The organism is Pseudonocardia hispaniensis, from assembly GCF_042658695.1.
Lineage (GTDB): Bacteria > Actinomycetota > Actinomycetes > Mycobacteriales > Pseudonocardiaceae > Pseudonocardia > Pseudonocardia hispaniensis.
The window spans coordinates 1-57503 of sequence record NZ_JBHSQW010000030.1; the positions used below are offsets into that span (position 1 = coordinate 1).

51 protein-coding genes, 1 tRNA gene, 1 other RNA gene and 1 pseudogene (1 of these 54 running past the window's edge) are annotated in these 57503 nt (G+C 67.1%); 30 read left to right on the forward strand and 24 right to left on the reverse strand.

Annotated features, from left to right (window positions below; all coding sequences use genetic code 11):
* A pseudogene (locus ACFQE5_RS13890) lies at positions 1-213 on the forward strand (hypothetical protein); the annotation flags it as partial.
* 506 nt (positions 214-719) lie between these two features.
* Here the strand turns inward: ACFQE5_RS13890 and ACFQE5_RS13895 are convergent.
* Positions 720-1091, reverse strand: a complete 372-nt coding sequence (locus ACFQE5_RS13895; protein WP_379585326.1) for a sulfate permease — start codon at positions 1089-1091, stop codon at positions 720-722.
* Positions 1092-1288: 197 nt separating this feature from the next.
* On the opposite strand from ACFQE5_RS13895, the gene dprA reads away from it, so the two are divergent.
* Positions 1289-2278 carry a DNA-processing protein DprA gene (gene dprA / locus ACFQE5_RS13900; protein WP_379585327.1) on the forward strand — a complete coding sequence of 330 codons (990 nt, stop codon included), beginning with the start codon at positions 1289-1291 and terminating at the stop codon, positions 2276-2278.
* A 21-nt stretch (positions 2279-2299) separates the two neighbouring features.
* Here the strand turns inward: dprA and ACFQE5_RS13905 are convergent, their stop codons facing one another.
* The 4 genes from ACFQE5_RS13905 to mobF form a co-directional block, all read right to left on the reverse strand.
* The gene (locus tag ACFQE5_RS13905) at positions 2300-3379 is read right to left on the reverse strand and encodes a hypothetical protein (RefSeq protein ID WP_379585328.1); all 1080 of its coding nucleotides are present in this window, start codon (positions 3377-3379) and stop codon (positions 2300-2302) included.
* Positions 3379-5625 carry a sensor histidine kinase gene (locus ACFQE5_RS13910; protein ID WP_379585329.1) on the reverse strand — a complete coding sequence of 749 codons (2247 nt, stop codon included), beginning with the start codon at positions 5623-5625 and terminating at the stop codon, positions 3379-3381. The genes ACFQE5_RS13905 and ACFQE5_RS13910 overlap by 1 nt, the downstream gene beginning before the upstream one ends.
* Entirely contained in the window at positions 5622-7454 is a 1833-nt protein-coding gene (locus tag ACFQE5_RS13915) for a DNA cytosine methyltransferase (protein ID WP_379585330.1), read from the reverse strand. Before ACFQE5_RS13915 ends, ACFQE5_RS13910 begins: the two co-directional genes overlap by 4 nt.
* 147 nt (positions 7455-7601) lie before the next feature.
* Positions 7602-11210 carry a MobF family relaxase gene (gene mobF / locus ACFQE5_RS13920; protein ID WP_379585331.1) on the reverse strand — a complete coding sequence of 1203 codons (3609 nt, stop codon included), beginning with the start codon at positions 11208-11210 and terminating at the stop codon, positions 7602-7604.
* Between the two features lie 287 nt (positions 11211-11497).
* On the opposite strand from mobF, the gene ACFQE5_RS13925 reads away from it, so the two are divergent.
* Entirely contained in the window at positions 11498-12589 is a 1092-nt protein-coding gene (locus ACFQE5_RS13925; RefSeq protein ID WP_379585332.1) for a DNA cytosine methyltransferase, read from the forward strand.
* A gap of 11 nt (positions 12590-12600) precedes the next feature.
* Here ACFQE5_RS13925 and ACFQE5_RS13930 read toward each other — a convergent pair whose 3' ends face one another.
* The 9 genes from ACFQE5_RS13930 to ACFQE5_RS13970 form a co-directional block, all read right to left on the reverse strand.
* Positions 12601-14346 (reverse strand): DUF262 domain-containing protein, encoded by a 1746-nt coding sequence (locus ACFQE5_RS13930; protein ID WP_379585333.1) that lies wholly within the window; start codon positions 14344-14346, stop codon positions 12601-12603.
* Positions 14347-14409: 63 nt separating this feature from the next.
* On the reverse strand, positions 14410-16980 hold the full coding sequence (locus ACFQE5_RS13935) for a DEAD/DEAH box helicase family protein (protein ID WP_379585334.1): 2571 nt from the start codon (positions 16978-16980) through the stop codon (positions 14410-14412).
* Complete coding sequence (locus ACFQE5_RS13940) at positions 16973-18649, reverse strand: Eco57I restriction-modification methylase domain-containing protein (protein WP_379585335.1); 1677 nt, start codon at positions 18647-18649, stop codon at positions 16973-16975. The genes ACFQE5_RS13935 and ACFQE5_RS13940 overlap by 8 nt, the downstream gene beginning before the upstream one ends.
* A complete protein-coding gene (locus tag ACFQE5_RS13945; RefSeq protein ID WP_379585336.1) occupies positions 18646-19290 on the reverse strand; it encodes an N-6 DNA methylase in 645 nt (214 codons plus the stop codon). The genes ACFQE5_RS13940 and ACFQE5_RS13945 overlap by 4 nt, the downstream gene beginning before the upstream one ends.
* Positions 19287-19547, reverse strand: a complete 261-nt coding sequence (locus ACFQE5_RS13950; RefSeq protein ID WP_449301275.1) for a helix-turn-helix domain-containing protein — start codon at positions 19545-19547, stop codon at positions 19287-19289. Before ACFQE5_RS13950 ends, ACFQE5_RS13945 begins: the two co-directional genes overlap by 4 nt.
* 134 nt (positions 19548-19681) lie before the next feature.
* Entirely contained in the window at positions 19682-20818 is a 1137-nt protein-coding gene (locus ACFQE5_RS13955; RefSeq protein WP_379585337.1) for an alpha/beta hydrolase family protein, read from the reverse strand.
* Positions 20815-21822 carry an MAB_1171c family putative transporter gene (locus ACFQE5_RS13960; RefSeq protein ID WP_379585338.1) on the reverse strand — a complete coding sequence of 336 codons (1008 nt, stop codon included), beginning with the start codon at positions 21820-21822 and terminating at the stop codon, positions 20815-20817. The genes ACFQE5_RS13955 and ACFQE5_RS13960 overlap by 4 nt, the downstream gene beginning before the upstream one ends.
* Complete coding sequence (locus tag ACFQE5_RS13965; protein ID WP_379585339.1) at positions 21819-22283, reverse strand: hypothetical protein; 465 nt, start codon at positions 22281-22283, stop codon at positions 21819-21821. The genes ACFQE5_RS13960 and ACFQE5_RS13965 overlap by 4 nt, the downstream gene beginning before the upstream one ends.
* 60 nt (positions 22284-22343) lie before the next feature.
* Positions 22344-22826, reverse strand: a complete 483-nt coding sequence (locus tag ACFQE5_RS13970) for a hypothetical protein (protein ID WP_379585340.1) — start codon at positions 22824-22826, stop codon at positions 22344-22346.
* A 161-nt stretch (positions 22827-22987) separates the two neighbouring features.
* Here ACFQE5_RS13970 and ACFQE5_RS13975 point away from each other — a divergent pair, with 161 nt between their 5' ends.
* The 18 genes from ACFQE5_RS13975 to ACFQE5_RS14060 all read left to right on the forward strand — a co-directional run bounded on the left by ACFQE5_RS13975 (position 22988) and on the right by ACFQE5_RS14060 (position 40918).
* Positions 22988-24175: an ArdC-like ssDNA-binding domain-containing protein gene (locus tag ACFQE5_RS13975; RefSeq protein ID WP_379585341.1), complete on the forward strand. Its 1188-nt coding sequence runs from the start codon at positions 22988-22990 to the stop codon at positions 24173-24175.
* Positions 24175-25107, forward strand: a complete 933-nt coding sequence (locus ACFQE5_RS13980; protein ID WP_379585342.1) for a bifunctional DNA primase/polymerase — start codon at positions 24175-24177, stop codon at positions 25105-25107. The genes ACFQE5_RS13975 and ACFQE5_RS13980 overlap by 1 nt, the downstream gene beginning before the upstream one ends.
* Positions 25107-25793 (forward strand): DUF2637 domain-containing protein, encoded by a 687-nt coding sequence (locus ACFQE5_RS13985; protein ID WP_379585343.1) that lies wholly within the window; start codon positions 25107-25109, stop codon positions 25791-25793. Before ACFQE5_RS13980 ends, ACFQE5_RS13985 begins: the two co-directional genes overlap by 1 nt.
* Complete coding sequence (locus tag ACFQE5_RS13990) at positions 25790-26194, forward strand: hypothetical protein (protein ID WP_379585344.1); 405 nt, start codon at positions 25790-25792, stop codon at positions 26192-26194. The genes ACFQE5_RS13985 and ACFQE5_RS13990 overlap by 4 nt, the downstream gene beginning before the upstream one ends.
* 86 nt (positions 26195-26280) lie before the next feature.
* On the forward strand, positions 26281-27156 hold the full coding sequence (locus tag ACFQE5_RS13995) for a hypothetical protein (protein WP_379585345.1): 876 nt from the start codon (positions 26281-26283) through the stop codon (positions 27154-27156).
* A complete protein-coding gene (locus ACFQE5_RS14000; protein WP_379585346.1) occupies positions 27153-28151 on the forward strand; it encodes a ParB N-terminal domain-containing protein in 999 nt (332 codons plus the stop codon). The genes ACFQE5_RS13995 and ACFQE5_RS14000 overlap by 4 nt, the downstream gene beginning before the upstream one ends.
* Positions 28152-28187: 36 nt before the next feature.
* Positions 28188-28880, forward strand: coding sequence for a hypothetical protein (locus ACFQE5_RS14005; RefSeq protein WP_290713152.1), 693 nt, complete (start codon positions 28188-28190; stop codon positions 28878-28880).
* 50 nt (positions 28881-28930) lie between these two features.
* Positions 28931-30511, forward strand: coding sequence for a M23 family metallopeptidase (locus ACFQE5_RS14010; protein WP_379585347.1), 1581 nt, complete (start codon positions 28931-28933; stop codon positions 30509-30511).
* Complete coding sequence (locus ACFQE5_RS14015) at positions 30511-30777, forward strand: DUF6112 family protein (RefSeq protein WP_379585348.1); 267 nt, start codon at positions 30511-30513, stop codon at positions 30775-30777. The genes ACFQE5_RS14010 and ACFQE5_RS14015 overlap by 1 nt, the downstream gene beginning before the upstream one ends.
* Before the next feature lie 229 nt (positions 30778-31006).
* Complete coding sequence (locus ACFQE5_RS14020) at positions 31007-33016, forward strand: MMPL family transporter (protein ID WP_379585390.1); 2010 nt, start codon at positions 31007-31009, stop codon at positions 33014-33016.
* Positions 33017-33056: 40 nt separating this feature from the next.
* A complete protein-coding gene (locus ACFQE5_RS14025) occupies positions 33057-34265 on the forward strand; it encodes a sensor histidine kinase (RefSeq protein ID WP_379585349.1) in 1209 nt (402 codons plus the stop codon).
* Positions 34262-34882, forward strand: coding sequence for a response regulator (locus ACFQE5_RS14030; protein ID WP_379585350.1), 621 nt, complete (start codon positions 34262-34264; stop codon positions 34880-34882). The genes ACFQE5_RS14025 and ACFQE5_RS14030 overlap by 4 nt, the downstream gene beginning before the upstream one ends.
* Before the next feature lie 41 nt (positions 34883-34923).
* Complete coding sequence (locus tag ACFQE5_RS14035; RefSeq protein WP_379585351.1) at positions 34924-35367, forward strand: DUF2871 domain-containing protein; 444 nt, start codon at positions 34924-34926, stop codon at positions 35365-35367.
* 8 nt (positions 35368-35375) lie between these two features.
* Entirely contained in the window at positions 35376-37040 is a 1665-nt protein-coding gene (locus ACFQE5_RS14040; protein WP_379585352.1) for a DHA2 family efflux MFS transporter permease subunit, read from the forward strand.
* Positions 37037-37516, forward strand: a complete 480-nt coding sequence (locus tag ACFQE5_RS14045; protein WP_379585353.1) for a DUF3817 domain-containing protein — start codon at positions 37037-37039, stop codon at positions 37514-37516. Before ACFQE5_RS14040 ends, ACFQE5_RS14045 begins: the two co-directional genes overlap by 4 nt.
* 192 nt (positions 37517-37708) lie before the next feature.
* A complete protein-coding gene (locus tag ACFQE5_RS14050; RefSeq protein ID WP_449301276.1) occupies positions 37709-38029 on the forward strand; it encodes a DUF6112 family protein in 321 nt (106 codons plus the stop codon).
* A 30-nt stretch (positions 38030-38059) separates the two neighbouring features.
* Positions 38060-39445 carry a conjugal transfer protein TrbL gene (locus tag ACFQE5_RS14055; protein ID WP_379585354.1) on the forward strand — a complete coding sequence of 462 codons (1386 nt, stop codon included), beginning with the start codon at positions 38060-38062 and terminating at the stop codon, positions 39443-39445.
* Between the two features lie 3 nt (positions 39446-39448).
* Positions 39449-40918 (forward strand): SCO6880 family protein, encoded by a 1470-nt coding sequence (locus tag ACFQE5_RS14060; RefSeq protein ID WP_379585355.1) that lies wholly within the window; start codon positions 39449-39451, stop codon positions 40916-40918.
* 3 nt (positions 40919-40921) lie between these two features.
* On the opposite strand, the gene ACFQE5_RS14065 is transcribed toward ACFQE5_RS14060, so the two are convergent.
* Positions 40922-42616 carry a hypothetical protein gene (locus ACFQE5_RS14065; protein WP_379585356.1) on the reverse strand — a complete coding sequence of 565 codons (1695 nt, stop codon included), beginning with the start codon at positions 42614-42616 and terminating at the stop codon, positions 40922-40924.
* Positions 42617-42751: 135 nt separating this feature from the next.
* Here ACFQE5_RS14065 and ACFQE5_RS14070 point away from each other — a divergent pair, with 135 nt between their 5' ends.
* The 8 genes from ACFQE5_RS14070 (at position 42752) to ACFQE5_RS14105 (ending at position 50623) form a co-directional block, all read left to right on the forward strand.
* Entirely contained in the window at positions 42752-43582 is an 831-nt protein-coding gene (locus ACFQE5_RS14070; RefSeq protein ID WP_379585357.1) for a hypothetical protein, read from the forward strand.
* Positions 43579-45063 (forward strand): ATP-binding protein, encoded by a 1485-nt coding sequence (locus ACFQE5_RS14075; RefSeq protein ID WP_379585358.1) that lies wholly within the window; start codon positions 43579-43581, stop codon positions 45061-45063. The genes ACFQE5_RS14070 and ACFQE5_RS14075 overlap by 4 nt, the downstream gene beginning before the upstream one ends.
* Entirely contained in the window at positions 45060-45611 is a 552-nt protein-coding gene (locus ACFQE5_RS14080) for a hypothetical protein (RefSeq protein WP_379585359.1), read from the forward strand. Before ACFQE5_RS14075 ends, ACFQE5_RS14080 begins: the two co-directional genes overlap by 4 nt.
* A gap of 20 nt (positions 45612-45631) precedes the next feature.
* Entirely contained in the window at positions 45632-47383 is a 1752-nt protein-coding gene (locus tag ACFQE5_RS14085) for a type IV secretory system conjugative DNA transfer family protein (protein ID WP_379585360.1), read from the forward strand.
* A 79-nt stretch (positions 47384-47462) separates the two neighbouring features.
* Complete coding sequence (locus ACFQE5_RS14090) at positions 47463-47906, forward strand: single-stranded DNA-binding protein (RefSeq protein ID WP_379585361.1); 444 nt, start codon at positions 47463-47465, stop codon at positions 47904-47906.
* A gap of 16 nt (positions 47907-47922) precedes the next feature.
* Positions 47923-48522: a hypothetical protein gene (locus ACFQE5_RS14095; RefSeq protein WP_379585362.1), complete on the forward strand. Its 600-nt coding sequence runs from the start codon at positions 47923-47925 to the stop codon at positions 48520-48522.
* Positions 48523-48526: 4 nt separating this feature from the next.
* Positions 48527-48754: a hypothetical protein gene (locus ACFQE5_RS14100; RefSeq protein WP_379585363.1), complete on the forward strand. Its 228-nt coding sequence runs from the start codon at positions 48527-48529 to the stop codon at positions 48752-48754.
* A gap of 180 nt (positions 48755-48934) precedes the next feature.
* Positions 48935-50623, forward strand: a complete 1689-nt coding sequence (locus ACFQE5_RS14105) for a recombinase family protein (protein WP_379585364.1) — start codon at positions 48935-48937, stop codon at positions 50621-50623.
* On the opposite strand, the gene ACFQE5_RS14110 is transcribed toward ACFQE5_RS14105, so the two are convergent.
* The 4 genes from ACFQE5_RS14110 to ACFQE5_RS14125 all read right to left on the reverse strand — a co-directional run bounded on the left by ACFQE5_RS14110 (position 50589) and on the right by ACFQE5_RS14125 (position 53418).
* A tRNA-Ala gene (locus ACFQE5_RS14110) sits at positions 50589-50661 on the reverse strand. The two genes, ACFQE5_RS14105 and ACFQE5_RS14110, sit on opposite strands and share 35 nt — an antisense overlap.
* Positions 50662-50790: 129 nt before the next feature.
* Positions 50791-51555 carry a DsbA family protein gene (locus tag ACFQE5_RS14115; RefSeq protein ID WP_379585365.1) on the reverse strand — a complete coding sequence of 255 codons (765 nt, stop codon included), beginning with the start codon at positions 51553-51555 and terminating at the stop codon, positions 50791-50793.
* Between the two features lies 1 nt (position 51556).
* Positions 51557-52060 carry a MauE/DoxX family redox-associated membrane protein gene (locus ACFQE5_RS14120; protein WP_379585366.1) on the reverse strand — a complete coding sequence of 168 codons (504 nt, stop codon included), beginning with the start codon at positions 52058-52060 and terminating at the stop codon, positions 51557-51559.
* A gap of 50 nt (positions 52061-52110) precedes the next feature.
* Entirely contained in the window at positions 52111-53418 is a 1308-nt protein-coding gene (locus ACFQE5_RS14125) for an MFS transporter (RefSeq protein ID WP_379585367.1), read from the reverse strand.
* A 326-nt stretch (positions 53419-53744) separates the two neighbouring features.
* Here ACFQE5_RS14125 and ACFQE5_RS14130 point away from each other — a divergent pair, with 326 nt between their 5' ends.
* Positions 53745-54050, forward strand: coding sequence for a hypothetical protein (locus ACFQE5_RS14130; RefSeq protein WP_379585368.1), 306 nt, complete (start codon positions 53745-53747; stop codon positions 54048-54050).
* 51 nt (positions 54051-54101) lie between these two features.
* On the opposite strand, the gene ssrA is transcribed toward ACFQE5_RS14130, so the two are convergent.
* The 5 genes from ssrA to ftsE form a co-directional block, all read right to left on the reverse strand.
* Positions 54102-54473: a transfer-messenger RNA gene (ssrA, locus tag ACFQE5_RS14135) on the reverse strand.
* A gap of 63 nt (positions 54474-54536) precedes the next feature.
* On the reverse strand, positions 54537-55448 hold the full coding sequence (locus tag ACFQE5_RS14140; protein WP_379585369.1) for an amidohydrolase family protein: 912 nt from the start codon (positions 55446-55448) through the stop codon (positions 54537-54539).
* Complete coding sequence (smpB, locus tag ACFQE5_RS14145; protein ID WP_379585370.1) at positions 55445-55930, reverse strand: SsrA-binding protein SmpB; 486 nt, start codon at positions 55928-55930, stop codon at positions 55445-55447. The genes ACFQE5_RS14140 and smpB overlap by 4 nt, the downstream gene beginning before the upstream one ends.
* 29 nt (positions 55931-55959) lie before the next feature.
* Complete coding sequence (ftsX, locus tag ACFQE5_RS14150; protein WP_379585371.1) at positions 55960-56862, reverse strand: permease-like cell division protein FtsX; 903 nt, start codon at positions 56860-56862, stop codon at positions 55960-55962.
* Between the two features lie 2 nt (positions 56863-56864).
* Positions 56865-57503: the 3' portion of a cell division ATP-binding protein FtsE gene (gene ftsE, locus ACFQE5_RS14155; RefSeq protein WP_379585372.1), read on the reverse strand. Its footprint extends 51 nt past the window's final position; 639 of the gene's 690 nt are visible here — the last part of the coding sequence; the start codon falls outside the window, past its right edge; it ends in the stop codon at positions 56865-56867.

The window sequence follows — 57503 nt, forward strand, 5'->3', positions numbered from 1 at the left end:
TCCGGCGTCCCGCTGGAGCAGATCTCCCGGCTCATCGGGCACAGCGGGACCGCGGTCACCGAGGCCGTGTACCGCAAGCAGTTCAAACCCGTCCTCGACGAGGGCGCGACTGCGATGGACGACCTGTTCCCGCTGGCCGGTAGTCACTCAGTTAGTCACTCGGGGGACGACGACCCCGGAGACGAGAACAGCCCGGAACACTGTCCGGGCTGATCAGGAAGGGTGGACCTGCGTAGAGAGTTTGAGAACCCCTGCCCACCCTTGAAAACCCTATCCTTGCGCAGGTCACGCGGCTTCTACAAGCAGGACCGGCGTGGGTCGAGGCCGACCGTGACGGACGTGCGGGGTCGGATGGTGCGGTCACTTGAGATGGCTCAAACCCTTCTGCGGCCAGAGCAGGTCGACGATCTGGTGGCCGAGTATCGGTCGGGAGCGACGCTCGTCGAGCTGGCGGCGCGGTTCGGCGTGAACCGCCGAACTGTGGCTGCCCACCTGGTTCGTCGGGAAGTTCCGATCCGACGCGGAAGTTTCGACCCTTCCCGCATCCACGAAGCAGCCGACCTCTACCTCAGCGGGTTGACGCTGGTAGAGGTCGGCGTGAAGGTTGGGGCAGGGCCTCAGGCTGTCCGGCGGGCTCTCGCATCGCACGGCATCGTGATCCGGCCTGGCGGTGGGCGTCGGTCTCGGATCGACTCGTCCCTGGTCGCAGTCGGGTGATTCTAGGCGTGCAGTACCGGGACGCGAGTGTCTGCCTCGGCGGAGGCTTCGCGGCGCTGATGGCGACGGATTGCGGCCTCGTGCAGGCGTGCGCGGACGAGCAGCACGATGCTCACGGGTCCCATGATGATGAACTTGAGTGCGTTCCAGCACGCCCCCAGCACGATGAGGTGTAGCCAGCCGGGACCGCCGTCGGCGACCGCGGCGGAGCAGGCGTACGCGATCAGGAAGTACGGGAGAGCAACCAGCATCGCGGGTAGCCCCCACTTGAGTCCGCGTCGGGTGCGGATGGCTGCGAGCAGTCGGTTGCTCGGCATGTAGCGATGCAGGTAGTCGCGGGTGCGAACGCTGAGCGTCCAGATGAAGCGAAACATGACTGGCCTCTCGTCACACGTGTTTCTCCGTCGAGGAGGCAGAACGTGTATGAGTGCCCGAAGGCCGTCCCGGAGGACCCGCAATATGAGGAGAACCTGCCTGAACCTCCACTGTACGCCGGGGGTGGCCTTCGCGGAACCCCTCCGGCTCCCGTGTCGCCGCGTGCACCTCTCTGTAGGAGTGAGAGGAGCCGACGATGACGAAGCTGAGCGAGTTGGTCCAGGACGAGCGCACAGCACGGATGGCGCTGTCGATGATCGTCGAACCAGACGACGCCGTGACAGGCCGTCTCCTGGGCGAGGTGGGAGCGGTTGAGGTGCTCCGGCTCGCTGAGCGTGACGATGGGGTGCCGGGCCTCGGCACCGTTGACGCACGGGTGTGGCGCGCCCAGTTCGAGCGCTCGGACGCTCAGACACACTCCCAGCGCATCGTCGAAGCCCAGCGCATGGGTATCGGAGTGCTGATCCCTGGCGACCAAGATTGGCCGTCCGCGCTCGACGATCTTGGTGATCGGCGACCATACGTCCTGTGGACTCGTGGCGCTTCCTCGTTCCTGGCGCGACCGCTTAGCGAGTTTGTCACGATCACCGGCGCCAGGGCCGCGACTTCCTATGGCGAGCACGTGGCCGGAGAACTGGCTTCCGACCTCGCCAACGCTGAGCGGGTCGTGGTTGCGGGCGGTGCGTACGGCATCGAAGGAGCTGCCCATCGAACGGCCCTGGCATCCGGTGGCGACACGATCGCGGTCATGGCGAACGGCGTTGATCGCCCCTACCCGATGGGTCACCGCGAGCTACTTGAGCGAGTGGCGGACCTCGGCCTCATGGTCAGCGAGGTTCCACCAGGTGCCGCTCCTACGCGCCACCGCTTCCTCGCTCGCGCACGCCTGATGGCCGCGCTCTCCGCAGCAACCGTGGTAGTTGAGGCCGGTGCCCGCTCTGGATCGATGGCGGTCGCCCGGCGCGCTTACCAACTCGGCCGCGTCGTGGGTGCTGTTCCTGGCCCGGTGACCAGCGCAACGAGCGTCGGGCCTCACCACCTACTCCGCGAGGGCACCGCGAAGCTGGTCACGTGCGTCTCTGACCTTGTAGATCATCCTGAGCGTCGCCCGGTGGGCGGACCTCCGATTGGTTCAGCAGTACCGAGCGTGTCCTCGCCGCGGTCCGACCCGCATCGAGCAATGTGACGCCAGTAGGCGAAAGGTAGATCAGTCCGTCGTGCTGCTGGAGAGCAGGCGGGCTTGGACCAGACTGACATCGAGGTCCGGCACACCGATTCGGCCACGGAACTGACTGTGCTGTACGAGGAGCGCCTCAGAGAATGGACTGGCTAGCGAAGCGACAGGTTCCATCGCTCCGAGCTCATCTACCGCGACGGCCCGGACGTTCTCCAGATCGAGTACCAATTCGGGGATGTCCCTGAACCCTGGGAGATAGTAGTAGCGTCCCTGAGTCGCCTTCAGCACGTTCCGTTCCAGCTCATTCCAGGCACCCTTCGACTTCGCCTCAACCCACTTCTGGTACCGAGCGTTCGACTCCAGCAGATCGGCGCGCGCGAGGAGAGCGAACTTAACCTTGTCTTGGGCAAAGTCGCACGCCGGCGTGAGGGTTACCCACCATCCTTGGTCTGACGCGCGGAGAATGTCACCTGGCGCACGTCGCGCCGAAGCAGGTGGGTAGACGTAGCGGTGACTCGGGTGCGAGGCGCTGGCCTCTTCTCGCCGGTCGTCGAGGATTCGTGCGAGTCGGCTTAGCAACACCTGGGCGATGTCCGCAGATTCGCCGTCTACGACGTACTCAGTCCAATTTGGAGCGAGCTCGTTCCACATGTGCTCGGTTAGCACCGACGCGACATGCTGCTCGATCTCGTTGATCGTCACGAGCGCCCGGCTGGCGACCGCCGCAGCGATGGCGGCGGGGAGCTTCTCGGTGTCCTCCTTGGTGACAACGGTGACGAGCGGTGGCATCTCCTCGTGCGACACCTTTTCCGGCAGGGCTGTCCAGAAGACGATCGGAGCGAATCGCGCCTTCTTGATGTCGAGGTATCCAGCGTGCCCAGCCGTGTCGTCTTCTGGCGTGGAGGCGGTGGCATCGCGTCGGACGTCTAGCACTACGACATCGCTCTCACCGTCGCGAACCTTCTGGAACCCTTCGTCGAAGTCAGTGACAACGAGAACCTGGGCCTCTATCTCATCGCTGTCTTCGAACGCCTCTTCAATCTCCCGCTGAGCATCCGCTGCGAGTGCCGCTTGGTCCTCGATGATGAGGATTCGTACAACCTGTCTCACTACACACGCCTCCTGAAGGTGGCCTCGAACGTTGCACCATCGAGCGCGCCCTCATCAACTAGCGTGAGTTCTCCGGCGTAGATGTCTTCTACGAGGTTGCCCACGATGCTCAGTCCAAGTCCGACGCCATCAGGCTTGCTGGAGAAGTAGGGATCGAAGATGTGGTCACGACTCTCGGAGGGAACACCCGGTCCCGAGTCACTGACGACCAGGGTCAGCGACCCGTCTTCGTTCGTACGAGCGCCGGTGACGACCTTTCGCTCGATCCCCTGGGGCTGGGTTGCGGTCCAGTAGATCGCGTTCTGGATCAGATTCACGAGGACGGTCAGAAGCTCCGCCTCGTCGAGTTTGACGGTGATGTCAGCGCCATCACCTACGAGTTGCACGCTGCGATCATCAGCCTCTTGCTGGAGTATCGAGATCGCACGGTCGATGACTTCACTGACACTGACCTGCTTGGGGCGGCCTCGCTTCCGTCCGCCGAAGGGCTCGATCTGCTTGAACAGCGAGGATAGGAGCTCGGCCTGTTCGGCGGTGTCAGTCATTGACCCGAGCGCGATGCCGACCTTCTCGCTGTCATTCAGGCTCGTCTTGTTGAGGTCTCGGGTACCGAAGCGTGCGATGTTCTTGAGCCGGGTGACTACGGTACGTCCATCGTGAAGCACTCGGTCGATGAGCGCTCCGAGAGTGGCAAGACGTGAGTACCGAGAGAGGACGTTCTGGACCTGTGTGACGCCTTCCTGGATGTCGCGGTTCTTCTCGTCGATGAGGCCATGTAGCCGCTTGTCGCCCGGGTAGCTCTGCTTCAAGGCAGCGCTGATCTCGCCGAGGTCGAACCGTTCGAACAGGCCCCCCTTACGTTCCGGCTGCTCCTTCTTTGGGTGTCGAGCACCGTAGCGGCGGCGTTCGAGCTGATTGAGCGCAGCCCGCACCAGGTACTGAAGATCGGCGTAGCCAGCCCCGGCGAGGATGCCCTCGCGGTTGGACTGGTCTTTGAGGCTTTCGTTCGTGTCAGCACCGATGAAGACGTGACCGATGATCTGATTATTGGACAGCCGCAGGGTCGGACTCTGCACGCGTCGCAGGTCGAGCCCGAGCCAATCGTCTCCGCTCTCGCCGAACGGCAGGACGCGGAACCCGTCGCGATAGATGCTGACCCCTGCAACCTCGTCCATCGTGTCCCGGAAGCCCTTGAGGTCACTGGCGCTTGGCGCAGTGTTTTCGGGGTTGGCGGCTTGGAGTGATCTCTGAAGTGCGGTCTTGTCTCGGTCCCAGACGCTGATCTCGAAATCGAACGGGCCAGCCTGCGGGGGGCGGCTTTCGAGGTCCCAGAGTTGCATCACGCCGATGTCCTGAGTCTCCGGCGGGTCCTGTTGCTCGTAGTGGAGCGTTGCCGATCCATTGGCATCGATCGAGCCGCTCAGGCGGTAATGGGGGGTCCGCAGGTCCGCCGGCGGCTCGATAGCACCTGCGAGGTCTTCCAGCGAGTCCCCTACCTCCGCAAGTTCGAGCACAATCTGGAAGTCCGGCTCGGTAGATTCGCTTGTCGCCGAGCCGACGCCTGAGCCCTGCGGACGCGGCCGGATGAGACGGGTGAGTGCCGTTCGAAGCTCAAGAAGGTCATTGCGAGTCCACTCCCGAGAGAGCCGGTCGATCTGGAGAACCGTGCCTCGTTCCTGATGCCATCCGTCGCCGTCGAGCTCGCTGAAGGCTGCATATGCTGCTCCCTCAGCTGAGAAGACATCCGGCTCGCCGACCTCCCAAGCGACCTCGATCTCGTCGAGGTACGCATCCTCCCGGTCGAAGTCCGTCCAATCGATGAGGAGCTTGACCTCGGCAGCGTTCTGCTTCCTCGTGGTGAGGAGCATCTCCTCGCCCAGGCGTGCGGCAGCAAGGCGTCCGATCCCTTTCTCGCCAAGAACACGCCTCCCGCTGTCACTGTGTGGCTTCCGCCGCTTGGTGTCGGTGGCGATGTCGAGCCAGGATGTCTGGAGAGTTGCGGCGTCCATGCCGTGCCCGTCGTCCCAGACTTCGATGCTGCCCTCGCCCGCCTTCAACGGACCGCGAAAGCGGATTAGGACAACACTGGCGTCCGCGTCGTAAGAGTTCTTGACCAACTCGATGAGAGCAACCTTGTCGCTGCTGATGAGGTCACTGCCGAGCGTCCTGAGAAGTCGCGCTCTGGGGCGCAGCGCGCCCCGCCCTGCCGGTTCGCCGTCGTGATCCTGGTTCGCAGTGCTTGTCACGAGGCACACTCCTCGTAGTCCTCGTTCGGCGCTGCGACGATATTGGACGCGGTGCGCGCCCGCGCTTCGGCGACGGTGATGCCGCGGATGGCGCACATTCGCAGCGATGCCTCATCTCCCCTGGACACGAGTTGCGCCAACGCGACCTTGATATCGGTTCGCAGGCCGGTGTGATCGTCTGGAAGGTTCATCAGGAGCGCGACGACCTTGCTCACATGGCCGTTGACGACAAGTTCATCCGAGCCTTGAAGCAGTGAGTAGAGACGACGTTGGGCCTCGCCGAGCATCGGCTCGACGTGCTCGGGCCAGCCCTCGTCGTCATTGTTGCGGAGACACTCGCGGAGTGCTCGCATGGTCTTCTTGCGGGTAGCGCTGAGCGTATGGACGTCGATGTGCTGGAGTAGATCGAGTGACAGGTCCTGGGCGCCGCGCAGCGGCGTCATCAGGGTCTCAGCGGGGGCGGCCGGCATGCGGTGAACGTCGAGCAGCGATGCGACGGCGGCAGCGGCCCGAGTCATGTCTGGGCCGGGATAGCACCACCACTTCACGGCGCGCTGTTCTTTCGCCCACTGAACGAGTAGCTCGCGTATCGCTGGGAGACGCGGAGCTTCGCTGCGCGGCGAGCTCAATGGGAGGATCGCCTCGGCGACGTGCCTGCCCAGGTTTGGTGGAACGGCGTTGCCGATCTGCCTGAACGCGTCGCTGCGGGTTCCGGCGAAGCGGAAGTCGTCTGCGAAGGTCTGGATGCGCGCGGCTTCGCGGACGGTGAGAGTACGGTGCTCTGCGGGATGGATGTACCAGTAGCCGTCTTTGGCAATGTGAGCCGTGATGGTTCTGCTGAGGTCGTCCCAGTCGAGGCGCTTGTACTTATCGTTGAACGTATCCGAACGGTAGCGACGAAGCCGTTCGGGGAGGTCCGAGTAGAGCGTCGATGGGGTCATCAACTCGAAGGCTTCCCGATCATCGTCGCGGACTGGCCGAGTCATGTGATCGTGGATAACGTCCTTGTTCCCATCTCCGCGGAGTGCCTTGGCGAGCGTGCTGGAGGGTTCGCCCGTGTAGCGCAGTTCACGGGCGCCCGTCGTGTCGTCGAGCGTCGGCAAGTCGGCGATAGCGTCACGCACCGTTGGCCGGGTCGTCGCTGGTTCTGGCCAGGCTGGGAGTGCCCCGTCATTGCGTGCCTGGAGGATGAACCGTTTGCGGTGCTGCGGCACTCCGTAGCGCCACGCATCGAGGAGCCGGTAGTCGACGATGTACCCAGCCTTTTCGAGGAGCATGGCGATCTCGCGGATGACGGTGAGATCGTCGCCGATCGCCATATCCGGGACGTTCTCCATGAGCACGGCGCGAGGGGCTACCGCAAGGACAACGTCGATGAACGAGCGCCAGAGTTCCTTCCGAGCATCTTCCTCATCGCGGACGCCCTCGTTGATGAGGCTTCGAATCTTTGCTCGCCCCGCCCGGCTGAATGGCTGGCACGGAGGACCACCTGCCACGAGATCGATCCCGAGTGGCTTGAGTCTCTCAATGAGAGCCGCCACTTGGCCCTGATCGGACATGTCCACATCGAGGGCAAGCCCGCGGAAGTTTGATTGATGCGTCTCCAGGGCAGCGCGGTCGTGGTCTACTGCTGCGATGACGGTCCAGCCTGCCGCTTCGACACCCGCCCCGAGTCCACCAGCACCGGAGAACAGGTCGACGGCGAGCGGTCGCCCGGAAGCCTTCTCCTGCGCACACCACTCTTCGAAGCCATCGTCCTCGGGAGCATCTGGATGTCTCGGGAGTGTGAGCGGCACTGAGCGCTCAAGCTTCACTGCGTACGTTGCCAAGCTTCAGCGCTCCTTCCCGTCTAGACGCTCACCTCCAGGAGAACACAGATTGACGTTCTCGCAGCGTGCAGGCTCGCCGAACCGACACGTCACCTCAGTCCATCCTAGCGACGCGAGCGGTTCCGCGTCGGAACATCCCGTGGAGGGTCACAACGAGATGCCGGGCACCTGATTGCCCGGTGCTCGACCTGCTGGCGGTCGCTCTGCTCTGCCTTCCAAGGTTCGCATCTGTTCGAGTGCTGCTCGTGCTCGGGCGGCGTCGATCTTCTGGGCCGCTGACTCGGGTGGGGCGCCGAGGGGTGCGTCGTCGATGATGCGGTAGCGGTCACGGTAGGCGGCGATCACGCGTTCGGACTTGCGCCAGGTCGCCGCTCGTCGCCGGTCGGTGGGCGCTGCTCCCAGAGCGTTCGTCCACGGTGTGCTCTCCGTGAGCGCGGCTTCGAGTACAGCGTCGGCGCGTGCCTCGATCAGTTCCTCTCGCTCGTCGAGAGCCGCTCGCATCTCAACGTCGATGACGCCGTGCGCCGATGGGATGAGGCCGGCGATGAGGCGCGCTGGCTTGCGAGTCCTGCCCGAGCCTGCGGGACGGGCGGTGGCCCGCTCGACGCGGTAGTGGAGGACGGCGGCGATGTCGTCGGCGTCGCCGAACCCCCTTGCTGCAACCAACCGCGGCAGCAGCGCATCGACATCGTGATGGTTCGCCTCGGCGCGGCGGAGTTCGGCGGAGAGTGGGCCGAATGCCTCGGATTCGATGGCGCTGTCGGCCTGTTCTTCGGTGAGTCCGGAGCTGCGGATGAGGGTGGCCCAGCGGTCGTGTTGGGCTGCGGCGGCGATGGTCTCGTACTCGGCGGCGAGCTGGGCGATCGAGCCCCACTGTTCCTGCTCGGCAACGATGGTCTCGTGGGCCGAGAGTTCGGCTCCGCTGTGCTGGAGCACGCCGTAGAGCACGCTGCGTGCGGTCGAGTTGGGGTCATCGCCGGGGTGCGGCTCTGCATGGTCATCGGCGCGATCAAGGGTGACGTAGGCGCGGTTGGAGTGCCGGCCTCGGGTCATCGCGACGTAGAACGTTTCTCTGGTCGAGGTCGGTTCGACCAGCACATGCGCCGTGTCAGTCGTGACCCCTTGCGCACGGAAGGTGGTCACTGCGTAGCCGAGATCGACACTCTCGGAGACATACGAGGCTGGAAGGATGATGCTGCCGCCGAACCTTCGCCCACGCTTCCGTACTGCGATGGTCCCATGACGGACAGTGGTACCGACCCCGTGGTCGCGCGCGATGGTGAGAGTCCCGTCGTCGCCGACGGCGGTGACGGTCCAGACATCGCCGTTGCGCACCCAGTCTCGTCCGGTCGTGGTGCGGAGTCGTCGGTTGTTGAGCCGCGTGATGATCGTGTCGCCGACCCCGGCGGCGGTGCCGTCGCGCAGTTCGACCTCGCGGTCGGGGTTCAGCGTCTTGTTGTGGATCAGGTCGGCGCGGGCGCGTTGGTTGAGGGTGGTCACGTCTTCGTGGGTCTCGGCGATCAGCACTGAGACGAGGCCCTTGTCGCGGTCGGCGCGCCAGGCGTTGTAGGCGGCATCGGTCATGGTCTCGGCGTCGCCGCCGGTGATGCGCTGATGGGCGAGGTAGGAGTCGATGGCTTGGGTGCGTCCGTGGCGTAGCTCGAGTGAGGCGGTCTTCTCCCAGGCGTGGGTGAAGCGGTGAACGTCGACCAGTTCCGGGGTGTCGTCCCGGTTGTTGGCGATCATCGCGAACGCGCCGCCGGCGTCCACGGATTGTAGCTGGGCGTGGTCGCCGACCAGCAGTACCTTCGCCCCGGCGTCCTGGGCGAGGTGGGTGATGCGGTCCAGGGACAGGGTGCCCGCGAGCGAGGCTTCGTCGATGATGACGAGTTGCCCCTTCTCGAAGGTGGTGCCGTGCAGGAGATGGTTCTGCCACCACTTCGCCGTGTTCTCGGTCGCGATCCCAAGGTCGTCGGCGAGCACCTGGGCGGCGACCGCTGACGGCGCGAGGCCGACGACGGAACCGGAGCCGTGCTCGGCTTCCCACGCCCGGCGGAGCGCGTTCATGGCGGTGGTCTTGCCCGCTCCCGCTGGGCCGACGAGGACATCGATCATCCGTCCCGACACCGCGATGCGGATCAGAGCGTCGGCTTGGTCGTCACCGAGCAGCCGCCCTTCGGGGTCGGCGCGACGCGTGATTTTCTCGACCGTCGCAAGTGCCACCGTCGGTCCGGCCAGGTTGCTGGCGCGTTCGAGCAGCCTGTCCTCGGCCGCGAGCTGCGTCTCTGAGGTGAACACGGTAGATCTCTTCGGCCGGAACACCGAGGTGCCGTCTTCGCGGCGGAACACAGCCGGTGACGTAGCGAGCTCAGGTGGCGTCAGCCGGAGGGATACCTGTTCGGCGGCGTCGGCGACCATCGCGACGACGGCTTCTCGGTCTTGCATGGTCGCGAACCGCCAGCCCATCGTCTGCCTGGATGCCTCGGCCATGAGATTCCACCGTCGCCAAGTGGATCGCTTCTCACCAACCACCTCCACAACCGAGCGCCCGATCTCGCCGATCACGTCGAGCGGCACGTCGTCGGCGCGAAGCAGCAGCGGCTTGTCGTTGTCGGTCACCTCGCGCGCCCACATCGTCGCGTCCCGGCCAAGAGCCTTCGTAGCGCGGGCTCGCCACTCGGCAGTGAAGTCGGCCAGGGACCGGACCAGTTTCTCGGGCCGAGTGGTCAAAGTTGCCTGGGCGCGGAGCTTGAGGATCGTCGCGTTCGAAGGCTGGCGACCGTGCTGGGCGACGTACTCCGTGATGAGGCGGTCGGTCTCGATGTCGATGTGACGGGCACGGGTGGAGAACTCCGCGACCAGTTGCTCGGGCACACCGGTGATCGCCCAGGCCGGGTTCTTGTCGCGGCCCATCTCGCGGGCTTCCCAGGAGACCCCGAAGGTGCGGGTCATGTGGTCGGCGAACACGGCTTCGTGGAGCTCGGAGAGCGCGACCACGGCGGCGTGTATCGGCCTGCCGTCGAGTGAGCGCCACTTGCCGTCGAAGGCGGTCTTGGCCTTGTTGCTGATGACCACATGCGTGTGCAGGTGAGGGTCGCCGGCGCGGGAGTCGAAGTGATCGAACGCGGTCGCGATGAGCCCGGTGACATCGACCTGGGCAACTGCACCGTCTCCGGCGGTTGCGCCGGTGCGGGTGGCTGCAACCTCGCGCTCCATGAACGCAACCACCTCCGCAACCGCCCGATGATGCGCCTCACCGATCAGCGCTTGGACCCCAGCGTCCGCAACTGCCCACAGCACGCTCGCGGACTTCGGGATCGAGAACGTGAAGTCGAAGCCCGCCACGGCCCGCCGGGCTCCCCGCGCGGTCTCCTCGGCCACGATCTGAGCGACCGCTTCACCCTTGACGCCAGGTGTCATGGACGTTTCGAGGTCGGCAATCCGGGACTCGATCCGCTCCGGCGGGGTCTTGTAGTTCGGGAATGCCAAGCCGAGTGGGTTGCCGGTGATGGGGTCTCGCCCCATGCCGATCAGGAGTTGGAGCTGTGCCTCTGAAACGCGGTCACCGACGGAGAGTTCACCGTGCCCCAGTGCGCCGACTCCGGCGCCAAGCCAGCGTCCGGGAGGGGTTCCGGCCTCCGCGTAGTAGCGGGTCAGGGGCGTTGATAGCGACCGGTCGCCGTCGGCCGCCACGATCGTCTTGAGCAGGTACTTGTAGCCGTCTCCCGCTGACATGACGCGCATCGAAACAGTCATGTTCACCTCCCGTCTATGCCGGGCAGGTGAGCACCCCCGTCCGGTGACTTCTGCGGTGATGGAGCCCTTTCCCCTCGACCTGCAAGAGGCGTGTGGCCTCAGAAGGAGGCCCGAGCGGAGGCCAGATATGGAGGCTTCTGCGGCAGATGCGGCGGCCTGTTGGAGTTCGTCGGGTCGGTTGGTGACCAGCGGCGTGTCGGAGTCGTGCACCTGACAGGTGACCAGCTCGGCATCGGTTCTCGACGAGGCGCGGATGTCGGGGACGACTGTCAGCCGGAGCGCTCTTCATGCACGAACTCAACGCCAGCAGCGATTCACGACTCAGAATCGGGTCGCTGTTCAGCGGCTACGGCGGCCTCGACCTCGCCGTCGAGCACGTCTTCAACGCTAGAACGGCATGGTTCTCTGAACTCAACGAGCCAGTCGCCCGCGTCTTCTCCCGCCACTGGCCCGACGCGCCGAACCTCGGCGACATCACCGCTATCGACTGGCGCCAGGTTGAGCCCGTGGACATCCTCATCGGCGGCTTCCCCTGCCAGGACGTGTCCACCGTCGGCAAGCGCGCCGGCATCGCGCCCGGCACCCGCTCGGGACTGTGGGCACACATGGCCGCAGCGATCGACGCGCTCCAGCCCGAGTGGGTCGTCATCGAGAACGTCCGCGGGCTGCTGTCCTCACCCGCGACCCGGCCACTGCCAGAAGGAGACGACCATGACCAACGCAACCCCAGTGACGCAACCCCCGACGACGCAACCCTTCGCAGCATGGAACCCGACCCGTGGCATCTGGGAGACAACGCAGCTCGACCTCTACGGGCTCTCGGCGCCGTTCTCGGCGATCTGGCCGACCTGCGGCTGGATGCGCGATGGATCGGTCTACCGGCTTCCCTTGTCGGCGCTCCTCACCACAGGCTCCGCATCTTCATCCTCGGCCACCGCACGCTTCCGCACCCCGCTGGCAACCGACTCCTCACGCGGCGGGGAAACCCTCGACCAGGTGCGAGCCCGGCGAGGGACGATCGCACTGTCGCACCAGATCATCGACTTCGTACTCCACGGACCGGCTGGTTCGCCGAGCAGGAGAGCCGAGTCGGAGACGCTGTGGTCCCTGATAGACGGACTGTTCAACGCTGGGGACGCTACGCCGACGCCATCACCCGCTGGGAACACATCACCGGACGCCCCGCGCCTGCGCCAGCCCTCCTGAACGGCGCCGATGGCCCCCGCCCAGCACCAGCATTCGTCGAATGGCTCATGGGCCTACCGACCGGCTGGGTAACCGACAGCGACGAGTTGACGCAGAACCAGCAGATCACGGCACTTGGCAACGGGGTGCTACCGCTCCAGGCCGTGACCGCGCTTTCGCTGCTCACGGCCTAACCGGGTGGCGACTACGCGGGTGGCTCGTCCGCTGGTGTGCCCGGTGTCGTCCCGAGAGCGGCGAGGAGACGGGTCCGGATGCGCTGCTTGCGCTGTTCGAAGAACGCAGTGAAGTCGCCGAGGTCGAGCGGGAGTCCGTCGAGGTCGTTCTCGGCCAGGTACGTCGCCCGCTTGTCCTCGCTGGGGAACGCGGCCTCGATCCATGCGGCAGGGAGGCTGTCTTGCTTCTCGATGTTCGCGGTACCTGCGAGGAGCTGGAGATTGGGCAGGAGGTTCACGACCGCCAGGTAGTCATCGATCTTGTCGGCAGGAACACCTGCCTCGGTGAGCTTCTTCTTGGTGAAGCGCGACTTCGGGAAGATGTGATCCTCGTGGAACTTCTTGCTCAGGTCCAGCCCGGGATACAACACTGAGAGAACTGAGAACGTCCGCTGGCCGGCGTACTTGAGGTTCAGCAGTTCATCGATCTCAGCGTTGTCGAACGCGAGGCTCTTGCCGACCGCCGCCATGGCCTCCTCGACCGCTGCTACCGGGAAGCCGCCCTCCGCGTTCGTGCGGAGGACATCGCGGATGCGGGTCAGGAGGGTGTCGAGACCCGATCCCCAGATGCCGCGCTTGACGAGTGAGCGGGTCACCCATCGTTGGAGGGCCAGCCTGTCGGCCGCGTCCGCAGTGGAATCGAGATAGGAGTCGCCCGCACCTCGCAGGTGCAGGTAGTGCGCCACGGGCACGATCACGCTGTTCGCTGTCAGGTTGCGCTCGTTGTACCCGAACTGCTGGAGCAGGGTGGCGGCTCGGAGCAGGGCGCCCTTGATCTGAGGCCAGGCTGCCTCGACCTTCGCCATGTTCCCTTGCGTGAAGTTGGTGACCTTGAACCGCACATCGACATCGGCGATCGTCAGCGCCGTCTTCAGCGCAACATCCTTCGAGAAGGAGAACTGTCGCCCGGCGTTGCTGTTGATCTCCGACACCAAGGAGCGGACCTCTTCTCGGGCATCCAGCTCTTGCCACTGGTTCGTCGCCATCGACAGCAGCAGGTCGGAGTACGACAAGGTGGTCCCGCCGCTGTTGACCCGCACGAAGATTTCCAGCACCTTGTCGGCATCCTGATCTGTGACCAGGAAGTAGTTCATCGGCTTCAAGACACGTACAGCCTCGTACAGGTCGTAGAGCCGCTGGAAGGCGTCGGCCGAACCTGCGATCCCACGCTGCTCCAGTTCTCGCATGATCGCCGGGCCTGCGTTGGCGAGGTCGAGCACCGCCCCGACACGGAACCACTTGTTGGCCTCGCCCTCGGCAGGGGCTGCCTCCCGGTCCGTGAGGAACCGCAGGTCATACTTCGTCCCCAGCTCCTCGTCGTCGGGCTCATCAACGAGGTTCAGATAGAGGCGCTTGACGGGGAAGGCATCAGCGCTGTTCCACCACGCATATTTCTTCTTCTCCGCGTAGCTGCCGTACAGGGCAATGTTCAACGAAGTGAGGCGCTGCTGCCCATCAAGGACAGCGGTGGTGCCGCTCCCGGAAGGCACCGTTGCCTTGTCTGCGTAGGGGTTGTCCCGCTCGTGATAGTTCGTCAAGAACTCGTAGAACGTGTACGACTGGGCGGTCTCCGGCTTGACATCCCAGAGCAGGAACGAGCCGACCGGGTACCCGCGCATGAGGCTGTCGACGAGCTTGGTGATCTGGTCGGCACCCCAGACGAACTCGCGCTGGATCGCGGGCATCAGGTACTCGCGCTTGTGGATGGCGGTGAGCATCTCCTCGATGCTGCGCGGAGTCTGGAAGGACATGCTGTATCTCTCGGTCAGGCTGGCAGAAGGTCAGGCGATTGTCTCGTCATCGATGGCGACCACGGTGTCGTAGAGGCCGTAGTGGCGCAGACCCTTGTGGGACTCGATTCCGGTATAGGACAGGGACGAGTCTTCGTAACGGCGGAACGCGAAGACAGCCTGATTCATGTGGGTGGCGTTGAAGACGCCGAGGTTGACGAGGAGGTGAAAGTCCTCAACGGTCAGCCCGGTGACGGTTCGGAAGAGCCCCGGTTCGAGCTTGGTGATGACGTCCTGGAGAGTGTTCTCACGGAAGTCGGTCAGGTACATGAATGCCGGGATTCGGGTGGCGAACTTGACCAGCTTGTCCTGAATCTGTTTCCGCTTGGACTTGTACTCCTTCTCCTCGGCGGTGAGTTCCTTCTTCTCCGCCGGGGTGGCGTCTTCGCCCTTCTCCTTCTTGGCCTTCTTCACCGCGTCGCTCTTGTTCACGACGGTCTCGAAGATGTCGTTGCCGAGCGCGCGGAAGCCCTCGATGTTCATGACGGCGTTGAGAGCGTCGGGGTTGTTCATGATGCGGCGCAGGGTGTCGTTGTCGACGTTGACGAGGATCGCGGACTCCCACTTGCGCGCGAGCAGCGTTGCTGAGGTGCCCGACATGGCGATGTCAAGGATGCCGCCAGCATCGACCTGGGTCATGTTGGAGCCGTCGTAGGCGAGAACAGGGAGGAACTTCACGAGTTCCTCAACGGCTTGCTCTGGGTTCGGTGTCTCTGGGGAGAGCCCGGCGCCGTAGTCGGCGATCTGGCGCAGTGCGCGGGTCGGGGCGAAGTCGAAGACGAAGCACACGGGCTTGAGGACGGCCTCGGCGTTCGGGTCGTTGCCGTCGGGGTTCTTGATGGACCACGGGGACTGGACGCGGAACGCGGCTTGGAAGTACGTCTCGGGCGAGTTCAGGTTGCGCAGCATCAGGATCGAGGACCACTGCTTGACCGTGACACCCGTGGTGAGCTTCCCGCAGGACAGGGTGATCGTCTTGGTGTCGTGGCCGTCGGCGATCGCCTGCCTCACCGGCGGGAGCGCGTCGAGCCCGATGCCTGCGCTGGGGCCGGCGACGACGAGGACCTCGTAGTCGTGCCAGAAGGCGTTCTGCTTCTCGGCCAGCAGGTTCGCCATCGCATCGCACGCGGCGACGTTCGGCAGGAACCAGAACGAGTGCTGGAGGTATGGCAGGAGCCGGACGTCGGAGTATGGGAATGGCGGGCGGGTGCCCATCCGCATCGCGTCGACCTGGGTGGGCAGGTGTGCTCCACGGATGATGTCGAGCCACTTCTGCACATCGGTCTTGTGGACGAACTCGGCGCCCTTGCCGGTGCCGGTGGCCTCGAAGAAGGCGTTGAGGTCGAACTCGTCGAACTCGCCCTGGTTCGCAACGGCGATCAGCTCGTCAGGCATCTGATAGGTGAACAGGCGCATCTCGGGCAACGCGCCGTACGGGTTCCAGGCGTCGGGATGGGCCGCCGCGTAGGCAGCCTTGGCGCGCTGCTCGTCGGTGTAGGTCCAGTTGAAGATTTGCTCCTCGATGAACTCGCCCGTCGCGAGCGCCTTGAACGGGGTTCCCGACAGGTACAGGTAGGCGCGGGTGGTGATCGGCAGGAAGTCGTCCTCGTCGTTGCCGAGCTCATCGAGCTCCTCGTCGAAGGCGACAAGACCGTCGTGATACTCGGCGGCGAGCTCCTTCTGCTTGACCTTCTCGTCCTCGCCCTCGAACAGCTCCTTCGCGGACTCGCGCCAGGCACCGAAGTGGTACTCATCGAAGATCACGAGGTCCCAGTTGGTGGTGTGGACCCACTCGTTCTTCGCCTTGATGAGCCCCGTCTTCCGGTCGCGTCCGAGAAGGTCCTGGAACGACCCAAAGTAGACCAGCGGTCGCGTCTTGTCTGCATCGTCGGGACTACCGCCCGTCGCTGAGGAGAGGTACTGCCATCCGTCGAAGTCTGCGTGAGACTCCAGATCGGTCTGCCATGCGTCCTCGACCGCGGGCTTGAAGGTCACCACAAGCACACGCTTCGCGCCGAGTCTCTTGGCAAGTTGATAGGACGCGAAGGTCTTCCCGAAGCGCATCTTCGCGTTCCACAGGAACCGGGGCACCGCTTGAGCGTCCTCCGCCCAGATCGACTCGTAGTAGCCCTCCGCCTTCTCAACGGCGCTGGCCTGCTCAGGGCGCATCGGGAACGTCTCGTGATGAGTGCCAGTGAGCTTCACACCGGTACGCAGCTCGGTGATCGCCGTGAGCACGTCCTCCGGGGTGCACCGCATCCACTCACGGGCCGAACCAAAGATCGGGTTCTCGAAGCCCTTGTCGATCAGCCGCTGGCGCACGTCCGAGTCCCGGAAGAGCGACCCGTCGTCCCGTTCCGCGAGTTCATCGACATGCAGCGTGTACGCCTGCTGCATCTGACCCTGAGACTCGCGGATGCGTGCGTTCACGTCCGCCTTGGTTGTCTGCCCTACCTTGAGCAGCCCCGCGTACCCCGCCGGTGGATCGTTCGGCGACCACGCATAGATGCGCAGCCGAGCCGTCGGCCTCTCGGGAAGAAGCTCGTCGAGGTCTCTACTCATCTGCGTCTAGGTCCATCGGGCGCACAACCTTCTCAATGAAGTCGATCTCCTCGTCGGTCAGGCCGTACTTGGAGTACAAGTCCGCGTCCGTCCAGCGGTGCGTCCACTCCTGCTTAGGAACGAAACCGTAGACCTTACTTGTCACGTGTTGGGAGGCCTTGCGAAGCTGGATCAGCAGGCGAGGCAGCCGGCATGAAAGGTACGACAGCGCGCTCTCAGCTTCGCGTTTGGAATCAAACGGACCAAGGCACAGGTACGTCTCCGATGAGATCGTGCCAGGTTCGCCCAGAAATGGGGTACTGATGACTCGATGCGGGTACGAGTCCTTGTTTCCGGTGCCGGGAGCCGCGTATCCGACGAAGACCTTCCACTTGTCCACCAAGCTGGCGCCGGAGGGAATAGCATCTCGCGAAATGTAGCCCGGGGCACCGTTCTGGTAGACCAGCACATCACCAGCACTGCGAGTCGACTTGCCGCGGAACGTTGTCTCCAGACCGAACGGCTTTCGCGAACTGACCAATTCCTCGAACCGCTGCTCGGCAGGTAGCGAGAGACGGCCGTCTGCACGGCCAGTGTCGGTAGCCACTACCTTCTTGAGAATGGAAACGCCCTCGTTGAACCGAATAAGGATGTCGGCACCCTCTTCGAGAAGCGGCCTTCTGGCCTTCGAGTCCTCCCAGCCTTTGAAGTGCGTCGTGACCTCACATTCGCCGGGGTGGTCACGATCCCAGAGGAAGTAGTTGACGCCGCCCTTGAGTCCGACACCGGGAAACACGTCCGCCGCACTGAGGTAGTCGTCAATCGAACGCAGGCGGCCATCGGCAAGCATCGATTCCCGAAACTCGTCCAGTCCCTTCCCTCCGGCAAACCATCGTGAGGGGATAACCATCGACAGGAAGCGAGGGTCAAGCTTCTTAGCCTGTTCGACGAACAACTGGTAGATCGGCGCGGCGCTCGTGCCGTGCCCACCATCGCTCAACTGGTAGGGCGGGTTGCCGATGATGACGTCGAACTGCATGTTGTCTCCGAACAGCTCGGCGATGCGAGCCTTGATGTCGTCGGTATGGATAAAGGCGTATGCGTGTGTTTCCAGGTCGTCGCCGCGTGCGTAGTCGTCTTCGCCCGCACCGCAGTAGATGCACTTACGGTTCGTGTAGACCGTGATCTCTTCACTGGTCAGCGGGTCGGCCCGAAACTCACGCCTCCCGCCACCCCAGGTGTGCTCGGTGCGCTCGAACCAGACGTTGCCGTCTTCGGTCGTGAAGGACTCGGCGACCGAGTGCGGCCCGTTGGCGAACTTCGAGCAGTACACGCTGCGGCGCGCCAACAGCGCGGTGAGCTGGGTGATCCCGATGCCGAAGACTTGGCGGGTGAGGATGTGATCCACGCGCTCCGCCAAGTCTGGAATCGTCAGGATCAGTCCATCGGTAAGCCGCCGGACGATCTCGCGAAGGAAGACACCGGACTTGGTGAACGGGTCAAGGAACGTCACGTCGGGGTTGGCCCAGATGTCCTCACCATCGTTGGCATCCGCCCACGCAGCGGCCAGCGTGTCGAGCATTTGGTTCGCGAACTCTGGTGGAGTGAAGACCTCATCGTTCGAGAGGTTCGCGATGCACGTCAGGACATCCGGGTTGTGCCCGCGCAAGGTGAAGGGTGCAAGGGTCACTGGGCTGCCTCGGCGATCTGGCGAACAGTCATCATCGGGTAGGTCTGCGCAGGAACGAAGAGATCGTCGTCGTCCAGTTCACCGAATAGCGTGCCTTCGTAGGAGGCGCGCTGCGTGAGGTCGTCGTAGCGGAAGTCTCGCCTCTGAAACTTGCCCTTTCCGATGTACCCCCACTCCGGGAAGGTGATCGGCCTCCCGCTCGGCACTGTCATGGTCAGCGCGTCTCCCTGGACGATGTTGACCTCTAGGACTGCGCGTGCTGCCTGTGCCCACTCGTCGTTGTCGTCGATGCCCAAAAAGGTGTTGAACACTTCGGCGAGGTTGTGGCGGCACTCTCCCGCGTTGTCACTGAGGAGTTCGATGCCGTAGGTGCACATGAGTGCGAACAGGGCGTAGTGGCGCTTCTCGAACTCGCTCTTGCCGTGGCGGAGCTGCACGGTGACCAGCTTGCGAGCCAGCACGGGGACGAGGAAGTTCCCGGAGCCGCAGGCGGGCTCCAGAACGCGGGAGTCGATCCGCTCCGACTCGTGCTTCACCAGGTCGAGCATGTCCTCAACCATCCACCCGGGAGTGAACACCTCGCCGTGGTCGGCGACACGCTGCTTGGACTTCACCAGTCGCTGGGCTTCGCTCAACGTCATCCGCGCGCCTCCTCATCTGCCTCGTCGCCATCAGGGTAGGGCTGACCACTGACAACCGCTGCGGCTATCGAGGGCTCTGCGTCGCTGGCTGCAGCACCTGCCCTGACCCATTCGTCGATCTCGCTGGCTTGGAACTTCCAGAGTCGTCCGACCTTGTGGGCGGGCATGGCCTTCTCGGCGATCCAGGTGTAGACGGTGTCTTTGGTGACCCCGAGGTGGGCGGCAATGTCGTCTGCGGACAGCCACGGCTCAGCCACGTTGGTCCTCCCTCGCTCTATGGCCCAGGCAGGCCAACACTCCCAAGGATACCGGCGGAGGTGCGGCTTGAGTCGGGTTTCTCCGGGCGTGGCCGAACGAGGCGGGTGTCGAGGGTGGGGTTCGACCTGGCCGATCAGCGCGGGACACGCGACTTGAGCCATGCGGTCACGGCTTCCCGCCATCGGTCGGGGTCGGTGTTCCAGCAGAGGGTATGGCCGGCGTCGAAGGTCTCCAGGTCGACGAGGTTTGGGTGTGCGGCTCGGAGCGCTTGTGAGAGCCGGATCGGTACGGAGTCGTCTCGGGTGCCGTGGAGGATCAGGGTCGGCGTGGTGAGTTCTGCGGCTCGGGATGTCCAGTCGAAGGCGGGAAGTGGGATGCGGCCCAGCAACCCGACTCCCCGAGCGAGCGGGTTGATGGTGAGCCACGGGATCGCGAGGCGTGCGGCTGCTGCGGGTATTCCGCTGCGCGCGCAGTTGGTCTTGATGACTTCGGTCCAGTTGAGGACTGGCGAGTCGAGTACGAGCCCAGCGATCAAGCCCTCGTGTCGGGGCCGGTCGGTGAGCTGCAGAGCGATGGCGGCACCCATTGACCAGCCGAAGAGCACAATCTGTCGGGCACCTCGCCGGACTGCGTAGCCGATGGCCTCGTCAACGTCCGTCGTCTCGGTGTGGCCGAGGGTGGATCGGCCGGTGCCGACGCGGGGGCCTTCTTCGGTGTTGCGGTAGGTGACGACGAGGGAGGTGTAGCCGAGGTCGGTTGCGGCGAGGATGCCGCGGAGGGTGCCGGCGCGGGTGCTGCCGAGTCCGTGGATGTGGATGGCCCAGGTCGAAGGGTCGCCATCGATGCGCCAGGCCGGACATTGCCCTGCGGGGGTCGTGATGGTGATGCTGCGTGCATCGAGTCCGGCTTCGTGCGGGGTCACGTAGTAGATGCCGCTCCACGAGGCGCGATCACCGGCCTTCGGCGCGAGGCCGGGCGCTCTTCCGGTGATCCTTCGCGCGACACTGGTTGGCCCGCGATCGTGGACTTCTGTTGAGAGCTGTGCCCAGCCGCCGTGCTCGAACCAGAGGTTGTAGATGCCGTCTGCTGTGCTCTGGTCTGTGCGGTCGAGGACGATCAGGTCGCCGTCCTTGTCGTGCTCTATGCCGTGGACGATGAGGTCGAACCTTCGTGGCCCGACGGGTGCAGTGAGCTGTCGCACGATGGTCCACCCGACGCCTGCGGCAGCTGCGGTCGCGACGCCGATCCCGAGAGTGAGGCGGCGGATCACGGCGCACCGTCCTCGTCGGTCCCAGCAGGCGAAGCGACTGCGGTTCGGGTGTATCCGAGGAGGTGGCTTTCGGCGCGCTCCAGCAGAGCGACTTCGGCTCGGCTGGTGTCGAAGGTGATGCGCGGGTCGATCATCGCGTCACGGATTTCGACGATCTCTCGGTGCAGGCGTCCTTCCGCGTCGTCCGCGCTGGTGGCGAGTGGGTCTGCTTGGCTGAGTCCTGGCCGCACGCTCGTGGCCCGGTTCCAGAGCGGCTCCAGGTCGGCGGCGAGGGCGGCGGTACGCTTGTCGCGCAGGTAGTGCTGGGCGCGGCGGACGGCTGGTTGGACGGCGAAGCCGGCGCAGAGGAACAGGAACGTGAGCAGCGAGAGCGGCCCGTAGGTGGGCTGGACAGCGTGCATGAGGTCGAGCTGGCCGGTGACGTGGGCGATGTCCATGACGATCACCGCAACACACAAGGCAACGCCGAACGCCGATCCCAGAGTGAGGAGCACGGCGGGGAGTCGTTGGATGCCGCTGCTGTTGCGGTACTGCCGTGCGGCGAGGGTCAGCATGGTGGCGATGACGATGCCGCCGTAGACGAAGTTGATGATCGAGTAGGCCGCGGCAGCGGGTTCGTCTCCGAGGTCGCTCATGAACTGGGTGGTGGTCGTGCCGCGGTCGATGAACAGGAACGTGACGGTGATCGCGAGCAGCGAGACTGCGAGCATGGGGATGCTGACGACGGCGCGGACGAGGCGGGGCCGGTATTCGCCGGTTCGCATGACGCCACGGCCGAGGAAGAACAGCCCGGTCATCAGCAGCGCGTCCGCGATGAGGGTGGCGATGTTGGTGCCGCCGAGCAGTGGATCGGCGGTGGTGTAGATGGCGTCCACGTTTAGGGTCATCGCGATGGCGATGGTGATCGCGGCGTAGGTGATGCTGCGGTCGGCGCGCTTACGGCGGAAAATGAGCAGGCTCGCCACGAGCGCCCACATGAGCGCCGCGACGAGCGTCTGGATCATCCGAAGACCTCCGAGTAGCGGGTTTCGGCGAACACCGATCCTCGGATGCCTGCGGCGAGGCGGTCGGCGAGGGACTCGGCGGCGATCTCGGTGTCGCAGTCGATGTCTTGCCGTTTGAGGAGGCGTCCGCGGGTGTAGGGCGGGATGTTGGGCAGGAGCACGTCCTCGGCGGCGCAGTCTTGGCCTTCGCAGTGGCCGAGGATCATGTGGGCGAACTCGTGCAGGACGAACTGCTGGCGGTGCAGCGCGGAGTCGCTGCGGGCGTGGAGCACGATGTCGTCGGTGTCGGTGACGAGCCAGACCGCGCAGATGCCGTCGCTGGTGTCGAGGTCGGCGAGCTCGACGATGCGCAGGCGGCGGTTTCGGCGCGCGCGTACTGCGGTGAGGAGGTCGTCGAGGGTGAAGGTGCTGCCGAGCTGTAGGCCCGCGACGGCCGCCGATACTGTCTGTTCGATATTCACGGTTCGCCCCTCCCTGTGGAGAGCAGGGACCGGTATCGGCACCGTGTCGCGCGACACCTGTCAGTGCTCGGGCATGTGGCTCATTTCCTCGTCCAGGAACTTGGTGATGGCGTGGAGTGCTTTCGGCGAGATGTCGCCGAGGGTGCGGGCGGCGTAGGACTTCACCTTCGCGGCACGCATGGACCGAACGAGGTCGAGCTGCGCGGCGACCTTCTCGGGGGTGGCGGCGCCGTCCTGACCCATCAGGAAGGCAGCATCGACATCGAAGAACGCAGCGAGTCCTTCGAAGACGGCGGGGTCTTGGACGCAGCGGTGGCCGTTGACCATGTACGTCCAGCGCGACCGGGACAGGTTGGTGCCTCGTTCTTTGAGGTAGTCCGCGATCTGCGAGTAGGTGGGCTCGGAGCCGGACTCGGCGACGGCGACATCCATCAGGAGCCGCAGACGCTTGGCGAGGTCTTCAGCCGCAGCCTGGCTCTCGTCTTCGGTCATGATGGCTGACCCCCTTCCCTTCGCGACGGGCAAGGCATCGATGTAGTCCACCCTCGCGGGTGGTTGTGCATGCTCAAACCTACTCGTTGAGCATGCACAAATCAAGGCTTGCGCATGCTCAACGGTCGGTGTTAGAACAGGACTCCAGGACATTTTGAGCATGCTCAACGCTGGGCGTGGTCTCCGCCTGGTCTGCCTCAAGGAGGTGAACGATGTCCGGTTCACGGCATGGCGGCGGGTGTTCTCGCCCACCTGGAAGGTGTACCGCCGCGCGCACTCGCGTCGCGGCTCACCGAAGAGGAGGCCGGAGCATGGCATCGAACGAGGACGCCCGGGCGGCGCGGGAGGCGAAGCTCGACGAGCTGCACGAGAAGCTGACCGGCGCTGTCGAAGCACTGGTCTCGGGCGATGACTGGCGGCAGGCTTTGGCGTTTGCTGCCCGGTTCCGCAGCCGTTCGTTCAACAACACGATGTTGATCTGGGTGCAGCACGAGGCGGCGTTCGAGGCGGGCCGGGTGCCGGAGCCGTTCCCGACGCTGGTTGCCGGGTACCGGCAGTGGCAGAGCCTGGGTCGTCAGGTGATGAAGGGCCAGGCCGGGTACATGATCTTCGCGCCCGTGACGGGCCGGTTCGCCACGGCCACGCCTTCCGATGCGGGCTCGTGGCGTCGGCTGGGGCCGCGGGAGAAGCCGAAGGCCGGCGAGGTGGTGCGCTCACGGATGGTCGGCGCACGCCCCGCCTACGTCTGGGACGCCTCCCAGACCGACGGCGAACCACTCCCGGTCACGCCCACGCCGACGCTGCTGGAAGGCGAAGCACCTGCGGGGCTGTGGGAGGGGATAGCCGGGCAGATTCGCGTTGCCGGGTTCGAGGTGCTGCGGGTGGAGCACGAGGGCATGATCTTCGGCGCGAACGGCGTCACCGACTACGAGGCGCGCACGGTCGCGGTGCGGGAGAACATGGACCCTGCCGCGCAGGTCAAGACCCTCGCGCACGAGATGGCGCATGTGCTGATGCACGATCCCGACGACGAGGAGGCTCGGCAGCATCGCGGTATCCGCGAGGTCGAAGCCGAGAGCGTCGCGCTGATGATCGGTGCCGCGCACGGCATGGACACCGCCGGGTACACGATCCCGTACGTCTCGACCTGGGCCGCCCGCGTGGACGGCCAAGAGCTCGCCCAGGTGGTGCAGGCCACCGGCGAACGCGTCCGCAAGACCGCGCTGGCGATCCTCGACCAGCTCGACACCCTCCAAGTCGGTGATGGCACCCCACCCGGCATCGAACGCGACACCCCCGCGCGCACCTCGGCTGCCGTGAAGCCGGTGGCTTCTCCCGCGCCATCGGCGGAGCCGGAGCGCGCGCCGGGTGTGCCGGTGCTGGCAGGGCGGGGGCTGTGATGCCCGACCCACTCGACGTTCTTGCGGCGCTGATCCGAGCGGATGGCGCACCGGGCCTCGCGCTCGCAGCACGCAACCTCGCCTCGGCTGGCGTGCCCGTGTTCCCGTGCCTGGTCGAGGGGAAGCGTCCGCTGACCCGTCGCGGGTTCCTCGACGCGAGCAGCGACGCCGCGCAAGTCTCCACGTGGTGGTCGCGCACCCCGAGCGCGAACATCGGCATCCCGACCGGCGAAGCATCTGGTGTCGTCGTGGTGGATGTCGATGTTCACGGCCCTACCGATGGCCGCGTGGCATGGAAGCGCGCCGCCGATGCGGGGCTCGTGGACGGAGCGGGTCTTCTGGTGCGCACCCCCACCGGCGGCACGCACGCCTATTTCCCAGCGACACCCGGTACCGAGCAGCGGTCGTGGCACGCCGCCGCTGCCGGGGTCGATTTCCGGGGCGACGGCGGCTACATCATCGCTCCTCCCTCCCAACGGACCATCGACGGCAACGTGAAGCGCTACAAAGTCGCCGACATCGCCGCGCACTCGGTCCGCCCCGTGGACGCGGCCAGGCTGCGGGACTTCCTCGACCCACGCCCCGTCACTCCGGCCCATCCCAGTGGTAGCTCCATGGGCGTGGATGCTGAGCGGCTCGCAGCGTGGGTCTCCGGGCGCGGTGAGGGCGAGCGGAACCGCTCGCTGTTCTGGGCCGCGTGCCGCCTCGCGGAGAACGGCACCTCACCGGGTGACGCGCTCGATGCTCTGGGCGCTGCGGCACAGTCGGCGGGCTTGAGTGATCGCGAGATCACCACGACCGTGCGCTCCGCCTACCGAACCACCCAGCCCGGCCCCGAAGCCCAGTCACACGGAGGGACGCGGAGCGAGTACCGGTGGTGCGGCCGCGCCAACAGCACGCCGTCCGCAATGTCGGGGCGGGCGGGGCTGTGATGCGTGCGGTCGAGGCGCGGCGCTGGGCCGCGAGCACGGCGGTCGCCGGGACGGTGTTCATCGCCGCTGGCGCGTTCTGGCTGTCGTTCACCTCACTGGCCGATCTCGCCGCGCGCTCCGGGATCGGGGCCGGGCAGGCGTGGGCCTGGCCGCTGATCGTGGACGGCATCATCGTCGTCGCTACCGTCGCCGTCGTCGCGCTCGCGGGTCAGCGTTCGGCCTGGTATCCGTGGGCGCTGCTGGTCGGCGGCGCGCTCGTCTCGGTGACGGCGAACGCGATCCATGCCGTCGTCGCGGCCGATGCCGACGTGCCAAGCATCCTCGCCGCATCCGTCGCCGCCGTCCCGCCGGTCGTGCTGCTCGCGATCACCCACCTCACCGTCATCCTCACCCGCACCACCGAGACGAGGCCACCGGCTGGCGCTTCGTTCCACGACGTCGCAGCCGAAGTGATGCCCACGCTGCCATCCGGCGACCCGGACCTGAGCACTCCCAACGAGGGCAGCGCAGAAGTAGCGACGGATCGGCGGGCTCGCGGGTGGGAGCTGCGGGAGGCGGGCTGGTCGAACAAGCGGATCGCCCGCGAGCTGGGCGTGCATCCCTCGACGGTAGGCCGCTGGTTCGCCGTCGCGCACCTGACCGACACAACCGACACCGCCGACGAGCGGGAGGAGACGACCCCATGAACACCACCGACAACCCCCAGCAGCACCACGACCTGCCCGATCCGGCGCGCTCCGTTCCCGACGAACCGCGTGAGCGTCCCGAGCCCGTGGACGCGACGACCGTGCCGGAGGCGGTGCGGGCCGCGCAGGTCGCCCGCGAGGACAAGCGGCACGCGATCGTTCGCGGTCGGGGCGTGGAGTGGGTGCGCCCGACCGACCTGATCGCCCGCCACTCCGCACACGCCGCTGGCCGTGGTCTGGACTTCCAGGCCGAGCTGGCACGCCGCACCCGCACCCCGATCGGTGCCGGTGTCCGTCGCCTCGGGGACCGTGCCCGGCGGCTGCCACCGATCTCGGCGTTCGGGCACAGCAGCACCCCCGTGACGCGGCAGGTGTCCCGGTCCGGGGTCTCGATGGGCTGAGCGTGGTGACAGGTCATGGCCCCGACGGCAGGAGGACGCGCTCGTGGGAGCGAGTGCGCACCTGCCTGCCAGGAGGTGCCGACACCATGACCACAACCACCACCGGCTTCCCAGAACCGGCTGAGGACTTCACGACCAGCGAAGGGCTACGCGCCCTGCTGATCCGGCTCCATGAGGGCGGTGAGGACGCGTGGGTTCACGACCCGGTGGCCCGCGACCTGATGGAGTTCGCCGCCGACAAGTACCGTGCCCTGGCCCGCAAGCACAAGCTCGACACCTGGGAGGCGGTCGCTGCGGCGTTCGACGCGATGCAGTACCGCTCGACCCGTGAAGCCAACGACCCGTGGGCGATCATCACCCACGCCGTGCGGATCACCTGCGTCTACGAGGAACGCGCCCAAGGCCTGCTCTGCTCGGTGCACCAGGCCCGCCGCGCGCACGTCTCCGCGTTCCACGACCCCGAACGATTCTCCGACCGCGACACCGCGCTGGCCGACTACCATCCCGCGTTCCACACCACTGACACCCACCCCTCCGACATCGACACCGAGCCCCGCGAGAGTCTCGGGTCGGCGCAGGCGTGCATGTCCGCGAGCTCGGCTGCCGAGGATGCCATCGCGATCTTGTGCCTGCTCGACTGGCCACCCGACACCGCCCGCGCGTCGGTGGAACACGTCTGTGGAGCGTTGATGAAGGCCGGCACCCGCCAGTCCGCCTACGAGGCACTACGCCGCGACCGCCACGCCCGGGCACTGCTCGATCTGCCGCGCCGATCCTGGACCGCCCTCCTCAAAGCACTGCTCGGGAACCCACACCCCGCCTACGCGGCAACCACGACCGGGCGCGGCGTGCTGCTGCGGCTGCTGCTCGGCGAGAGCCTCGACCTGCTGCTCCGTGACGACGACCTGATCCTCGCCCTCGCACTGGCCGCCCCGAACAGTCGAGGCGGTGAACCGTCGTGACCGAACCGCAGACCGGGAGCATCCAGCTCGACCGCGCCGTCAATTCCCTGATCGTCGGCACCCGGCACCGCTCCGACCTGGGAGACATCGACGCCCTGGCCGCCTCCATCGAACGCGACGGCCTCCTGCAACCGCTAACCATCACCATCGACGGCGTACTCGTCTGCGGGGCCCGCCGCCTCGCCGCCATCAAACGCCTCGGCTGGCGCACCGTCAACGTGTGGGTGCGAAGCGGCCTGTCGGACCGGCTCGGGCAGCTCCTCGCCGAGCAGGACGACAACATGCTCCACAAGCCCTACACCCAACTCGAAGCCGCCACGCTCTACCGAGAGATCAAGCAGGTCATGGCCGAAGACGCCGCCCGCCGCAAGGCCGCTACCCAGTTCAGCAGCGAGAACCAGCCGGGAAACGACGGTCCCGGAAAATTTCCGGGACCGTCAGGTGCGCTCGGCGACGCACGAGAACTCGCCGCCGCGATGATCCCCGGCGGAGGGTCGTACAAGACCTTGGAGAAGGTCGGCTACATCGAAGAGATCGCCGCCAACCCCACCCAGCCTGAGACGCTCCGCTCGGAAGCGGCGGCGGCGCTGAAGCGAATCGAGGCAGGCGACCCGGTGCATCCGCTCTACCAGGCGATCCACGCATCTGCGGAGGCTGCCCGTGAGGTACGTGAGGCGACGATGCACGCACTCGCCGAGGACGCCGTCGCACGCGCCAACGCAATGAAGAAGGGCAAAAAGCCCAAGCCGCGACTCAAGCCGCTCGCGCCCGACGACGCACCACCGGTGCGCTACCCAGTACGGGCGTTCGTGCAGACCTGGGGCGAACTGGCCAACTGGTGGACCCACTACGACGCCGACACCCTCGCGCGCGAGCTGACCGACGAACAGTTCGACAACTTCCTCGCCACCGTCGAAGGCACCACCCGCTTCGCCGAAACCCTCCACACCGCCCGCGAAGACACCGCTGCGCGGCCACGCCTGCGCGCCCTCTGACCACCGGCGCGGGCAGCGGGTGCGCACCTGCTCGGCATGAGCCCTGCACCCACTGATCCCTCGAAGCGCCGCCGACTCGTCGCCCTCATCGCCGCCGGTATCGTGCTGCTGCTCCTAGCCGGCGTCGGCATCTACGGACTCCTCACCGGCCCCCGCAATGCGCCGACGAGCACCGACGATCCGGAGCCCGGCCCGGTCACGACGGAACCGCGGACGGTGCCGCCGAGCACGCCCCGAGCACCGCAGGTTCCGGCGGTGCCGCGTTCGGCCGACCCGGCCAAGTTCGCGCAAGGGGTCGCGTCCACGCTCTTCGCCTGGGACACCGCATCAGGGCTGTGGCCGCTGGACTACACCTCGGCGATCCTCGCGGTCGGAGACCCCTCCGGCGACGAACAGGCCGGGCTCGCCTCCGACGTCGCCGCCTACCTGCCAAACCGCGATGCCTGGATCGAACTGCGGCAGTACGCCACGAGCCAGCAACTCACCATCGACGCCGCGTTCGTCCCCGACGCGTGGGCTGATGCCGTCGGGCAGGCACAGCCAGGGCAGCTCGCCCCTGGGACGGTCGCTGTCACGATCGAGGGCACCCGCCACCGTGAAGGCGTCTGGAACGGGCAGCCCGTCACCTCGCAACACGAAGTGGTCTTCACCGTGTTCGTCGTCTGCGCACCGACGTATCCGACCTGCCACCTGCTGCGGCTGTCGCAGCTCGACAACCCACTGCACTGAACGGGCATGTTGTCGTGTTCCGCAAAGTCGCCATCGCAGCCCTCGCGCTCATGTTTTTCGCACCCGCAGCGGCACTGCTCGGCATCGGCGTGCTGATGAACCCCGCCGCCGCCCACTGCGCCACGCCCGCCGGGACCGTGAACCTCGGACCCCTCCCGGACTCGCTCACCGTGACCACCGCGAACGGCGAGACCTTAACCCTGAACCGTCAGCAGCTCACGCACGCGGCCACGATCATCGCCATCGGCAACAGCCAAGGCGACGTGGGACGGCCCGGAATCAAGATCGCGCTCATGGCTGCGCTCACCGAGTCCACGCTGCGGATGCTCACCAACACCGGCACCTACCCCGAGTCGGCGAACTATCCCAACGACGGCAACGGCTCCGATCACGACAGCCTCGGCCTGTTCCAGATGCGTCCCCAATCCGGCTGGGGAACCGTCGCCGAACTCATGGACCCCACCTACCAAGCCCGCGCGTTCTTCGGCGGACCGACCGGCCCGAACTACCCCTCACCACGCGGACTGCTCGACATCCCCGGCTGGCAGCAGATGGACCCAGGCTCCGCCGCTCAAGCCGTCGAGGTCTCCGCCTACCCCGACCGCTATCGCAACTACGAACCCGTCGCCGAGAGCATCCTCACCGCCCTCACCAGTAGTAGCGGGCCTGGAATCGGAGCAGGTGGTCCAGCGTCCGCGTCGTCGCGGGTGGTGTTCCCATTGCCGGAAGGCACCTGGGTGCTGACCTCTCCGTTCGGGATGCGGACGCACCCGATTACCGGGGAACAGAAACTGCACACCGGCACCGACTTCGCCGCACCCGACGGTACCCCGATCCTCGCCGCCGCCGATGGTCTGGTCACCGTTGCGGAGTTCTCCGGGGGCTACGGCGGACTCATCGTCATCGAGCACACCATCGACGGCCAGACCGTCGCGACCGCCTACGCGCACATGTGGCAGCACGGCATCCATGTCCACGCCGGAGACCGAGTGAGCGCCGGGCAGCACATCGGTGATGTCGGCTCCTCGGGCATGAGCACCGGAGCCCACCTGCACTTCGAGGTCCGCCCCGCCGGCACAGGCGCCGAAGCCATCGACGCCGCCGCCTGGCTCAACCAGCACGGAGCCGCGAACCTCCCCACCGCGACCAGCGGATCACCAGCCGCCTGCAACACCGCCGGCACGCCCGGCGCACCGGGCGGTGTCGACGGAGACCCCGACCGGCTCGTCGACGATCCCACCACCAGCGGGCAGATCACCGCACGGATGCTGCACCTCTACCAGCAGACCCTCGCCGCGTTCCCCGACACCGGCTGGGGCTGCTACTCACCCCGCCCCGGCACGAAGTCCGAGCATCCCCTCGGACGCGCCTGCGACATCACCTTCGGCAACCAGATCGGCCAACGCCCCAACCCCGCGCAACTCGAAGCTGGGTGGCGAGTGACGAACTGGATGAAAGACAACGCCGACGTACTCGGCGTCCAGTACCTCATCTGGCAAGGCCAAATCTGGTCCCTCGCCCGCGACGCCGACGGCTGGCGACCCTACAACGGCGGCGGCATGCACGACCCCGCCTCCATCACCGGCGGCCACTACGACCACCTCCACGTCACAGTGAAAGTGGGTGCGTGATGGGCGTCTTCCCCGACTTCGACGGCCTGGGCGGCATCGGAGACCTCCGCGCCGTCGTCGGAGCGCTCCTGACCTTCGTCCTCATCGTCGCCGTCCTCATGCTGATCGTCTCCGCGATCGTCTGGGCCATCGCGACCGCCCACGGCAACTACGCCACCGCCAGCAAAGGCCGAACCGGAGTCCTCGTATCCCTCGGTGCCGCCGTCCTCGCCGGAGCCGGCGTCACCTGGATGAACTGGCTCCTCAACCTCGGCCAGCAACTCTAGGTCTCCAGACCCCGCGGAGCCGTCGCTGTGGCATCGACACAGTGTGAGTCACGTGAAGGCCGTATCAATCTTTTGGTTGATCTTTGTTTCAGCCTCTTCCGCGATGTTCAGAATCGCCGTGCCTGGTGAAGTTGATGGCATGGCAGATTCTCTGGCTCGTTCGCGCTTCTCTGATCGGTTGACCTCGCGTAGAGGCGCGTGGATCGCTCTCGGTGTCGCTGTGCTCGTGATGGTGTTGTTGTTCGGCGTCTTCGGCGGCGCGCACGCACCGGCGCGCACGGGGCAGGCTCCGGTGGGGTCGGAGTCGATGCAGGTGAGCGAGCTGATGGAGCAGTTCCCGAACGCGGATCGCCAGTCGGTGCTCGTGGTGGCCTCCCGCGAGGATGGAGCGGAGCTCTCCGACGCGGATGTTCAAGCCCTCACGGGTCTGCTTCCGGTGCTCGACGCGCAGTCGGCAGGTGAGTCATCGGGGCCGATGGTCAGCGAGGACGGGCGGGCTGCGGTGCTCGTCACTCCGATCACCGTCGGTGCGGACAATACCGAGACTGCGGAGGTCATCAAGGAACTCCGCGGCGAGGTCAGCGCGAACGCCCCGGCCGGACTGGTGCTGCACGTGACGGGTGGCCCGGCGTTCGGCGCGGATGTTGCGGCGGCGTTCGAGGGCGCGGACTTCACGTTACTGCTGGTGACGATCCTGATCGTGGCGATCCTGTTGATCGTCACCTACCGTTCGCCGGTGCTGTGGCTGCTCCCGCTGATCGTGGTCGCCCTCGCCGATGGGCTCGCGGGCCGGGTCACTGCGGCGGCGGGGTCGTTCTGGAATCTGGAGTTCGATGCTGGCATCGTGAGCGTGCTCGTGTTCGGCGCGGGAACGAACTACGCCCTGCTGCTGATCTCCCGGTATCGGGAGGAACTGCAGCGCACCGAGGATGATCGAGTGGCGCTCAGCACGGCGTGGCGCAAGACGGTGCCCGCGATCCTCGCCTCGAACTTCACGGTGGTGCTCGCACTGCTCACGCTGCTGTTCGCGACGATCCCGATGACGCGCGGGCTGGGTGTTCCGGCCGCGCTCGGGCTGCTGATCGCGCTGGTCGCGGTGCTGTTCGTGTTGCCGCCGTTCCTCGCGGTGTGCGGACGCCGAGTGTTCTGGCCGTTCATCCCGCGACCGGGACAAGAAGCCAATCAGGGGCGGGCCTGGCGCGCGGTCGCCTCCCACGTGTCGGAGCGACCCGTGGCGAGTCTGCTGGCTGGGCTCGCGCTGCTCGCGGTCATGGCGACTGGACTGTTCGGCACCTCGGTAGGCCTGGACCAGTTGGAGAAGTTCCGTGTGCAGTCGGAGTCGGCGACGGGTTTGGAGATGTTGTCGGCGCATTTCCCGCCGGGTGAGGCGCAGCCGATCTGGATCATCACCGACAGCGAGGCTGCGGGCGAGGTGGCGTCCGCTGCAAGCGAGGTCGAGGGCGTCGTGCGCGCCCACCCCGCCGGCACCACAGATGACGGCTCGTTGACGAAGGTGATGGTGACCAGCGAGTACTCGCCTGGCACCGAGCAGAGCCTCGCTCAGATCACTGAGCTGCGAGACGCGGTGCACCCGATCAGTGGCGCGGAAGCGCTGGTGGGCGGCGCGGTCGCGACGGAGTTGGACGCGCGGGCCGGCAACGAGCACGACCTGCTGCTGATCGCGCCGCTGGTGCTCGCGGTGAGCTTCCTCGTGCTGCTGTTCTTGCTGCGCTCGCTGGTCGCGCCGGTTCTGCTGCTCCTGGTGAACCTCGCCAGCGCGGTCGCCGCGATCGGGGCGGGTGCCTGGCTGAGCCGGGTGCTGTTCGGTCAACAGGCCCTCGACCTCCAGGTGCCCATCCTGGCGTTCCTGTTCCTCGTTGCCCTCGGCATCGACTACACGATCTTCCTCGTCCATCGGGCACGCACCGAGGCCACGCGGCTGGGGACGCGTGCGGGCATGGTCGAAGCCGTCGCTCACACCGGCAGCGTCATCACGAGCGCCGGCATCGTGCTCGCCGCGGTGTTCGCCGCGCTCGGTGTCCTGCCGCTGGTCACCCTCGGACAGCTCGGCCTGATCGTCGGCATCGGCGTGCTGGTGGACACCCTCGTGGTGCGCACCGTGATCGTGCCCGCGATCTTCAGCCTCGCAGGGGATCGCATCTGGTGGCCAGGAAAGCTGCATGCCCGCCAGGGAGAATCGACTCATGAGTCTCGTACACCTTCCATTGACGTCCACTGACCCGCCCGGCCCGGCCGTCGCGGGGACGACGGTGCGGGCGATGACGATCGGTCAGCACCTCATGGCGGTCGTACTGACCGCCATCGGGGTCATCCGCGCGATCGGCGACGGGGTAGGGATGCCTGCGGCGATCATCTCGGGTGTCGCGATCCTCGGTTGGCACACCGCCGGCACGATCCTGCCGTCAAAGACCCACTCACGCAATCTGGCGGCGTGGTGGCTGCTCGGGTTCGCGGCAATCTGGATCGCCGCGGTCGCGGTCTCCGCCGAGTTCGTCTGGCTCGCGTTCCTGCTCTGGCTGCTCGCCGGGCACCTGCTGTCGCTCCGCTGGGGGCTGCTGTTCTCGGGCTTCGTGCTCGCGGTCGTGATCGTCGCGCCGATCCTGCACCACGGCACTACAAGCTACGCCAACATCTTCGGGCCGCTCATCGGCGGCATCTTCGCCTTCGGCATCTCACGCGGCTACCTGCAACTCCTCCGCGACGCCGCCGAACGCGAACGTCTCGTCACCTCGCTTACCCGAGCCCAGGCCGAGACCGCCGAGCTGCAAGACGAACTCGCGCTCGCCCAACGCCACTCGGGTGCCATCGCCGAACGCACCCGCATCTCCCGCGACATACACGACACCATCGCCCAGGCACTCTCCTCGATCCGACTCCTCGCCCACGCCGGAGCCGGCCGCACCGAGGACCCAGACGCAGCGCGCACCCTCGAACAGGTCGAGACCCTCGCCGGTGACAGCCTCGCCGATGTGCGCCGCATCGTCGCCGCGCTCGCCCCCGCGGAACTCGAAGACGACGCCCTCGCCTCCGCGCTGCAACGCATGCTCGACCGTATCCGCGACGAAACCGGGCTCCAAGGTGAGCTGCATGTGGACGACTCGATGCCGATCCTGCCGACCGAGGTCGAAGTCGCACTCCTACGCACCGCACAGTCGGCCCTCGCGAACGTGCGCCTCCACGCCAGAGCATCCCGTGTCGTCATGAGCCTCATCGACACCGACGACACCGTGCGGCTCGGCATCCTCGACGACGGCACCGGCTTCGACCAGCCCGCCTGGGAACAGGACGCCGACGCCGGATCGAGCTACGGCCTGCGTTTCATGCGAGCCCGCCTCCGCGAACTCGGCGGCGGCCTCGACATCGAGAGCACCCCCGGTGAGGGCACCGCCCTCTCCATCCACCTCCCGATCCGTCCGGGCCAAGCCTCGGCCACCGTTGCCGCCCCCACCACAGAGGAGATGCCATGACCACCACCGTGCTTTTGGTCGACGATCACCCGGTCGTGCGCAGCGGGCTCCGTGCGGTACTCGATGCGGCGGAGACTCTGCAGATCGTCGGGGAAGCCGCCACCGGCGAGGAGGCACTCGCCCTGGCAGCACATCTGCGCCCCGATGTGGTGCTCTGCGACTTGCGCCTCGGCAACGGCATCGACGGCATCCAGACCACGACCGCGCTCCGCGCCCTCGACCCCGCCCCTGCGGTGCTCATCCTGACCACCTTCGATCGCGACGCCGAAATCCTCGGGGCAATCGAAGCAGGCGCAGCGGGCTACCTCCTCAAAGAAGTCGACCCCGACGTCATCATCGACGGCATCCAGAGTGCCGCAGCCGGCGACACGGTACTCGCCCCCGATCTCGCCTCCCGCGTGCTCAAGGGCATGCGCAGCCCACTCCCACGTCTCACCGACCGCGAGATCGACGTGCTCCGTCTCCTCGCAACCGGATCGGCGAACAAAGAGATCGCCCGTGCCCTCTTCGTCACCGAGGCCACCGTCAAGAGCCACCTCGTCCACATCTTTACCAAGCTCGGGGTTGACAGCCGCTCCCGCGCGATCCACGTCGCGCAGGAGACCGGTCTGATCTGACCGCGACCAGACATCCGCCCATCGAAAGGAACCCCTGACCCGTGAAGAAACTGCTCAACGCCTCGTTCATCTACATGCTCGCCGGTGTCGCCTCCGGCCTGTTCTACCGCGAGTTCACCAAGCTCAACGACTTCCCCGAGGGCCAGTTCACGCAGCTCGGCCTCGCCCACACGCACCTGCTCACGCTCGGGTTCATCGTGTTGCTGATCGTGCTCGTCATCGAGAAGGTCTTCACGATCTCCCGCAGCCCGAAACTGTTTGCCTGGTTCTTCTGGCTCTACAACACCGGCGTGATCCTCACCTCCGCGATGCTCATCTGGCACGGCACCCTCACCGTCCTCGGCCGGGAATCGAACGCGATGATCGCGGGGATCGCGGGACTGGGGCACATCGCGATCACGGCAGGCATGATCGTCTTCTTCGTCGCACTCCGCCGCGCCGTCACCGGCCGCACGCCCGTGCCCGCCGAAGCCGCAGCGGCCTGACCCTGACCATGACCACCGCACCGACCGCCCAGGAGAGCGCACCGACCCGGCGGGAGTGGCTCGGCCTCGCCGTCCTGTCCATCGGGCTCGGCCTCATCGTGCTCGACGGCACGATCGTCGGTGTCGCGCTGCCCGCCATCATCGGCGACCTGCACCTCGACCTCACCGACGCGCAATGGGTGAACAGCCTCTACGCCGTGCTACTCGCCGCCCTCCTGCTCTCCACCGGGAATCTCGCGGACCGGTGGGGGCGCAAGCGGCTCTTCCTCGCAGGTCTCATCGTGTTCGTCGCCGGCAGCCTGCTCGCCGCCGCCGCGTCGACCGCGGGGGTACTGATCGGGGCGCGTGCGGTGCAGGCGGTCGGGGCGGCGTTCATCATGCCCTCCACCCTCTCCACCGTGAACGCCGTGTTCCGGGGTAAGTATCGTGCCGCGGCGTTCGGGGTATGGGGCGCCGTGATCTCCGGCGCTGCCGCCGTCGGCCCACTCGCCGGTGGTGCGCTCACCCAGTGGGCCTCGTGGCACTGGATCTTCCTGGTGAACCTCCCACTCGGCGTGCTGGTGTTCGTCGCCGCGCTCTTCACCGTGCCCGAGACCCGCGGTGAGAAGAAACGCCCCGGCGTCGATGTCGACGGCGCACTGCTCAGCGCCATCGGATTCGGGGCACTCGTGTTCGCCGTCATCGAAGGCCCCGACCTCGGCTGGTGGACCCCGAAGAACGACCTCACCGTCTTCGGATGGGTATGGCCGAAAGATGCAGCGATCTCTGCCGTGCCCGTCGCCTTCGGGATCGCCGTGGTCGCGCTGGTCTTGTTCGTGATCTGGGAACGACACCGCGAGAAGGTGCAGCGCGCCGCGCTCCTCGACCTCGGCCTGTTCTCGTTCTCCACGTTCTCGTGGGGGAACCTCACCGCCGCGATGGTCGCCGTCGGCGAGTTCGCGATCATCTTCGTCCTCCCGCTCTACCTCATCAACGCCCTCGGCCTCGACGTCATGGGCGCCGGCCTCGTGCTCGCCGCAATGGCCGTCGGCGCGTTCCTCTCCGGTGCCGCGGCCCGACATCTCGCCGCGAAGTTCGGCGCACCCGGAACCGTGCTCATCGGTTTAGGCCTCGAAGTCGCAGGCGTCCTCGTCCTCGCCCTCATCCTCGGGCCTGCGACCCCGGGCTGGCTCATCGCGATCCCTCTGGTCGTCTACGGTCTCGGCCTCGGCCTCGCCTCCGCGCAGCTCACCGGCACCGTCCTTCGGGACATCCCCGTCGACGTCTCCGGACAGGGATCGGCCACCCAGAGTACCGTCCGGCAGATCGGTTCCGCCCTCGGCACCGCGTTCGCCGGAGCGACGCTCTCGATCTCCCTTGCGCTCACCCTCCCCACCGCCCTCGGCCGCGCGGGACTCACCGGCCCGGAGGCCGACTCGCTTGCGGACGCCACCCGGCAATCGGCGGGCACCACGATCATGCAACTCCGCGAACAGGGAAGCAGTAGTAGTCTCGGCGATCAGACCGCAACGGCTGTCGACGCGCTCACGAGCGGATTCGCCGATGCGACCCGCTGGGCGCTCCTGATCGCCACCGTGTTCCTCGCGCTCGGGTTCGTCGGCGCCCTGCGCCTGCGCCGTGCATCGGTTTCGACTCCCATCAACCCGTCAGCACAAGAGGCTCATTCTTCATGACCACGACAGAGAAACCCCGGACCCTCAGCCCGCGCTTGCTCTTCCGGAGCTTTGCCGTCGCAGAGATGTTCACCTGGGCCGGTCTCATCACGGCGCTCGTTCTCCGCGCGTTCGATGTCGCCAACCTCGTCCCGATCGCCGGAGGTATCCACGGATTCGTCTTCCTGTGCTACTCCGCGACCACGATCTTCGTATGGGTGAACCAGAGATGGCCTCTCCGACTCGGACTCACCGGGCTGCTGCTCGCGATCGTCCCTTTCGCCACGGTGCCGTTCGAGATCGTCGCCGATCGCAAAGGGCTGCTGACCGGCGACTGGCGGCTCGCGCCCGGAGGTGAGGTACCGCACGGGTTCATCGAGCATGTCCAGGCCTGGGTACTACGACATGTACTCCTGTCGATCATCCTGCTGATCCTGCTCGTGACGACGCTCTTCATCACCCTGCTCTGGCTGGGGCCACCCGTGCCCCGTGACTAAAAGCAGCCGACAAAGCGCCGACTTAGTGGCCCCGTAAAGCGTGCTACTGGCGGGAGTTGTCAGCAACCCGTAGGTCAGGTTCGCTGGCTGTGGTCTCCGCTGGCCTGCGGAACAGGGTTTGGCGGGTGCACCTGTGGCGTGTACCCGTCTGCGAGTTCGTGGGCGGGCCGCCCGTCGCCAAGGAGACCTACCGTGTTCGATCTGCTCGTCAACGTCATGTCCGCGCCGCTGCTGGTGCCGATGGACATCAACATCGACCCCAACACCAATGGTTTGCCGGGGATCAACCAGCTGCGCACCATCGTCGGCGCGGTGATGACAATCGGCCTGATCCTCAGCGTCCTCGCGCTGATCGTCTCCGCGATCGTGTGGGGCTTCGGCGCCAACAGCAGCAACCCGCACCTCGCCTCGCGCGGAAAGATCGGCGTGCTCGTCTCCTGCGGCGCGGCCGTGATCTGCGGTGCGTCGGTGACGCTCATCAACTTCTTCTGGAACGTCGGCCAGCAGGTCTGACCCGGCCGTCGTCGAGAGCTGGAGTTCGAGATGGGCGTGTGCGACGTTCCCGTGATCTCATCGGTGTGCGATGCCGTCGGCGAAGGAGCCGCTTCCTTAGTTGCGGCCCCTTTCGACTGGCTCGCCCAGGCAATGGGTGCCGCCGCCGGGTGGCTGTTTGAGGCGGTCTGGTCGGTGTTCGACACCACCACCCTGGTAGATGTCACCAAGCCCGGCTACGTCGCCGTCTACAACCTGCTGTTCGGCATCGCGGTCTTCGTGATGCTGATCTTCTTCTGCCTCCAACTCATCACCGGGTTGGTTCGCCGCGACCCCACCGCGCTCACCCGCGCCGCATTGGGGCTGGCGAAATCCGTCCTCGGATCGTTCGTGGTCATCACGCTCACGGCGCTGTTGCTGGAAGTCGTCGATCAGCTGTGCATCGGGATCGTGCAGGCCGCCGGGGAGACCACCGAGTCGATGGGCGACAAGATCGCCCTCCTCGCTGCCGGACTGGTCGGCATCAACATCGCCGCCCCCGGCGTCGGAGCGATCATCACCATCTTCATGGCCGGCCTCGCCATCACCGCCGCCGCCATCGTGTGGCTCTCCCTGCTCGTCAGGAAGGCGCTGCTGCTGGTCGCGGTTGTGTTCGCTCCGCTCGCGTTCAGCGGAGCATCCTGGGACGCCAGCCGGGGATGGATCGGGAAGTGGGCGATGTTCGTCGTCGCCCTGATCTGCTCCAAGCTCGTCCTCGTCGTCATGTTCCTGGTCGCGATCACCCAGGTCTCCGCACCCATCGACGCCGACCTGGCGTCGGTCAGCGATCCCATCGCGGGGATCGTGCTGATGGCGATGGCCGCATTCGCGCCGTATCTGACCTACAAGTTCATCGCGTTCGTCGGGTTCGACATGTACCACGCAATCGGCTCCGAACAGGACGCCAAGAGCGCCCTCAACCGCCCGATCCCGGTCCCGTCAAAGCCGCAAGGCGGCGCAGACCCGAAGAAGGTACTCGACGGGGCAGGTGGCGGCGGCAACTCCGGTGGGGGCGCTGGCGGAGGGAGCGGGAGCAGCGCGCCACCGCCGCCGAAGACCCCGGTGCCGACACCTGCCGCGAGCAGCGGAGGCGCGGCAGGCGGTGGAGGTGCCGCAGCCGGCGGAAGCGGAGCAGCCGCAGCCGGCCCCGTGGCCGCGGGCGTGGTGATTGGAGCGAGCGTCGCCAAGGGCGCCGCCACAGCCGGACCGAAGGCCGGGACTGCACTGGGAGCCCAGGGCGAGCACGCCGCCGACGCTGCCGCGCAGACACCACCACCGCCCGCAACACCAGCGGTGGCACCGCCGTCGAGCCCCGCGCCGCGTCCGCCAAGCGCCGATCCGTCACCGCCGCCGCCTAAGCAGCCCCCGCCGCCTGCGCCACGCCCGACGAAGGAGTAGACGATGAGCAGCACGAACAACGACCGGCAGACTGCGGGCGAGCTGGTGCCGGTGAAGTTCTCCCGCCTCACCCGCCGCGGTGTCCTCCTCGGCCTGTCGCTGACGCAGCTCATCACCCTCGCCATCGGCGGAGCGACGTTGATCGGCGCGTTCTACGCCGGAGGTGGGATGCTGCTGGCCTACACCGCACCGATCTGGGTACTCGCCTCCGCACTGACCTGGATTCCCATCGCGGGCCGACCGATCGTGGAATGGCTGCCCATCGCCTGCTGGTGGCTGTGGCGCACCACCGGCGGGCAACTGCTGTACCGGCGCAGGATCGTCGTGCCTCGCCCCGTCGGCACGCTCGCGCTGCCTGGCGACATGGCGCGGCTGCGGGAGTACACCGACCCCGACACCAGCGCGGGGATGATCCACGACCCGCACGCCGCCACCCTGACCGTGGTGTGCGAGGTCACCCATCCAGCGTTCGTGCTCCTCGACCCCGGCGAGCAAGAACGCCGCGTCACCTCCTGGGGCCGAGTCCTCGCCACCGTCTGCCGGTCCGGTCGCATCGCGACCCTGCAAGTCCTCGAACGCACCCTCCCAGACTCCGGCACCGGCCTCGCCGAATGGTGGGCCACGCACGGCACCCCCGACGGGTCATGGGCAGCCGACACCTACGCAGAGTTGATCGAACGTGCCGGGCCCGCCGGCGAGCGCCACGCCACCACCCTCTCGCTGTCGCTCGACATGCGGGCCAGCGCCCGGCAGATCAGAACCGCCGGCGGCGGGATACGCGGTGCCGCCGCCGTTCTGCGGCAAGAGATGAACACCCTCGTCGCCGCACTCCGCTCCGCCGACCTCGCACCGTCGGGATGGCTGACACCGGGCCAGATCGCGGTCATGCTGCGCTCGGCATACGACCCGGCCATCGCCGCGACCCTGGAACGCCACGGTCGGCTCGGCCAGTCGCTCGCAACTGCGGGACCGGTCGCAGTAACCGAGACCTGGGGCCGGCTGCGCACCGACTCCGCCCACCACGCGGTGCTCTGGGTCAGCGAATGGCCGCGGTCGCTGGTGTATCCGGGGTTCTTATCGCCGGTGCTGCTGTCCACCGGTATCCAGCGCTCGTTCTCGCTGATCTGCACCCCGATGCGCTCCGACCAGGCCGCCCGAGACATCCGCAAGAAGAAGGTCGAGCACATCTCCGACCAAGCCCAACGCGCGAAGATCGGCCAGATCGAAGACGCCTCCCAGACCGCCGAGTACCACGACGTGCTCCAACAAGAAGCCGACCTCACCGCAGGACACGGCATCCTCCGCTACACCGGCCTCATCGCCGTCTCCGCACCCACCGTGGAGGAACTCGACGCTGCAGTCGCCGCCATCGAGCAAGCCGCGATCCAGGCGTCCTGCGAGACCCGACTCCTCGTCGGACAGCAAGCCGCCGCCTTCACCGCCACAGCGCTCCCGCTCTGTCGCAAGGTGTAGCGGCTATGCGGACGGCAACTCAGCAGCAGAGGCAATGGCAGCCCGAGCTTCGGTCCGGCCAGAAGCGCCATCTGCGATCACAGTCACCAGGGCATCGATGCTTTCGTGGTCGGCGTCAGCAGGGAACATCCACTGGACGTCACTTCGTTCTGTAGTGACGCCGATGGTTGGCCGCACTCGCTCTCCGTGATTCGTTCTCGGACGTACGTACTTCACCTCATCGAGTGGGTACGTGGTGCCGAGCTCGCCACGACGTAGAAGCGCCTTCGGTGTCGCGGTGACGATTCGACGGTCTGTCACCACGACAAAGGTGCTGGACGTGAGCATTTCGGCCATCGCGCCGGCCCTTCCGGGGGCGAGCGCGTCCCAGGCCGTATCGACACGCTTGGCTAGGAGCACTGGCACCACTCCTGCGAGGTTGTGTGCGCCGGTCTCGTACGGGAACGCAATGCTGCGGAGTTGTTCACCGTCTTCCAGGAACCACCGAAGCACGTGCAGATAGGGATCAAGATCGAGCCCTTCAGGTGCGCACACCGTGGCCGGCACTGCTGGCATCTCGACTGCTGGCTGGAGCATGTCGGCCAGGGGCTCGATGGCTTCGAGGAGCTGCTTGCACGTGAGCTGAGACGCCTTTGCATCCTTCCTCTTCTTCGTGAGAGGCACGGTAGCGCGACCGGGGAGCTCGGCGATGATCCGCAACTCACGCACGAGTGACTCGGTCAACGAGCGGATTTCGGAGAGCGACTCGTTGATCTCGGCGGGAGTGTTCCGGGCGATCCGGTCGAAGAGCTGCGCTTCGCTCTCGTCATTGGTGCTTCGTGTTCTGGCGAGGGCAGCCCGGACCGCCTGATACTCCGCGTGGGTCTTCAGCGAGCTGAGCAACGCGTAGGTATCGAAGACGATTGCTTCGGCGTTGGCTTCGAGGTACTGGCGGCGAGCGCGACCCTCCACCTTCCCGAGTTCCTGGACGTGGCCTGCCACGTTCTTTCGATACAGCTTCAGTTGCTTGCGGATGTTGGGGCCGCTGGGAGCGATGGGCTCCCAGACAGAGTCTGTGATGGCGTCGAGTTCGCGGGTCTCCTTGACCGCCTCATCGACGGACTCCGCCAGTCCTTCAAGCTCCGCCCATTGCTCGTTACGGATGGCTTTGAGCGTCTGCGTCGTGAGCTGGATGTTGGTACGAACGAGGCCGGAAATCTCGCCGAGCTGCATTTGGAGCGCGATCATGGCGACTGCCGGGCCGATGGCTGCGATCGCTGTAGCGGCTGTCATTGAAGCGGGGATGAAGCGTGCCTGGGCGACCAGCTCGCCGTTCTTGAAGATCGCCCCGAGCTTGGCGCCGTCCTTTGCTGCCATCTGTCCGCCGCTCTTCAGCAGGGACAGCGTGGCGTCGTTGACGCGGAAGAGGCCTTGCGCGCTCGATACAGCTTCCGCAACGTTTCCGACGATGGTGCCTGCGTTGCCGAGGGAGCCAAGGGCGGTGGAGAGCTGGGCGCGGTCAAAGGAAGGCACCATGTCGAGGCTGATGAGTTCAAGACCGTCGGGGACTTCGCCGAATACGACTGCGACACCTGGTGTCACCTCGACGAGGGTCGTGGACGTCGCGAGTTCAAGCGCGTCGGACCTGATCTGACCATCTTCTTTGGCCTGCCCGTCAATGGCCTCGTCGCTACCGGACTCGTCGCGCGCGTCGTCCATGTGGGCTCTCCTTCTCGCCGGTGACTGCCTTGTGCCTCCCTCCGACGCCTCCGTCAAGTATGTCAGCCGCCTCCGACAGCACCGGGGTGCTAGGCAGCGCACCTCCTCATCACACGACTCCCGAGGAGGCCGACCATGCCCACGTTCTTCGATTCGACTGCTGACGCTGCTGAGGCGTCCGAGGCGCTGCGGGGATTGGCTCACGCAAGCCGAGGTTTCGATCAACCCGCGGAGATGTACGGGGTGATCGGTGACCTGTCCTCGGGGATGCGGTCGCTGCGGCAGGTGCTCGACCAGATCGCTGATGCCCACGAGCGCAAGGCCGCGCACGCCTTCAACGATGACGGAAGTCACGAGGCGGGAGCGCGGGACGCGCTCGCTGCGGCGGAGGAGCTGCACCAGGCGGCGAACCTCGTCGACCGGGCCTACGACCGGCTCGCCGAGGGTTTCATCGCGGCCGGCAAGATCGCTTGGCACCCTGACCCCGCCGTCGAGGAGGCCACGCCGTCCAGGTGGGTCAACGTGGTCTTCCTTCAGGGCGATGAGGCCGACAGGCCGTTGCGCATCCTGGGCGAGCTGGGGCATGTCGATGCGGTGGACTACCTCGCGCAGTGGGACTACGGCGACGAGACCACCCAGGCTGCGCTGGAGAACGGGTACGTCTACGACGTGCCCGGCGAAGGAACCAACGACCAGGTGGCGATCTCGGGCGATTACGCGCTGATCATCAACCCGCACCTCGGCTACGTCTCGCTGCTGCGCCGCTACACCGAGCCCGACGCCGATGCTCAAGAAGCCGAGCAGGCTGGGCCGTCTCCGATGCGGGATGGTCCGGAGTTGCTGGTGTCGTACTCGTCGCCGGGTGCCCCGCAGCGGACCGACCTCCCGTCCTCGAAGCGGGTGGGGTCGTGGTTCGAGCCGGCGAAGATCGCTGCGGTGAAGCAGGCGCGGGGGCTGGGGCTGTGACCCAGGAGCGGGAGCGGCTGCACACCGCCGTTCTGGTAGCGCCGTCGAAAGAACGGCGGAAGCTCCGTAAGCAGCGCCGTCGCGCAGAGGCCCGGCTCCACGCCGAACAGCGCAAGGCCGCGCTCGTTGCCGCGAAGGCGAAGGCCGAGCAAGAGCGGGCCGAGCGGCGGGCCACGATCTACCTGCCGAAGGCCGGCGAACCAGGTGCCGCGCGGCTACGGACACCGGGCAGGTTCCATCTGACGCGGCATCAGGACACGTCGGCGACTCTGGCGGGTGCGTATCCGTTCGTCGCCGAAGGTGGCCTCGGTGCGGATGGGGTGTTCGTGGGTCAGGACCTGTACTCGGGTGGGAGCTTCGTCTACGACCCGTGGGTGCTGTATGCGCGCGGGATCATCACCGCCCCGAACGTGGTGCTGGCCGGGATCGTCGGCTCTGGGAAGTCGAGCCTCGCCAAATCGCTCTACACGCGGTCGTTGCCGTTCGGTCGGCGCGTGTACGTTCCCGGCGACCCGAAGGGCGAGCACACCGCGGTCGCCAACGCCGTCGGCGGACGCGCGATCGTGCTCGGCCACGGCCTCAACACCCGACTGAACCCCCTCGACGAGGGCCACCGGCCAGCGGGCCTCTCGGATGAGCAGTGGACCAACACGGTCGCGGCCAGGCGTCGTGACCTGATCGGTGCGCTCGCCGAGACCGTGCTCGCACGAGGGCTGTCGCCGCTGGAGCACACCGCGATCGACATCGCCCTGACCCAGACCGTGCGGGAGAACGACGTGCCGATCCTGCCGATGGTCGTCGAACGCATCCTGACCCCCAGCGCGGACGCCGACGGCAGGCTCGCAGAGGATGGGCGTCTGGTTGGTCACGCGCTGCGCCGTCTCGTAGCCGGTGACCTGGCCGGGCTGTTCGATGGGCCTTCCACCGTCAGGTTCGATCCGTCGTTGCCGATGATCTCCCTCGACCTTTCGCGGGTCACGGAGAACTCGACGCTGATCTCGGTGTTGATGACGTGCTCGTCGGCGTGGATGGAGTCCGCGCTGCTCGACCCGGACGGCGGGCAGCGGTGGGTGATCTATGACGAGGCTTGGCGACTCATGTCCCACCCGGCGCTGCTGCGGCGGATGGACGCGCACTGGCGACTCGCCCGGCACTACGGGATCGCGAACATGCTGATCTTCCACAAGCTCACCGACCTCGACAACGTGGGAGACCAAGGCTCCGCAATGCGATCACTGGCCAACTCGCTGCTCGCGAACGCGGAGACGCGGATCGTGTACCGCCAGGAGTCCGACCAGCTCGGCCCGACCGCGACCGCCCTCGGCCTGACCGGCACCGAGCAGCAGCTCCTGCCGAACCTCGGCGTCGGTCAAGGGCTGTGGCGGATCAAGGCCAGGAGCTTCGTCACGCAGCATCAGCTGCACCCGGCCGAGCTCGCTCTGTTCGACACCAGCAGCCGCGCAGCGGGAGGCCACCGATGAACCTCACCAGCCCCCGCCGACCTGACCCGAACGACGACGAGACCACGGCGCCGGTCGAGCTGCCCCACGTGCTCGTCACCGTCGCCGCCGACGGAACACTGACCGCGACCGTCGATGGAACACCCTTCCCAGCACCCGGCGAGACCGCGTGGACGCGGACGACGTTCGGGCCGCTGATGGATGCGATCACCAAGGATCGAACCGTCGCGGTGCGGGTGGAGGTGCGTGAGTGCGACGGGAGCGTCTTCACCGACATCATCCGCCCCCGCACACCCCGACGCGCCGCACCCCTGTCTGAGAAGCCGGTGCCGGAGACGCGGCGGAGTCGTCACGCACGCCGGGTGCCGCGCTTGATGGAGGTCACCGCCGACGGGTTCGTCCCCGGCGAGGATGTCGCCGTCGCTGTGATCGTCTCCCACACCGACGCCACCGGTCTCGGCGAGGCCCGCGCGCTCATCGACCTCGACACCCTCCCCGACGCCGCGGGGCAGGAAGTCATCCTGCTCGGGCGCATCTCGGGCACGTTCACGGTGCGGCGGCTGACATGAACCAGCGACAAGCAGGCGGCATGGGCGACGAACTCACCAACGCCGTCCTCATCGGGCTGATCGGCATGTTCGGCATCGCGCTCATCCTGCGCGCAGCCGGCAGCGTCACCGCGTTCCTCACCGGACTGCCACAGCCCGACGCCGGCCCCGCCGCGGGCCTCAGAGTGCTGTTCAACCCCGCCGACCCCGCGACCGCACTCGGCGCCGATGGGCTGGACCCGATCCTGTACTGGCTCGTCAGTGCAGTCATGCTCGGCGGGCTCGCCGCCGCCGCGGTGTGGCTGTGGATCAGGCTGCGCCACCACACCAGGAAGACCGAGACCGACCCGCACCGCCTCGCCGGGATCGCCACCAGCCAGGAAGTGAAAACGGCCGCGTCAGCGAAGGCACTGCTACACCGTGCTGGGACGCTGCGGCCGTCGCTGGAATCCCCAGTCCCGGAGGATGTCGGCTACCTGCTCGGAGCCAGCCGCAGCACGAAGGTCTGGGCATCGGTCGAGGACTCGATCCTGCTGATCGGGCCACCCCGCTCCGGCAAAGGCCTGCACGTTGTCATCAACGCGATCCTCGACGCACCCGGCGCGGTCGTCACCACCAGCACGAGGCCCGACAACCTCACCGCCACCCTCCGCGCCCGTCGCCGTCGCGGCGGGCCGGTCGCGGTGTTCGACCCGCAACGCCTGGCCGCGGGCATCCCTGCCGGGCTGCGCTGGTCGCCCGTGCGCGGCTGCCACGACCCGCTGACCGCGATGATCCGCGCCAACGGCCTCGCCGCCGCAACCGGCCTCGCCGCTGGCGGGGTGGAGTCCGGAGGCTTCTGGGAAGGCAAGACCCGCACCGCACTACAGAGCCTGCTGCACGCCGCCGCACTCGACGGCAGACCACCAGCCGAACTGTTCCGCTGGACACTCGACCCCTCGGCCGCGTCCGAAGCGGTCGCGATCCTCAACTCCCACCCGAACGCGGCGATGGGATGGGACGACTCACTAGCCGCGATGATCGACGCCGACCCCAAGACCCGCGACAGCATCTGGCAAGGCGTCTCCCTCGCCCTCTCCGCCCTGGCCGACCCCCGCGTGCTCGACGCGGTGTCACCCGGACCGCACGAGCAATTCGACCCCGAGTCGTTCCTCACCGAACAGGGCACCCTCTACCTGCTCGCCACCGGCGCCGGCGCGGGCGCGTCCGCGTCGCTGGTCGCGGCGTTCGTCGAAGACCTCATCGAAACCGCCCGCCGACTCGCCGCCCGCTCACCCGGAGCCCGACTCGACCCGCCGCTGCTGCTCGCACTCGACGAGATCGGGAACCTCGCACCCCTGCCATCGCTCCCAACGCTCATGGCCGAAGGCGGCGGCACCGGCATCACCACCATGCCCGTGCTGCAATCTCTCGCCCAAGCCCGCGACCGGTGGAGCGAGCACCAAGCCGGCGCGATCTGGGACGCCAGCATCGTCAAGATCATCCTCGGCGGCGCCTCCAACAGCCGCGACCTCCAAGACCTCTCCACCCTCATCGGCGAACGCGACGAGTACACCGACAGCATCACCCTCGGAGACCGAGGCACCCGATCCAACCAACGCTCCATCCGCCGCGTCCCGATCCTGCCACCAGACCGCATCCGCACCCTGCCCTTCGGCACCGGCATCACCATGCTCCGCTCCGCACCACCCATCGTCACCGACCTACGAGCCTGGCCCACCCGACAGGATGCCGCGCAACTCCGCGGTGACCGCGCCGAACTCGAAGCACTCCTGCGCCGCCCCGCACCCTGACAACTCTGGGCGCCGGGGCGCACCTGCCTGACACAGCGACCACGTGCAGCTGGCCGCCCAAGTTCAGGAGGACGCCATCATGGCCATTCACACCCAGGAATCACTGTCTGGCTTCATCGCCTCGGAGCCGTTGCTCACCGAGACGGCCAAGGGCGACGCGAGGTTCTTCGCCCGCATCGGCAAGGAGCACTTCCGCCGGGAGGAAGACGGCTCGTTCACCCAGACCGAGACCACCTACCACCACCTGGTGATGTTCGGGCGGTCGGCCGAGCATGCGCACGCGAACTTCGCCCAGGGCGACAACTTCGTGGCCGAGGGCTACACGCGTCCGGTCAGCTACGAGCGCAACGGCCAGGCGATCGAGGGAGAAGAGTTCATCGCCAAGAAGATCGGCCACGACGCCGCGCGAACCCGCTACGAGGTGGACCGTACCCCGCGCAACTCGGCCGGACGAGACGCAGCCGCCTACGAGTCGCCGCAGCGAACGACCGGGGCGGCACAGGCCGCGACGGTCAGCATGTGAGTTCGGGAGCCAGACGATGACGAACGATCAGCACGAAGACCCCACGGCGCCCGCTGTCCCCGTTGGTCCGTCCGAGGTGGATGAGCCCGACGTGTTCGACGGGCCGCCCCGCGTCACCAACGCCGACATGCCCGAGCCGCCTCACCCGGTGAACTGGAACCTGCTGACGGCTCACGAGCTGGAGCAGGAATGGCTCGCGCTGAACCAGTGGGTGGACTGGCTGCGCCGCACCTACGGACTTCAGGTCTCGGTGATTCCGCCGTTCTGGCATCACCATCCGGAGATGGTCTGGGAGTTGTCGGCACTTCACCTGCATTGGCTTGGTGCTTACGACCCCGAGCAGAACGCGTCCGCGCCTCTCGGTTGGCATCGCGACTTCGCCGACGCGCGAGAACGCCTCCGCTACTGGGTCACCGCCTGCAGCACGCGCGGGGACCGCGACCGTCCCACCCGGCAGGCCGCCTGGCCCGGCGAAGAGCCCGCCCCCGCGATCCAGGAGGTGAAGTTCGACGACAGGGACGAAGAGTTCGTGGACTTCGTGATCGCCCAGGTCCGCAAGCGGCAGGAAGCCGAAGACGAGTACTACGCCAGTCTCGCCGACGACGAGGGTCCGTAGACCGATGAGCCGCTATGCCAAGAAGACCGACCGTCGCCCCTACGAGGAGCGGTCGTTCTCCGTCCGGGCCGTGCATCGCGACCGTGCCGACCTGCACAAGCTCGCCGAAGTTCTCATCCGGCTGACGTTGCAGGAGACAGGTGAGAGCCGAGCCGCCCGCGAAGCGGTCCGGGTGCCCGACACCTACCGGGCGGCTCCCGATGGCCTGGCCGCCTCAGAGTCCGCCCGGTAGGATGAACCTTGCAAGCCTCGCAACGCGGGGCGTTGTGGCCCAAACCTCGTCATCTGGCGGGCAACACGCACCGAGACCATCGGGTCTCGCCCTACAGCCTTCACCGGCTGCTCTCACGATCAACGCCCCTCCCACCGCAGTGGGAGTGCGAGGGTCGAACCGCGTGAGAGTGAGCCCCCGATGACCATCATTGCCGACGATCCGGCAGCCAGCCTCATCGACCCGCCCAAGACCGCGGCTGCCGCCGTGTCGTACCTGCGGGTCTCAACCCGCGAGCAGGCAGAGAAGGGCGGCACCGACGAAGGATTCTCGATCCCAGCCCAACGCGAAGCGACCAGGCGCAAGGCCGAACAGCTCGGCGCTGGCATCGTCGAAGAGTTCGTCGACGCGGGAGCCTCAGCCAAGTCGTCCGACCGGCCCGAGCTCATGCGGATGATCCAGTACGTCAAGACCAACAAGGTCGCATACTGCATCGTCCACAAGGTCGACCGGCTCGCCAGGAACCGCGCCGACGACGTGAGCATCCACCTCGCACTCCAACAGTGCGGGGTCATGCTCGTATCCGCGACGGAGAACATCGACGAGACCCCGTCGGGGATGCTCCTGCACGGCATCATGTCCACGATCGCCGAGTTCTACTCCCGCAACCTCGCCACCGAAGTCACCAAGGGCATGACCCAGAAGGCCATCGGTGGCGGCACGAACGGACGAGCACCCATCGGTTACCTCAACGTCCGCAAGCGCGACGAGTTGGGGCGCGAGCTCCGCACCATCGAACTCGATCCCGAGCGAGCACCGATGATCGAGTGGGCATTCAAGGCATACGCATCCGGGAACTGGAGCGTCAGCCAGCTCCACGACGAACTCACCTCGCGCGGACTGCGCAGCCTGCCCACGCCGAAGAGGCCGGCGAAGCCCTTGGCCGTGTCCACCATCCATCGCCTCCTGATCAACCCGTACTACAAGGGCGATGTCATCTACCGAGGCACCCGATACAAGGGCAACCACCCGGCGCTCGTGCCTGCCGAGGTCTGGTACCAGGTCCAGTCCGTGCTCACCGCGCACCAGTGCGCCGTCGAGGCGACCCAAGTCCACGGCCACTACCTCAAAGGCACTATCCACTGCGGCCAGTGCGGTTCGCGGCTCATCGTCTCCAACGCGAAGAACCGCCACGGCAACGTGTACTGCTACTTCGTCTGCTCCGGCCGACACTCCAAGCGGACCGACTGCACGCGCCAGGCGATGCTCATCGAGGATGTCGAGAAGCTCGTCGAGGACTACTACTCTCGCGTGCAGATCACGCCGGCTCAGCAGGACGCACTCGCGGGGATGCTCCACCACGAGTTCGACCGGCTCATGGCCGCCGAAACCGAGGAATTGGAACGCCTCACCACCAGCCGCGACCGGCTCGAAAGCGAGCAGGACCGGCTCATGCAGGCGCACTACGCCGACGCGATCCCGCTGACCGTGCTCAAGCGCGAGCAGGACCGAATCGTCGCCGAACTCGACAAGGTGACCCGACGTATCGACGCCCACTTCGGCGACTACGCCGACGCCCGCGCCCACCTCGACGACGCCCTCGGACTGCTCGCCAACTGCGCCGACATCTACGCCCGCTGCGACGACACCAACCGGCGGCTATGCAACCAGGCGTTCTTCACGAAGGTCTACATCGACGAGGACAACGAGCTGCGCGTCGAGCACAACCGGCCCTTCGAAATGCTCCTCGATCCGCAGGTCAACGCCAACGCTCTGACCTGGGCCGCAGACGCACACAAGGCCCGAACCTCCACCAACGTTTCCGTTGGCAAGGGTTCGAGCCTTGTGCGTGGGGTGGAGCTGAGGGGATTCGAACCCCTGACCCCTTGACTGCCAGTCAAGTGCGCTACCAGCTGCGCCACAGCCCCTTGCGATGAGAGAACCGTACACGGTCCGTTCGGGGGCCCTGCAACCGGGTGGTTCATCCGCGACCACCGGCCGGACCCGTCGGCGACCGGCGGCGGGCGAGCGACGAGGCCGCTCGCCCGCCGGCCCGCTCAGCCCTGGCGGAGGGCCTCCTTGAACCAGTTGCCGTTGCTCAGATCGATCTTCTGGCCGTTGATGGCGACGGTCGGCGTGCCGAACTGCCCATTGGTCTGCAGCGCCGGGTTCGCCGCGGCCTGGTTGGTCGCCGCCGTGATGGCGGCGGCATTCTGGTTGCCGGTGACACACGCCTCCCAGTCACCCGTGGCGCCCAGCGCCTTGCCCTTCTCCACCAGCTGAGCGGCGGTGAAACCGGCCCCGCCCTCGGCGGGCTGGGTGTCGTAGAGCTCCTTGTGGAACGCGGGCCAGATGCCCGCGGGCACCGCGCACATCCCGGCGTTCGCGGCCAGGGTCGAGTAGCCGGCCGGCTTGCTGTACCGGTCGAGGATCGAGGTCGAGTGGTAGTTGACCTTGATCTTCCCCTCGTTGAGCGCCGTGGCGAGCTGCGGTCCGTAGGTGGTCTCGAAGCGCTCGCAGACCGGGCAGAGGTAGTCCTCGTAGACGTCGATGGTGATCGGCGCGTTCGTCTGGCCCGCCGCAATGACGGTGCCGTCCAGCGCGACGGGATAGTTCGCGGCGACCGGCGCGGTGGGCGTGCGGCTCAGCCACACCCCGACGCCGACGGCCACCGCGATCACCAGGACGATCGCGACCAGGATGACCGAGGTGCGGTTGGCGCCGGCCAGCCCGCTCTTCTTCGGCGTGATGCCGGCCGCGGCCAGCCGCTGCCTGGCGGCCTGCTGGCGCCGCTGCCTCTCGTTCCGCGAGGCTCCGCCCACGTCAGTCCCTTCCTTCCCCCGACCGGACCACCGGCCGGGACTCGAGCCGTTCGTCGATCGAGAGCAGGGTGCGCGGCCGGACCAGCAACCAGCCCGCGAGCGCAAGGAACCCGGCGTCGCGCAGCAGCTCGCGTCCGTACGCGGTCTCACCAGGAGCAACCTGGCCCCCGCCGCCGAAACAGCCGCAGTCGATCGACAACCCGCGTACCCATGCCTGGGTCACGCCCACGACGAACACAAGAATCAGCAGGGCCGACAGGCCCGCGACCATCCGGGTTCCGATGCCGACGAGGAGCAGCAGGCCGAAGGCGATCTCCAGCCACGGAAGCACCTCGGCCACGATCCCCACCCAGCCCGACGGCAGCACGTCGTACGCCCGCACAGCGACATAGGTCTGGTCCGGGTCGAGCGCCTTGAGCGTGCCCGAGATCAACCACACGGCCGCGAGCCCGAGCCGGGCCACCGTTCCGACGATGTCGAGCACCTGCGCAGACCCCTGCCTCACGCGTTCAGCCTATCGACGCTTCCCGAGGGCCCCGACGCGAGCGGCTCCTGTCAGGACGACGGGCCGGTGTCGCGGCCCTGGGGACGCGGCACGGTCAGCCCATCGCTGACCGCGGCCGCCGCGGAGGCATCGACAGCGGCCGAGGAGCGGCCGGGCAGCGTCTCCGGTGCGCGCAGCCAGAACAGCAACGCCAGCGCCGACACCGCACCGGTCAGCACGAACGCCGCCGCGAACCCGCTCACCTCGGCCACGGCGCCGGCCAGCACCGGGCCGAGGATCGCGCCGACGTCGGCGGCCATCTGGAACCCGGCCAGCACCGGGCCGCCACGGGCCTTCGACCCGATCACGTCCGCGACGACCGCCGTCATCGGTGGGTTCACCAGTCCGCTACCGGCCCCGCAGACCATCGACACGACGAGAAACAGCGGCAGTGATCCGATCAGCCCGAGTACGCCTGTGCCCACCGCTGTCACCACCAGCCCGGCCATCACCGGCGGCCGGCGACCGTGCCGATCGGCGAGCCGGCCGGAGACCATCAGCGCGGCGGCGTTGCCCACCGCGAACACGGCGAGCGCGTAGCCGGCCCAGTCCTCGCGTTGGCGCAGTGCCTCGACCACGAACAGTGGCACGAGTGCGACCCGCACCCCGAAGACCGTCCAGCCGTTGGCGAAGCTGGCCGCGAGCGCGGCCCGGAAGGCCGGATGCCGCCACGCGACGCGAAAACTCGCCGCCGGGGCCGCGTCCGGATCGTTCGCGGGCGAGCCCCCGGTCCGGCCGCGCAGCATCAGCCCGGACAGCACCAGCGCGACGACCAGCGCGACCGTGTACACGAAGAACGGGGCCCGCAGACTGATCGTGACGAGCACCCCGCCGAGCATCGGGCCCGCGATGTTGCCGAGCAGGAACCCGGTGGCCCACATCCCGGAGGCCCGCCCACGCGCCTGGGGCGGCGCGAGCCGGACGAGCAGCGAAATGGCCGACACCGTGAACATCGTCGAACCGATGCCGCCGAACGCCCGGAAGAACAGCAGCTGCCAGTAGTCCGCGGCGAACGCGCAGGCACCGCTGGACAGCGCCGAGATGCACAGCCCGACCACGTAGATGCGCAGCTCCCCGAACCGGGCTACCAGCCGTCCGCTGATGGGCGCGAACCCCAGCCGGAACACCGCGAACAGGCTGATCACGAACGACGCGGCCGTGACGCCGACGTCGAAGCTGCGGGCGAAGGCGGGCAGGGCGGGAGCCACCAGGCCGAACCCGATCGCGATCACGAACGCCGCACCCACCAGCACCCAGATCTCCCGGGGCAGCCGCGTCCGCGCGGCGGTGGGTGCGTCCGAGTTCTCGTCGACGGCCACTCAGGTCCTCCTCGTGAAGTCCGTTAGCGACGCTACGGGATTCCGGACCGTCACGAATGCGAGGCTGGCGCGAAGCCGACGTGCGCACTCCGGACCTCGCCGGTCGGCGGGCACCGCCGAGGTCGCGAAGGCCGTCCTCGACACGCCGGGCGGCGGGTCGCAGATCGGGGCGCCAGGGTGGGGTTGTCCCGCCGCCGACGGTCGGGCCGACCCCCCCGGAAGGTAGGGAGAACAAGCTGGTCCGGGCTGGTGGCGCGGCGCAGGCTTTCCCCTGTCGGACGACAGTTCCGAGACCGCCGCCATCGACCCGGAGAGCCGAATCCGCCATGACCGTCACAGCCCTGCCCCCCGCGGGTCGGATCGGGACCGGCCCACACCCTGACGCCGACCTCGCCGGCTGGGTGCCGTCGCGCCATCACGCGACGAGCGCCGCTGGGCTGGTCCACGACGCCACCGCCCCGCTGCTCGCCGCACTGGAGGGCGCCGTCTCCGCGGCCGCCGCCCGAGGCATCAACGACACCGGCGCCCGCCGGATCGCCGATGCGCTACGGGAGGCTCGTATCGCACTCGACTTCGCCATCGTCGCCGCCGGTCACGCTCTCGCCGACCGAGAGATGCCCGTCCGCCCCTGATCGGTTGCGCCCACACGAGAGCGGCGGCCCCGTGTCCGGGACCGCCGCTCCTGGTGGAGGTGCCGGGAATCGAACCCGGGTCCTCCGTCGCGTCACAAGGGCTTCTCCGTGCGCAGTCCGCGTCGCCTCTACTCGGACCCATCGGTCATGCGAACCTGCCGATGTGACGATCCCAGTCGCTGTTCGATGTCCCGTGCGGCCCCGCGACCGAACCGCACGGTGAGTTCCCTAGCTGATGCCGGCTACCGGGTCGGGAACGCTCCCGGGCCGACAGCGACGCTCCTGCCTCAGGCGGCGAGGGCGTACGCAGTGCGCTTATCAGCGGCACTTATTTTTTTGCGACGCATGGTTAACGAGATCATCGTCGCCTTCCTCGACACGCTTCCCCTTGATCAACATCCGGAGTCGAAACCGTTCACCCCCTCGGTCTGCCCGAGCTGGACAGGACGCCGAGTATAACCCTCCCGGGGTCCCGGATCATTCCGGTTACAGCCCCAGCAGCCGCGCCGGCGTGCCGTACAGCACCGCCCGCAGGAAGTCCGCCCCGAGCCGGTCATCGGCCGCAGCCCAGCCCGCGATGGCCCTCAGCTGCTCCACATACGGATAGGGGATGTTGGGGAAGTCCGTGCCCAGCACCACCCGGTCCGCGACATCGACGAGACGTGCGGGCCAGTCCGGCGGCAGCGGCGCGGTGCGTTCGCTGAAGGCGGTGCCCACCATCGTCGTATCGAGATACACCCGCTCGTAGCGGCGCACCAGGTCGAGTGCCTCGACGAAGTCGGGCATACCGGCATGCGCGAGCACGGCCGTCAGTCGTGGATGAGCGGCGAGGACCTCGCCGAACACGTCGAGACCGGTGTGCGCGCCGGGAATCGGACCGTGCCCGCAGTGCACGATCGCGGGCACCCCGGCCTCGGCGAGCAGCCCCCACGCGGGGCTCAGCAACTCCTCGCGTGGATCGAACGCGCCGACCTGCACGTGCACCTTCACCGCCCGCGCCCCCGCCTCGAGGGCCGCGCCCAGGTAGTCGACGACGTCCGGCTCGGGGTAGAGCGTCGCGGTCGGCACCGCCGCCGGGGTGGCCTCGGCGAACTCGGTGACCCACTCGGTGAGCCAGCGACCCATTCCCGGCTTGTGCGGATAGACCAGCGGCGCGAACGCGCGCACGCCCAGCTTCTCCAGGGTCGCGACCCGGTCGGGTTCCGGGGTGCGATACCAGACTGGCCACGACGTGCCGTAATGCGTCTCGGCCTCGTCGAAATAGGCCCACACCTTGCGCATGACCTGCTCGGGCAGGAAATGCACGTGGGCGTCGACGATCCCGGGCAGGCCGAGCTCGGCGGTGAACCGGCGGACGTCGTCGTCGTCGACGGGCGGAACCGGCAGGCTCGTCGTCACCGCAACGCCCTCGCCCGGCCCTTGGCGGCCCGCCCGTACGCCCGCTGGATCTCCCGATCGGCGTCGCGCTTGGCGAGGTCGCTGCGTTTGTCGTAGCTCTTCTTGCCGCGCGCCAGCGCCAGCTCGCATTTGACCTTGCCATCGCTGAAGTACAGCGACATCGGCACCAGCGTCAGGCCGCCCTCGCGGATCTTGCCGATGAGACGTTCGATCTCGCCGCGGTGCAGCAGCAACTTGCGGGTCCGCCGCGGTTCGTGGTTGGTCCAGCTGCCCTGGGTGTACTCGGGGATGTGCAACCCGCGCAGCCACACCTCGCCGTCATCGACGGTGGCGAAGGCGTCGGCCAGCGAGGCCCGGCCGAGGCGAAGGCTCTTGACCTCGGTACCCATCAGGGCGATCCCGGCCTCGTAGGTGTCGAGGATGGCGTAGTCGTGTCGCGCCCGGCGGTTCTGCGCGATCACCTTGCGGCCTTTCTCCTTCACGCGTCCAGCCTACGTGGACAGGCGAAGGATCAGACCTTCACATAAAGTCGCAGCGTCACATACCCCGTGATGCCGGCGATGAAGGCGCCGATCGGCAGCAGGTACAGCGAGGTCTGGACGACGTCGAGCAGGCCGATCGGGGGGATCACGCCGTTCTGCGCGATACCTGCGAGCAGCTCGTCGATGAACAGGAACTTCGCCGCGATCAGCCCGATCGAGGCGAGCACGGCGCCGACGACGCCCGTCACCACCGCTTCGATGAGGAACGGCAGCTGGGTGTACCAGCGGGTGGCCCCGACGAGGCGCATGACGCCGACCTCGGCCCGGCGGGTGTAGGCCGAGACCTGAATCGTGTTGGAGATCAGCAGCAGCGCCGCGACCGCCTGCACGAGCGCCAGCGCGAACGTCACGTTGCGGACGCCGGCGAGGAAGTCGAACAGCTTGGCGACGACGGCGCGCTGGTCGATCACGGTGCGGACGCCGACCTGGTCTGCCATCGCCTGGCGCACCGCCTCGGCGCCGGCGTCCTGGTCGGTGAGCTTCACCCGCAGCGTCGCCGGCAGCGACTGCGGCCGCGCGATCTCGGCGATCGACTGCCCGGCGAACAGCTCCTGGAACCGTTCGTACGCCTGCTGCTGGCTCTCGAACCGTACCGACGCGACCAGCGGCGAGTTCTCCAGCGTCGCCTTGAGCCCGCTGCAGATGGGTTGGCTGCAATCGGGGTCGGCCGCCGACACATCCTGGGTCAGAGCGACCTGCACCTCGAGCCGATCGCTGTACAACGACTCGGTGGCGTCGATCGTTCGCACCGCAAGCAGGCCCATGCCGACCAGCCCCAGCGAGATCGCCGTGGTCAGGACCATGGCCACGGTCATCGTGACGTTGCGCCGCAGGCCGGTGAGGACCTCCCGCGCGACGAAGTCCGTCCGCATCGCTACCGCCCCACGCCGTAGACACCGCGCGACTCGTCGCGGACGACCTGTCCGAGGTCGAGCTCAACGACGCGGCGGCGCATCGAGTCGACGATGGAATGATCGTGAGTGGCCATCAGGACCGTCGTCCCGGTGCGGTTGATCCGCTCGAGCAGCAGCATGATGTCCTGGCTGATATCGGGGTCGAGATTGCCGGTCGGCTCGTCGGCCAGCAGAACCAGCGGCCGGTTGACGAACGCCCGGGCGATCGCGACCCGCTGCTGCTCACCGCCGGAGAGCTCGTGCGGCATCCGGTCGGCCTTGCCCTCCAGCCCGACCAGCTCGAGCACCTCGGGGACGACCTTGCGGATCGTCGCCCCCGGCTTGCCGATCACCTCGAGGGCGAACGCGACGTTCCCGCCGACCGTCTTGTTCGGCAGCAGCCGGAAGTCCTGGAACACGCAGCCGATGCGCTGGCGCAACCGCGGCACCCGGCGACGGGGCAGCCTCGCGACGTTGAGGTCGGCGACGAAGATGGTGCCCCTGGTCGGGACGTCCTCGCGCAGCAGGAGGCGGAGGAACGTCGACTTCCCCGAGCCGGATGGCCCGATGAGGAACACGAACTCACCCTTCTCGATGGACACCGAGACGCAGTCGAGGGC

Excerpts from the sequence above, each read along its gene's own strand:
- ACFQE5_RS14105 (WP_379585364.1), top strand. The coding sequence starts at position 48,935 with ATGACCATCATTGCCGACGATCCGGCAGCCAGCCTCATCGACCCGCCC.
- ACFQE5_RS14060 (WP_379585355.1), top strand. The coding sequence starts at position 39,449 with ATGAGCAGCACGAACAACGACCGGCAGACTGCGGGCGAGCTGGTGCCG.
- ACFQE5_RS14055 (WP_379585354.1), top strand. The coding sequence starts at position 38,060 with ATGGGCGTGTGCGACGTTCCCGTGATCTCATCGGTGTGCGATGCCGTC.
- ftsX (WP_379585371.1), bottom strand. The coding sequence starts at position 56,862 with ATGCGGACGGACTTCGTCGCGCGGGAGGTCCTCACCGGCCTGCGGCGC.
- mobF (WP_379585331.1), bottom strand. The coding sequence starts at position 11,210 with ATGACTGTTTCGATGCGCGTCATGTCAGCGGGAGACGGCTACAAGTAC.
- ACFQE5_RS13985 (WP_379585343.1), top strand. The coding sequence starts at position 25,107 with ATGCGTGCGGTCGAGGCGCGGCGCTGGGCCGCGAGCACGGCGGTCGCC.
- ACFQE5_RS14090 (WP_379585361.1), top strand. The coding sequence starts at position 47,463 with ATGGCCATTCACACCCAGGAATCACTGTCTGGCTTCATCGCCTCGGAG.
- dprA (WP_379585327.1), top strand. The coding sequence starts at position 1,289 with ATGACGAAGCTGAGCGAGTTGGTCCAGGACGAGCGCACAGCACGGATG.
- ACFQE5_RS14030 (WP_379585350.1), top strand. The coding sequence starts at position 34,262 with ATGACCACCACCGTGCTTTTGGTCGACGATCACCCGGTCGTGCGCAGC.
- ACFQE5_RS14010 (WP_379585347.1), top strand. The coding sequence starts at position 28,931 with ATGTTTTTCGCACCCGCAGCGGCACTGCTCGGCATCGGCGTGCTGATG.
- ACFQE5_RS14045 (WP_379585353.1), top strand. The coding sequence starts at position 37,037 with ATGACCACGACAGAGAAACCCCGGACCCTCAGCCCGCGCTTGCTCTTC.
- ACFQE5_RS14040 (WP_379585352.1), top strand. The coding sequence starts at position 35,376 with ATGACCACCGCACCGACCGCCCAGGAGAGCGCACCGACCCGGCGGGAG.
- ACFQE5_RS14085 (WP_379585360.1), top strand. The coding sequence starts at position 45,632 with ATGGGCGACGAACTCACCAACGCCGTCCTCATCGGGCTGATCGGCATG.
- ACFQE5_RS13960 (WP_379585338.1), bottom strand. The coding sequence starts at position 21,822 with ATGATCCAGACGCTCGTCGCGGCGCTCATGTGGGCGCTCGTGGCGAGC.
- ACFQE5_RS14080 (WP_379585359.1), top strand. The coding sequence starts at position 45,060 with ATGAACCTCACCAGCCCCCGCCGACCTGACCCGAACGACGACGAGACC.
- ACFQE5_RS14130 (WP_379585368.1), top strand. The coding sequence starts at position 53,745 with ATGACCGTCACAGCCCTGCCCCCCGCGGGTCGGATCGGGACCGGCCCA.
- ACFQE5_RS13975 (WP_379585341.1), top strand. The coding sequence starts at position 22,988 with ATGTCCGGTTCACGGCATGGCGGCGGGTGTTCTCGCCCACCTGGAAGG.
- ACFQE5_RS13995 (WP_379585345.1), top strand. The coding sequence starts at position 26,281 with ATGACCACAACCACCACCGGCTTCCCAGAACCGGCTGAGGACTTCACG.
- ACFQE5_RS14020 (WP_379585390.1), top strand. The coding sequence starts at position 31,007 with ATGGTGTTGTTGTTCGGCGTCTTCGGCGGCGCGCACGCACCGGCGCGC.
- ACFQE5_RS14095 (WP_379585362.1), top strand. The coding sequence starts at position 47,923 with ATGACGAACGATCAGCACGAAGACCCCACGGCGCCCGCTGTCCCCGTT.
- ACFQE5_RS14065 (WP_379585356.1), bottom strand. The coding sequence starts at position 42,616 with ATGGACGACGCGCGCGACGAGTCCGGTAGCGACGAGGCCATTGACGGG.
- ACFQE5_RS14005 (WP_290713152.1), top strand. The coding sequence starts at position 28,188 with ATGAGCCCTGCACCCACTGATCCCTCGAAGCGCCGCCGACTCGTCGCC.
- ACFQE5_RS13925 (WP_379585332.1), top strand. The coding sequence starts at position 11,498 with ATGCACGAACTCAACGCCAGCAGCGATTCACGACTCAGAATCGGGTCG.
- ACFQE5_RS13895 (WP_379585326.1), bottom strand. The coding sequence starts at position 1,091 with ATGTTTCGCTTCATCTGGACGCTCAGCGTTCGCACCCGCGACTACCTG.
- ACFQE5_RS13990 (WP_379585344.1), top strand. The coding sequence starts at position 25,790 with ATGAACACCACCGACAACCCCCAGCAGCACCACGACCTGCCCGATCCG.
- ACFQE5_RS13945 (WP_379585336.1), bottom strand. The coding sequence starts at position 19,290 with ATGACGTTGAGCGAAGCCCAGCGACTGGTGAAGTCCAAGCAGCGTGTC.
- ACFQE5_RS13980 (WP_379585342.1), top strand. The coding sequence starts at position 24,175 with ATGCCCGACCCACTCGACGTTCTTGCGGCGCTGATCCGAGCGGATGGC.
- ACFQE5_RS14070 (WP_379585357.1), top strand. The coding sequence starts at position 42,752 with ATGCCCACGTTCTTCGATTCGACTGCTGACGCTGCTGAGGCGTCCGAG.
- ACFQE5_RS13935 (WP_379585334.1), bottom strand. The coding sequence starts at position 16,980 with ATGAGTAGAGACCTCGACGAGCTTCTTCCCGAGAGGCCGACGGCTCGG.
- ACFQE5_RS14025 (WP_379585349.1), top strand. The coding sequence starts at position 33,057 with ATGACGATCGGTCAGCACCTCATGGCGGTCGTACTGACCGCCATCGGG.
- ACFQE5_RS13930 (WP_379585333.1), bottom strand. The coding sequence starts at position 14,346 with ATGCTCACCGCCATCCACAAGCGCGAGTACCTGATGCCCGCGATCCAG.
- ACFQE5_RS14100 (WP_379585363.1), top strand. The coding sequence starts at position 48,527 with ATGAGCCGCTATGCCAAGAAGACCGACCGTCGCCCCTACGAGGAGCGG.
- ACFQE5_RS14015 (WP_379585348.1), top strand. The coding sequence starts at position 30,511 with ATGGGCGTCTTCCCCGACTTCGACGGCCTGGGCGGCATCGGAGACCTC.